Source organism: Paraburkholderia sp. RCC_158 (genome assembly GCF_041355255.1).
Lineage (GTDB): Bacteria > Pseudomonadota > Gammaproteobacteria > Burkholderiales > Burkholderiaceae > Paraburkholderia > Paraburkholderia graminis.
The window spans coordinates 920,695-964,217 of the sequence record NZ_JBFUPM010000001.1; the positions used below are offsets into that span (position 1 = coordinate 920,695).

A 43,523-nucleotide genomic window follows, 5' to 3' on the forward strand; every position below is an offset into this window, starting at 1 on the left:
ACTGAACAGAACATGCGTATCGATGCCCACCAGCACTATTGGGACCCCGCCCGCGGCGATTACGAATGGCTCACGCCGGAACTCGAGATTCTGTACAGGCCGTTCGGCCCGGCGGATCTCGCGCCGTTGCGGGAGCAAACCGGCATCGAGAAAACGGTGGTCGTGCAGGCGGCGCCGACCATCGACGAAACGCGTTATTTGCTGGACATCGCGCGCAACGAGCCGTCGATTGCCGGCGTGGTCGGCTGGGTGCCGCTGCTGCTGCCCACCGCGCCGGCTTTGATCGACGCGCTCGCGGACGAGCCCAAGTTCAAGGGCGTGCGCCCGATGCTGCAAGATCTGCCCGACGACACCTGGATCGCGAATCCCGATCTCGCGCCGGCCATCGACGCGCTGATCGCACACGACCTCGCTTTCGACGCGCTGATTTACGCGCGGCACGTCGAACACGTTGAAACCTTCGCGCGACGCTTTCCGGCGCTGCGCATCGTGGTCGACCACGGCGCGAAGCCGCCGATCCGCTACGGTCAGGCGGGCTGGCAGACCTGGGCGGATGCAATTACGCGGCTCGCCGCGTTGCCAGGCGTGCACTGCAAGCTGTCCGGACTCGCGACCGAGGCGTCGCCAGGCTGGACCGAAGACACGCTGCGGCCGTACGTCGAGCATCTGCTGACCACGTTCGGTCCCGCGCGGCTGATGTGGGGCAGCGACTGGCCGGTGCTCGAACTCAACGGCGATTATCTGCTGTGGCATTCGGTGGCGAACACGCTGCTTTCGTCGCTCGCCGACAGCGAGCGCGAAGCGATTTTCGGCGGCAACGCCGCAGCGTTTTATCGACTGTGATGTGACCCAAGCAAACAGACCAACACAGGTTAAGCCCATTCAACTGGAGTCGTAGATGACGCAAAGACTGGCCGGCAAGACAGCATTGATTACCGCAGCGGGACAAGGCATCGGGCTCGCGACCGCGGAAATGTTCGCACGCGAAGGCGCGCGTGTGATCGCCACGGACATTCGCATCGACGGCCTCGCCGGCAAACCGGTCGAGGCGCGCAAGCTCGACGTGCTCGACGGCGAGGCGATCAAGGCATTGGCCGCCGAAATCGGTCCGATCGACGTGCTGTTCAACTGCGCGGGCTTCGTGCATGCGGGCTCGATCCTCGAATGCAGCGAGGAAGATTGGGACTTCGCGTTCGACCTGAACGCGAAGGCGATGTACCGGATGATCCGCGCATTCCTGCCCGGCATGCTGGAGCGCGGCGGCGGCTCGATCATCAATATGTCGTCGGCGGCGTCGAGCGTGAAGGGCGTGCCGAATCGCTTCGCGTACAGCGCGTCGAAGGCGGCGGTGGTCGGGCTGACCAAATCGGTCGCCGCGGACTTCATCACGCGTGGTGTACGCTGTAACGCGATTTGCCCGGGCACGGTGTCGTCGCCGTCGCTCGAACAGCGAATCGCCGCGCAGGCCGCGGCGCAAGGCGCGACGCTCGAAGCCGTGCAGGCCGCGTTCGTCGCGCGTCAGCCGATGGGCCGCATCGGCAAGCCGGAAGAGATCGCCGCGCTGGCGCTGTATCTCGCGTCGGACGAGTCGGCGTTCACGACCGGCCATGCGCATGTGATCGACGGCGGCTGGTCGAACTGATTCATGCGCGCCTGCCTGAGCCGGCGCGCGTTGACGTACCAACTGAACACCACTGAAACCCAGAGGAAAGTGCAACGATGAAACTGCTTCGTTACGGGCCGAAAGGCCAGGAAAAGCCGGGCTTGCTCGACGCGCAAGGCAAGATTCGCGATCTGTCCGGCGTGGTTGCCGACATCGACGGCGCGGCGTTGACCGACGCAAACCTCGCCAAACTGCGTGCAGTCGACGCGGCCTCGCTGCCCTTGGTCGAAGGCAATCCGCGCATTGGTCCGTGCGTCGGCAAGATCGGCAAATTCATCTGCATCGGCTTGAATTACGCGGATCACGCGGCTGAATCGAATCTGCCCGTGCCCGCCGAACCGGTGATCTTCAACAAGTGGACGAGCGCGATTTCCGGTCCCAACGACGACGTGGAAATTCCGCGCGGCTCGAAGAAAACCGATTGGGAAGTGGAGCTCGGCGTGGTGATCGGCAAGCCCGCGAAGTACGTGGACGAAGCGAATGCGCTCGACTACGTCGCCGGCTATTGCGTGATCAACGACGTGTCGGAACGCGAATGGCAGATCGAACGCGGCGGCACGTGGGACAAGGGCAAGGGCTTCGACACGTTTGGCCCGATCGGCCCGTGGATGGTCACGCGCGACGAAGTCGCCGATCCGCAGAACCTGGGCCTGTGGCTCGAAGTGGACGGTCACCGCTATCAGAACGGCAACACGAAGACGATGGTGTTCGGCGTCGCCAAGCTGGTTTCATATGTGTCGCAGTGCATGAGCCTGCAACCCGGCGACGTCATTTCCACTGGCACGCCGCCGGGCGTCGGCATGGGCGTGAAGCCGAATCCGGTGTATCTGAAGCCGGGGCAGACGATTCGCCTCGGCATCGAAGGTCTCGGCGAACAAACGCAGAAGACCTACGCGGCGGAGTAAAACGCTCGCGGCCGACGCGGGGCGCGGGGCGCATGAGCCTCGCGCTTTCAACGTGAACTTCGCGTCAACTTCACGTCGTCGACTTCAATTCGCCGGTTCGTGGTCGCCGTTCTCACCGATCCGGTTGACCGTGCCTTGCGCCACCGCCACGAGTTTCTCGCGGTTGCCGTCCATCACGAAGATGTTGCACTGGCAGGTCGCCTGATGGCGGCCTGCATACACCACTTGCGCCCTCGCAATCAGCGTCCCGTTCACGGCCGGACGCAGATAGTTGATCTTATATTCCCCCGTCACGACCTTCGGCCCCAGGGAGAGCGCACCGGCAAAGGTCAGCGCGTTGTCCGCGAGATAGCTGATCACGCCGCCATGCACGAAGCCGTGCTGCTGCCGCAGCTCGTCGCGGATCGGCAGGCTCAGCGCGAGTTCGCCGGTGCCCGTGTACATCAGCTCGGCGCCTAACAGCATGCTGAACGGCTGGGCGTGCAATGCGCCGCGCGCCCGGTCGAGTAGGTCAGTCATTGTGATTCCTTCGAGGAAGGCCCGCGGTGGCATTGCGCACGAGGGTGCGCTCGTCGGTCCCTACCCACTCTAGGAAGCGCCGACGCACGCCGTCAAGGTGAATCGGAAATATCTGCGCGGCATGCTTGTGTCGGTCGACAGAAATTCAGACGATGGCCGACGTAAACGCACCGTAAGGCGAACTTTGACGAATTTGATCTTCAGCCAGCTTTGATGCTGCCGTTAACCCTGACGTAGCTCCCGTTATTCTTTGCCTTCAGGTGTTCACGATGTTCAGCAAGATCAAGGTCGCATCCGGCCTGTTATGTGTCCTGGCCGCGTTCTGCGTTTTCCAGCTTGTCACGGTGGGGTTGGGTTTCTGGTCGTTGACGCGTACCCATCACGACGTTGGCGACCTCGCGAATATCGCGTTGAAGCAGGTCGATGCCGTCAACGAAACGACGCAGCATCTGATGGACGCGCGTATCAACCTGTCGCGCGCCGGTACGCGGATGGTGCGCGGCGGCGCGGAGCCGACGGACATCGTCCAGCATGCCCGCGAGCAGCTCACGGCCGCCGAGCGGTCGTTTAACGCGTTCTCGAGCGCGCCGAAAACCAGCGACGAAAACGGCGCGCGCGCAGCGGCGCTTGCCGAGCGCTACAAGAAGCTGCATGGCGCGCTCAGCGAGCTCGCGCAGTTTCTCGACGCCAACAACATTCAGGCTTTTCTCGATCAGCCGACGCAGTCGTTCCAGGACGCCTATCTGACCGAGCTCCATAACTTCACGCAGTTCGGTAACGCCGCGAGCCGCGCGTCGCTGGATTCGATCGACACGCGCATGGCGACTTTCCGCGTCGTCAGTATTGTGATTTTGCTGGCGCTGGTCGGCGGAACGTTCGCCGTGCATCTGGCGTTGCGCCGTGGCGTGGTCGCGCCGCTCGAGGAAGCCGGCCGTCACTTCGAACGCATCGCTCAAGGGCGCCTCGATCAGCCGATCGCCGCGCGCGGCACGAATGAAATCGGCCGGCTGTTCTCGGGCCTGGCGAAGATGCAGGCAAGCGTCGCGCGCACGGTGCAGACCGTGCGCGAATCCGCCGATTCAATTCACCTTGGCGCCGATGAAATCGCGACCGGCAACGCCGATTTGTCTGCACGCACGGAGAACCAGGCGGCATCGCTGGAAGAAACGGCATCGAGCATGGAGGAACTGACCGCCACCGTGCGTCAGAATGCCGACCACGCGCGTCAGGCCAATGCGCTCGCCGAGACCGCTTTGGAGGCCACCTCGCGCGGCAGTGAAGTGGTCGACAAGGTCGTCGACAAGATGCGCGGCATCGCGCAAAGCTCGGACAAGATTGCCGAGATCATTTCGGTGATTGACGGCATTGCGTTCCAGACCAATATCCTCGCGCTGAATGCGGCCGTCGAGGCGGCGCGCGCGGGCGAGCAGGGCCGCGGCTTCGCGGTCGTGGCCGGCGAAGTGCGCGGGCTCGCGCAGCGCAGCGCGCAATCGGCGAAGGAAATCAAGACGCTGATCAGCGAGTCGGTTGCCGAAATCCAGGGCGGTTCCGCGCTGGTCGAGCACGCCGGCGAGGCGATGAGCAACGTGTCGGCGTCCATTTCCCGCGTCACGCAGATGATGGCGGAAATCAGCGCGTCGTCGCTCGAACAGAGCACGGGCATCGAGCAGGTGAATCAGGCCGTGGTTCAGATGGACGAGATGACGCAGCAGAACGCGGCGCTCGTGGAAGAGGCGGCGGCAGCGGCGGCTTCGCTGCATCAACAGACGCAGCAATTGAAGGAGGCGGTTTCCGTCTTCGAAATTTCTGAAGCTGTGTTGCGCACACAACAGTTCGACGCAATGCCGGTCCAATCTGCGCAATTTGCGTTGTCGCGAATGCGCGCGATTTAAATCGTCTGCGCATAAAAATCAGGCACCGCAAAAAGAAAATGGCCCGCAAAAGCGGGCCATTTTTTTGTCAGGCGCAAGCGCCTACGCAAAGCTCAAAGTACCGTGGGTACTTAGGCCGGCGTGATGTTCGCAGCTTGCTTGCCCTTCGGGCCTTGCTTCACTTCGAACGACACCTTTTGGTTTTCTTGCAGGGACTTAAAGCCGCTGCCTTGAACTTCCGAAAAGTGCGCGAACAGGTCTTCGCCGCCGTCGTCCGGCGTAATGAAACCAAAGCCCTTTGCATCGTTAAACCACTTCACAGTACCTGTTGCCATTTTTAATCCAGTAAATGTTGTGTATTGCATTCGCGACCGCTACTTCTCAACCCGAGATCGAGCGCGAAGTACGAGTTGTATCACGTCTTTATGACGGACGCCAATCAACCAGTATTCGGGTATTCCCAGGTTTGGGGGTTTTTCCGGTGTCAACGGCGCAAAAAAACGCATTACTCGAACCAGGGTAAACCCTTGGTATTAAGGGTTGCCCCGGACTGGCCTGCCCCGGAATTTTGGCGCTTCAGGCCGGTAACGCGTCGAAAGCGGTGGCGAGGTGATAAGGGGTGGTCGACGGCATGTCGGCGCGCGCCACTTCACCGGCCGAGGTTTTGCATTCGAACCAGCCTTGCGGCCGCAGGAAGCGCTGCTGGAACAGTTCGATTTGCCGCGGCAGCGCGGCGCGTACGGCCGCATCGTCGTGGCTCGCGAGCGCACGCAGATATTCCGTCTGCGCCCAGATGCGCTGGATCGGGTCTTTGACTTGTCCGTCTTCATTCAGCGACGCATACACGCCGCCGGTTTCCTGATCCACGCCATGACGTTGCGCGAAGGCGAACGCGCGCGGCAACGCTTCCGCAAGCCCGGAGCCGTCAAACAGTTCGCGTGCCTGCGTGACCAGCCAGAACCATTCGAACTGATGGCCTGGCTCCAGGCGATTGTCCGGCGCGCCGACCGGCAATTCGGCGATGCAGCCCGACGGCGCATGCACGAAGTGACGAGCGACGGCGCCGGCGAGGCGCCGCAGCGCGGCGTCGAAAGCATTGTCGCGCGTGGCCTCGCGCGCGGCGAGCCACGCTTCGGTCAAATGCATCAGCGGATTCTGGATCGGCGTGCCGGTCACGTTCGCGAAGTCGGCAGTGAGCGCGGCGTTGAAGAGATCGTCGTCGGCGGTAAAGCGCGATTGGATCAGCGCCGACGTTGAATGCACGATCTCGAGCGCGTCGCGATTGCCCGAGCGGCCGGCATATTCCGCGCACGCAAAGACGACGAACGCATGCGTGTACAGGTCTTTGACGGTGTCGAGCGGGGCGCCTTGCGCGTCCACGCTGTAGAACCAACCGCCGTGTTCCGTGTCCTGAAAAGTGCGCGTGAGCGAATCGAACAGGACTTGCGCGTGGGCCGCATCGCCGGCCTGCGAGAACACGAACAGTTGACGCGCGCACGCCATTGCCCGGTAACGCTCGACGGGCGCCGGACGGTGGTCTTCCGCGACGAGCGCTTCGTACGGCAACCTGAGCGCGGGGTTGAAACCGGGCCCGCGCCACATGGGCAGGATGACGCCGTTGAAGTGGTCGCGCAGGCCGGCGGCGAGCGCGATCGTCGAGGCGGCGTCAGAGTGGGTGCTGGGCATAATCAAATTCAAGCGCGGGTTTCAAGGCGCCCGTGAGAGCGGGCCGGGTTCGGCGGCAGCGCGGCTGCGGCGTGCGGCCTGCCTCGCGGGTACGACAGGAGCGGCAGGTGCAGCAGGAGCGGCGGAACCAGCAACGGCACGCGGCTTAGCATAATGCAAACGGATGCGAGCCGGCACCCAAAATCGGCAGCGAAAAGGCTTAATAACTTCAAGAAGGAGAGAAGACGATGCTCGGCAACTTTGATCTCATCTCCCGTCTGGTGCTGGCCGCGGCGCTCGGCAGCGTCATAGGCTTCGAGCGGGAGCGCCTGTCGTGGGCCGCGGGCTTGCGCACGCACATGCTCGTGTGCGTGGGCTCGGCGCTGATCATGATCGTGTCGGCCTACGGTTTTGCCGAGGTGCTCACCGGCGAACACGTCGTGCTCGACCCTTCGCGGATGGCGGCCCAGGTCGTCTCCGGAATCGGCTTTCTCGGCGCGGGTTCGATTCTGCTGCGCGGCGAAATCGTGCGCGGGCTGACGACGGCGGCCAGCCTCTGGTCGGTCGCCGCGATCGGTCTTGCGGTCGGCGGCGGGCTCTACACGGCGTCGATTGCGGCGACCGTCATCATTCTGATCATCCTCGCGGGCATCAAGCCGCTCGAGCGGCGCTTCATCACCGTGAAGCAGCGGCGCCAGGTGACGATGCTCGTCGAGCGCGGCACTCTCACGTTTCACTCGCTGCACGACGAGCTGGGCGCCGCGAGCCCGCGCGTGAAGCAATTCGTGATGCAGCAGAGCGACGAAACGCCCGAATGCGACGAGGTGATGATCACGCTGCATCGCGTGTCGAGTGTCGAATACGAGGCGATTTGCACGCGCTTGCGTCAGTTGCAGGGCGTGAGGGAGTTCCGTCAGGACGACGCGTCGGGTTAAGCGAAAATCGTCGGCGAATGGCTTCGGCGGCGGTGGGCGCCGTGCGACAATGCGGTCTCGAAAAATTCCAATGGCATTTGACGAGCGGTGCCGGCGCCCGCTCCCCGGCGACGGCCGCTTTCTTCTCTATGGCAGATTCCGCAGTAACCAAGCAGTCCCGGCCTGAGCGCGCCGCTTCGACGAAGCGTCGCCAGGCCACCGTCCCAACCGAAACCGAAAAGAAGCTGGCGCGCGCCGCGCGCTCGGCGCAACGCCTCGCGCAACTGAGCGACGTCGCGCGCGACGACAGCACGCTCGACCTGTTCCCCGACGACCCCACCCGCGCGACGCTGGAAGCGATGAATATCGACATCCGCCAGGGCACGCTGCATGGCTTCGAGCTGCCCGATGTGGTGCTCGCGGCGGTGGGCGCTTTGGATGCGTCGGCTGAGGGTGTGTCGATGGATGGTGGTAAGGCGGCGCGGCGGACAGGCCGCGGCGGGAAGAGTGACGAACCTGAGGTGGTGAGCGCGCAATTGACTGGGCTGGAGATCGAGCCGCCGGCGGCCGTTGCGTCGGATGCGGCGCGCGAATCGTCGGCTGTGGATTCGGCTGACGGCGATAAGCTGGCCACTTCGGCGCTTACGCCGGCCATGGCGGCCGCGACCGTCGCGCGCAGCGTGACCGCGCTGCGTCAGGCCGTGGAGCCTGGCGGCGTGAGTGTGGACTCGGCGGCTGGTGACGGCGCAAGACAGGGGAACGCCAAATCCGGGCAGCGGTTGGCTTCGACCGAGCGAACGGAAGCGGCGCTGCCTGGCTTGGCGGATGCGACTGCAGCGAGCCCGCGCGGCGGAGCGGCTGTGGCGCTGGAGTCTGGGCTTGGGTTGGCCGCAGGCGTGGCGTCGTCCAGGGCGGCGGACGCGCAAGCGCGTCGGACGGCCGCGTCGACGGACAGATTTGCGAGCTCATTTGCGGACGAGACGAAGCCATCGGCGATTGGATCAGCGCGCGACGCAACGGCAACTGCAACCGCAGGCATAGAAGCGCCGGAAACCAAACGCATCGGCACCGCGACCGCGTCGGCGCGCGATACAACGTCAACCGCAACTGCAGCGAAAGAAGCACTCGACACTAAACGCACAGTCACCGCGCCCACCTCGGCGCGCGATACGACACCGACTGCGACCGTGGCCACCGAAGCGCCAGAGACTAAACGCACCGCCACTGCCCCGACGTCGGCGCGCGGCGCAACGTCAACCGCGACAGCGGTGACAGAAGCCCAACGCGCCGAACCCGCACTCGCCGCGCCCACCGCGCCCACCGCGCCCGAACTCGACCGCGCGCGTGCAACCGCCTTCGCGGACACCGTCGATGCGTTGTACGGCGTGATCGCCGACCAGCGCCGCGCGGCAACTGACCACTCGCGCCGCATGAAATGGATGCTGTCGATCGTGGTCGGCGCGCTGCTGATGACGGTCGCGATCGGCATCACGCAAACGCTGCTCCTCATGCGCCTGACGCGCGAGACGACGGCGCAGCAGCATCGCGTCGAAGAGATGAGGCAGAACCAGCAGGCCGCGATGGCCAGTCTGCTCGACACCCAATTGGCGATGGCCAATGCCGCCGCTGCGAAGGCCGCCTCACCGGCCGTGATGCCGACGGCGGGCGCCGCGGCCGCCGCAGCACCGCAGCAAGCCACCACGACGCCGACAGCGAACGGCAAGCGCGCCATCCGTACTCAACACGCGCACAAGCCGAAGACCGCCACGCGCTGATCGTCCGCGAGTCCCCGCCGCGCCGGCGCAATGCCGGCCGCGCCGCGATTTCCACCGCCTCGTCCGGATAGACGCCGTAAGGCGGACGCCGCCCGTCGTCCGCCGCAAGCGCGATCGCGCGCTCTACACTCTGCCTGCTGCCGCGAAGCCGAATCGGACACGCCAGCGCCTCATCCGACCCGAGCCACATGCCGACGAGCGAACACAAATATTCCATCGACGATCTGATCGCCGCGCTTCTGCGCGATCAGGGCATACACGACGGACATTGGGCCTTGAACGTCGAGTTCTCGGCCACCGGCGCCGCCGTCAAGCCGCAAGACCAGCCGACGCGCACGCTGCCGGGGCTGATCGTGTCCGTCAACAGCGCGACGCTGGTGGCGGCCAACCCGTCGGCGGAAGGCTCCGTCGACGCCGCCGCCGTCAACCCGCGCAAAAGCGGGCCGGCGAAGCGGCGAGCGGCCAGCCTGAAAGGAGGGCCGACGACGCTGCAATAAGCGCTGACGCCGACAAACGGGAGGCTCGCAAAAAGGGACGTTGTAATGTTGCAACGCAATATGCCCGCAGATGCGGCCAGGCGTCGCACCCCGAATTATTGCTGCGCTGCACTAGCTTTCGCCTAGGGAAAACCCTATAATTCTGCTTAAGGGAAAACCCTAGCAAATGCAGCAATTAACCGGGAGTCGCCATGAGCTTCATCTTTGCACTGTTTCAAAAGGTCAGCGACCTCTTTGCGTCGCCCCACCTGCCGCTGGACGCGGACTACTCGTACGCGGCACGCGCCCGCGAAGCCGAGCGTCAGCGCAAGGCGCAAGCCACGCTGTTCGGCATCAAGCTGACCGACTAATAGCAAGCTGTTCGGCCCGCGCGCGTTAAAGCGCCGGGTGCGCACCTCGAGTGCGCGCGCATCATTTCAAGCCACTGCCCGCGAAAGCGTGCCGTGGCTTTTGTTTATTCGGCGCCTGGCGCGCCGCTTCAGCGGGTTCTCTGCCGTCTTATATTTCCCCGCCGAAATGAATGTAACGGCGGCTGACGTGATTGCGCCGCGCAAAGCGCGCGCTTGGCCCCGAGAGCCTTATTGCCCGCAGGTCTCAGCCGAGAAGGCGCTAACGCCATCCGTCCCTATCTTTGAAATGTGCGCTTACAAGTGCTCACGTCTTCATGCGGTTTGCGTCGTTAAAGTGGTTTTCAAGCGCACGGCGTCGTGTGCAGGCCCAAAATCCGGGCCAATGCAGCGCGGCGCCGGCTTGATCCGAACTTTACGGGAGAGAACCATGAAAGCCTTCAACAAGACATCGCGGACTATCGTCGCGGCATTGCTGGCCGGCGGCGCCATGCTCGCAGCCGGCGGCGCGTCCGCTCAGGAACGCGTCATCGTAGAACACGGCCCGGCGCCGGTCGTTTATGGTCAGCCGCATATGATGCCGGTCGGCGTGTCGATCGACATCGGCTGGCACGGCGATCGTTATTACGACGGCCATCGCTATTGGCAGCACGACGAGTGGATGCGTCATCACCCGCACGACTATGATCCGCGTCACCACGGCCGCGACGAGCACCGTCCGCCTGCGCGCTACTAATTCGCGCATGAACCTTCGCGCCGCCTGAAACGGCGCGGACCTGGCAAAGCCGGCTCTTCCGCGAGGAAGGCCGGCTTTGTCGCGTTCGGCATGGAGCGTGCTCGGCCTGCGCTATGCTTTAACGCTTTATGGATTGTCAGCGAGGTAGCGGCGTGAGCAAGGCAGCAAAGGCAGTGATAGGCGTAGTGGGTACCGGGTTGATGGGCGTCGGCATCGCGACGCAAAGCGCGTTGCACGGACACCGGACGGTCGTCCATGACGTCGACGCGGCTCGTCTCGCGAGCGTCGTGCCGAAAGCCGAAGCGGTGCTGGACGAATTGATCGACGCCGGCCGCATCGGGCCGGAGGCGAAGCAGGCGGCGCTCGCGCATATCGAGACGCATGCCGCGCTGGACGTAATGCGTTCCGCCGATTTCGTGATCGAAGCGATTCCAGAAGTGCTGGAACTGAAGCACCGCCTATACGAAAAGCTGTCGACGCTTCTCGCCGACGACGCCATTCTCGCCAGCAACACAAGCGGCTTCCCGCCGGATCAGTTGGTCACGCCGTTGCGCGCAAAAGAGCGCTTTGTCATCGCGCATTTCTGGAATCCGCCGCACATGATTCCGCTCGTCGAAGTGGTGCCGGGAAGCGCGACCGCGCCGGACGTCACCGCAAAGACCGCGGAATTGATGAGCGCGATCGGCATGGAGCCGGTGGTTCTGACGAAGGCGATTCCCGGATTCGTCGGCAACCGTCTGCAGTTCGCGGTATTGCGCGAGGCGCTGAACATCGTGCGCTCGGGCGCGGCAACGCCGGATGTGGTCGACCGCGTCATGAAGGCGTCGCTCGGGCGCCGCTGGGGAATCGTCGGTCCGCTGGAGGCGGCGGACATGGGCGGGCTGGACACTTTCCTCGATATATCCACGCATCTGATGCCCGAACTCGCGAAAGACGAAGACGTGCTCGATCTGCTGCGTCAGCAGGTGGACGCGGGGCGCGTCGGCGTGCGCAGCGGCGCCGGGTTTTATGACTGGGACGAAGCGCATCTCGCGCAGGTGAAGGAAGGGCGCAAGCGGGTGATCGGGCGGGGGTAGGGTTACGGCGATGCCGCTGACTTAAGGCATATAAATCGCAAATACAGGTTAAAGCCTGTATTCGCAAACTACAAGCTAAAACCTGTTAAACGCGCGCCGCACCCCCGCCACGACTCTGCGCTATAACTACCCATCATCCTTCCAACACGCGCCACACCCATGTCCCACTACTTCTACGACCCTGCCGCCGGCCACAACCTTCCGCACGATCCGTTCAAGGCGATCGTCGCGCCGCGTCTGATCGGATGGATTTCTTCTCGCGCCACCGACCGGACGTTGAATCTCGCGCCGTACAGCTTTTTCGGCGCGTTCGCGACTTTTCCGCCGATCATCGGTTTTTGCAGCGAGGGGCGCAAAGACAGCGTTTCCAACATCGAGGCCACCGGCGAATTCGTCTGGAATCTCGCGACCAAACCGCTCGCCGAGCAGATGAACCGTTCGTCCGCGCCGGTTGCGCCGCATGTCGATGAATTCGAGCTCGCGGGGCTCACGCCTGCGCCGGGGCGTAACGTGCAGGTGCCGCACGTCGCGGAATCGCCGGCCGCGCTCGAATGCAAGCTGCTGCAGGTCGTGCGGCTGCATACGCTCGACGGCAAGCCGATGGACAACTACCTGTCGCTCGGGCAGGTGGTCGGCGTGCACATCAACGAGGCTTATCTGAAGGATGGATTGTTCGATACGCACGCCGCGCAACCCATCATGCGCGCCGGTTATCGCGCGGATTACGCGGAGATTGGCAATATGTTCGAGATGTTCAGGCCGACCGCGTAACAGCCGGCCTCTGCAGAGGCGACGCGCTCGCAGCCCGAGAACATACAGCCCGAGCAATGCACAGCAGGAGCACGCTTGGACCGCTCCTTCGAGCGCGGCTGAGTCGCGCCACGAGCACCTTCAACCGCGCCTCGAACCCACTCAATCCCGCCCACTCTCAAGCTTAAACACGCTAACCACTTGCGCCAAACGCGCCGCATGGTCGCGCAATTCCGCAGCCGCCTCTTCCGCTTCCCCGACAATGGTCGCGTTCTGCTGCGTCGCTTCGCCGATCTGCGTGACGGCGAGATTGACCTGCTCGATGCCGCCCGACTGCTCGCGCGACGCCACGCTGATCTCGCCCATGATCGCGCGCACCTGGCCGACCTGCTGAACGATGCCTTGCATCGTCGAGCTGGCCTGCTCGGCGATCTGGAAGCCGCTTTGCACGGTCGCGGTCGATTCGGCGATCAGACCTTCGATCTCCTTCACCGAAGCCGCGCTGCGCTGCGCGAGCGCCCGCACTTCCGAGGCGACGACCGCGAAGCCCTTGCCGTGCTCGCCAGCGCGCGCCGCCTCGACGGCCGCGTTAAGCGCAAGAATGTTGGTCTGGAAAGCGATGCCTTCGATCACGCTCGTGATCTCGGCGATCTTCTGCGACGAGCGGCTGATGTCGCCCATCGTCGACACCACGCGTTCGACCGCGCGTCCGCCTTCGAGCGCCGCGTCCGCCGCGCGCGTGACCAGCGTGTTCGCTTGCGACGCGTGATCGGCGTTCTGCTGCACCGTCGACGTGATCTGCTCCATGCTCGCCGCGGTTTCTTCCAGGCTGCTGGCCTGCGTCGCGATGCGCGAGGCGATGTTGCCGCTGCCCGTGGCGATCTTCTCGGTGCCTTCCGACATATCCGTCGACGCGCTGCGCACCTGCGAAACGATGCGCGCAAGGCCTTCGCCGATGCCGTCGATCGAGCGCATCAGGCGGCTGATTTCGTCGGCGCGTCCGCTTGCGCCTTGCGCGACGCGCACGCTCAGATCGCCCGACGCGAAGCGCTCGGAAGCCTTGACCGCTTCGTCGAGCGGCCGGCTGACGAGGCGGCGCACCGCGAACAGGAACACGACCGCGAACACGCCGACCAGCACGAAGCCGGCGACCAGGAAGTGATTGCGCGTCGCGTTGACTTCGGCCATCACTTCGTCGCGCGGCGCGACGCCGCCCACGAGCCATTGCCATTCCGGCACGGTGATGAACGAAACGAATTTGTCGCGCGCGCCTTGCTCGCCAAGCGTGGCGTCGGCGGAACGGTATTCCAGCCGGCCTTCCTTCATGTCGAGCATTTGCTGATACGGCGCGTTCGCGTTGTCCGCGTTCTGGCCGGCGGCGGCCGGATGCACGACCAGCTTGCCGCGGTCCGCGCCCTTCGACGCGTTGACCACGAAGTAATAGCCGCTGTCGCCGATCTTCAGCTTGCGGATGCCGTCCTGGACCTGCTGGATTTCCGGATCGACGTTCACGCCGACAAACAGCGCCCCGATCACGCGGCCGCTCGCGTCCGTCACCGGCCGGTATTGCGTGATCCAGCGCTTGCCGAACAGCGCGGCGAGCCCGGTATAGGTCTTGTTGGCGACGACGAGCGCATACGCCGGTCCGTTGCGGTCGAGCAGCGTGCCGATTGCGCGCGAGCCGTCCTGTTTCTTCAGCGAGGTCGTCACGCGCACGAAGTCGTCGCCGGTGCGCGCGAAGATCGTGGCGACCGCGCCGCTGCGTTCGAGAAACTGGTCGGGGATAGTGAAGTCCATGTTCAGTACCTTGTCGCCGGCTTTGAACGTGGGCGTGGCGACGCCGTTCACGTCGATCTTCTGCGTTTCGTCGAGCGTATAGGTGCTGGGCAGGAAGCTCGCGAACAGCGACGTCGAGCGGTCCACTTCGGCGGACAGCGCCTTGTCGAACAAGCTGATCATCGCGGCGATCGAGCGATCTTTTTCGGCGATGCGTTCAAGCACCTGGTCGCTGACCTGCTTGCCGGCGCTGCGCGTGAGCGCCCACGTGAACGAGGCGAAAATCAACGCGACCAGCACGCACGAAAGTACGGCGAGCCGCGCGCCGACGCTGGCGCCGCGCAAAGAGAATGATTTCATGGACGTGTGCGGAGTAAGAAGGACAAACGATGCACGGCGGGCGCGCAGGCACCCGCCGGCATCGTGTCTGGTTTACGGCCGCCGATAACGCTTCCTTTAGCGAACTGGAAGCATTTCGTAATCGTGCGGCGCCCGCGGAGCGCCTGTCTGCACGTCTCAACGCACCGTCTGACAGCGCCTGAACACGCCGTCAGCGTGTCAGCGCTTCGTCGTCCACGTGCGCAGCAATAGCGCGTTTGTGACCACGCTCACGCTCGAGAACGCCATGGCCGCGCCGGCCAGCATCGGATTCAGCAAGCCGAAGGCGGCGAGCGGAATGCCGATCAGGTTGTACACGAATGCCCAGAACAGGTTTTGCTGGATCTTGCGCCACGTCTTGCGCGAAATGTCGATTGCGTCGGCCACGAGCGCCGGGTCGCCGCGCATGAGCGTGATGCCGGCCGCGTGCATCGCGACGTCGGTGCCGGTCGCCATCGCGATGCCGATGTCGGCGGCGGCGAGCGCGGGCGCATCGTTGATGCCGTCGCCGGCCATCGCGACGATGCCCGCGCTGCGGATTTTCAGATCGCGGATCACGCGAGCCTTGTCATCCGGCAGCACATGCGCATGAAATTCGTCGATGCCGAGTGCTTGCGCGACGCTCGCCGCGCTGCCGCGATTGTCGCCGGTCACGAGCACGCTTTTCACGCCCATTGCCGCGAGCCGCGCGACGGCCGCGCGCGCGGTCGGTTTGACGGTGTCGCCGAATGCCATGAGCGCGAGCGCGACCGGCGTCGACGGATCGAGCTGCATGAGCCAGGACACGGTATTGCCGGCCGCTTCGAGTTCGCGGGCGCGCGCGGCGACTGGCGGCGGAAGTTCAACGCCCAGTTCTTCCAGCCAACGGGTGCTGCCGAGCGCCAGCTTGCGGCCGCCGACTTCGGCTTCGACACCGCGGCCGGCCACGGCGCGCGCGTCGCTCGCAGTCAGCGCGTGCGCGCTGAATTTCGCCGCCTCATACGCGCTGACGACGGCCCGCGCGAGCGGGTGATCGCTTTGGCGCTGCACGGCTGCCGCGAGCGCGAGCGCTTCATCGCGCGCGATGTCGCCGACCGGTTCGAACGCCGTCACCGAAGGCTGCCCGATGGTCAGCGTGCCGGTTTTGTCGAACGCGACGAGATTCACGCGATGCGCGGTTTCGAGCGCCTCGGCGTCCTTGATCAGCACGCCGTGCCGCGCCGCGACGCCGGTTCCGGCCATGATCGCGGCCGGCGTCGCCAGGCCGAGCGCGCACGGGCAGGCGATCACCAGCACCGCGACCGCGTTCAGGATCGCGGTTTCGCCGCCGGCGCCCGCCAGCAGCCAGCCGATCAGCGTGAGCGCCGCAATCGCCAGAATCGCCGGCACGAAGATTTCGCTGACGCGGTCGACGAGCCGCTGGATCGGCGCCTTCTCGGCCTGCGCACTTTCCACGAGCCGGATAATCCGCGCGAGCGTCGTTTCCGCGCCGGTCGCGGTGGTGGTCACCGCAATCGCGCCTTCGCCGTTGATCGAGCCGGCGGTCACGGCATCGCCGGTCTGTTTGGCGACGGGCAGGCTTTCGCCGGTAATCAGCGATTCGTCGATGTGCGTGCGGCCTTCGAGCACCGCTCCGTCGACCGGAACCCGTTCGCCCGGCCGCACGATCACGACGCTGCCCACCGTCACTTGCGCGAGCGGCACTTCGCGCTCGCCCGCGCCGACGCGAATGCGCGCGCGCTCGGGCCGCAGCGCCTGGAGCGCGCGGATAGCGTCGGTGGTTTGGCGCTTCGCGCGCGCTTCGAGCCATTTGCCAAAGCGCACGAGCGTGATGACGACCGCCGACGCTTCGAAGTACAGATGCATCGCGTTGTCCGGATGACGCGCGAGTTGATAGACGCTGATGCCATACGCCGCCGACGTGCCGAGCGCTACCAGTAGATCCATGTTGCCCGCGCCGGCGCGCACCGCGCGGTAGGCCGCGCGATAGAAGCGCGCGCCGAACACGAACTGCACGACCGACGCGAGGCCGAATTGCAGCCAGACCGGCAGCATCGCCTCTGTGCCGAACCATGCGGCGATCATCGGGACGATGAGCGGCAGCGTCAGCAGAGCGCAGACGAGCACGGCCGCGAGTTCGCGGCGTGCCTCGCTGCGTTTGCGCTCGGCGGCGGACGGTGCGGCGGCGCCGGAAGCGCCGGACGGGCCGGCATCGACTGATTCCGGCGCGGTGTCCGGCGGCGCGACTAACGCGGCTTCGTAGCCGGCTTTCTTGACGGCGGCGATGAGCGCGTCGGCAGTGACCGCCGCGCCGGTCGCCGCATCGCTCATCAGATTGACGCTCGCGGTTTCGGTGGCCAGATTGACCGACGCCCCGGCGACGCCCGGCACCTTCGCCAGCGCTTTTTCGACACGCATCGCGCACGACGCGCAGGTCATTCCGCCGATTTCCAGCTCGGCGGTGTGGATCGGATCGGCGTCGGCAGGACGGGCAGCAGCGGCAAGTTCGGTCATGGTGATGAAGGCTCGTGGCGGCATCGGCCGCATGATGAAGCCTAGTATCGACCTTCCCATGATGGGAAGGTCAAGCGCAGTCTCGCCACGCGCCGGGCTTTGCGGCAATCAGCGATTCACGCCTTTGCGCTTGCCTGGTGAGCGCGGATACGATACAACGCGATGTTGTCGGCGATGCAACGCGGACTGGCTGCGCTGGTTTTGGGAGACCGCGCGAGCACTGTTGCCCTCACGCCGGCGTCTCCCTTTGGACAGCACGTTCCGCCCTCTGAACGAATGATAAAAAATCGCCGAGCAGTGTTTACGAATTACTGGACCTGCGCATCGCTCGCAGGCCTCGCATTTTTGGCTGGTTGCGCGTCGACGCCGTCCACGACGCAAAAATCCACCGGCTGGATCAAGGACGAAGTCGCCGATTCCTATGTATTCGGCTATCCACTGGTGCTGATGGGGGTGGCGCGCGACGCGGCCGTCGGCACCGAGCCCGGCCAGGCGCCGCTCAATACACTGCGCCATGCGCAGGCGCTGCCGCCCATCGGCGCGGCGAATCCGATGCAGCCGAGCCTCGACACGCTGGACTCCACCGGCTGGCTCGACGTCGGCAGCGAACCGGTGATCCTCGCGCTGCCCGACTCGCGCGGCCGCTATGTGGACGCCCGCGTGCTCGATATGTGGACCAACGTGGTGTGGTCGACGGCCGACCAGTTCGCGACGCGCGCGAACGGCATCAAGGCGCAGGCCATCGCGTTCGTCGGACCCGGTTGGCAGGGCGATCTGCCGAAAAACGTCAAGCGCGTCGACGTGCCGACCCGCAACGCATGGGTGAGCGTGCGTGTCCAGTCGAACGGCACGCGCGATCTGACGGCGGTTCGCAAACTTCAGCGCGCGATTCGCGTGGCGCCGCTTTCGGTGTACGCGGGCAACGCACGCTCGGCGTCGATTGCGCCACCGCGCAGTAATGCCGATTCCGCCACCGGCGCCATTGGCGCCGCGGGTGCATCCGGCACGCCGGCCGCGCAGGTCGCCGCGCTCGACGCAAACGGCTTCTTCAACCGGCTCGCGCAGGCGCTGCCCGACAATCCGCCGACGCCAGCCGATCCGCACGCGCTCAAGTTTCTCTCCGACCTCGGCGTGACGCCGGGCCAGCCGGTGAAGCTGCCGGGCGCATCGGACGCCATTGCAGCCGGTCTTGCCGACGGCCACGAGCGCGTGGTCACGCCGCCGTCCAATCTGCTGACGGGCAACGGCTGGAGCTGGTTCGGCGACGGCGTGGGCAGCTACGGCCCCGACTACGCGCTGCGCGCGTACGCCGCTTTTGCGCAGCCGGGCATCGGCACGAAAGACGATGAAGTGCGCGCGGTCGTCACTCAGGACAGCGACGGTCACACGCTCAACGGCGCGAATCGCTACGTGATTCACTTCGCGCCGAATCAGTTGCCGCCGGTGCGCGGCTTCTGGTCGATCACCGCTTATACGAAGGACGGCGCGCTCGGCGAAAGCGCACCGGCGCGTATCGCAGTCGGCGATCGCAACGGCGCCCGCCGCAATCGCGATGGATCGCTTGATGTCACGGTCTCGTCGACGCGCGGCAAGAGCGGCAACTGGCTGCCGGCGCCGCGCGCCGATCTGCAACTCGTGCTGCGCCTTTATGCGCCGAAGCCTCAAGCCACCGACGGCACCTGGCAGCCGCCCGCCGTCGTGCGTCAGTAATTTGCGCTTCGCATAGCCGGCAACATTCAAAGGCCGGCAGCGCGCGTCCGTCACGACCTCGCAGTCAATGACGGACGCGCGGTTGTAGAGCGCCGGCGATTGTGTAAGCACGGCTTACATTTCTATCCGACGAAAGATTCACGACTTATACTGCCGCTTGCGGGATTTTCGTGTCGCGGCCGGCTTGCCGCCGCATTACCCAAAACCGAGCATGGCAAGCATCAATAAAGCATCACTCGCCTCTTCCATGCAGACCATGCGCGATGTCGCGCAGTCGCGCCGCACACGTCGCGTCATCACCGGTCTGCTGATCTTCATCGTAGTGTTCGGACTGCTGGGCTTTTTCGCGGCGCCGCCGCTGATTCGCCATATCGCCGAACAACAGCTCAGCAAGCAACTCGACCGGCCCGCTACGATTGGCCGCATCGCGCTCAATCCCTACACGCTGAAACTCGAAGCGGACCGCGTGCATATCGGCGAGCGCGGCGGCGCGGGCGATTTCGTGGACATCGAAAGGCTTATTGTTCAGCCGTCGTGGAGTTCGCTGTTTCGCGCGGCGCCGATTGTCGATGAAATACAGCTCGATTCGCCGCGTTTTCATATTGTTCGCTACGACGCGCAGCGCTTTAATTTCACCGATCTGATCGAGAAGTTCTCGAAGCAGCCGACCACGCCCGACAGCAAGCCGACGCTCTTCTCCGTGTCGAACATTCGTCTCGAGAACGGCCAGATTACGTTCGACGACAAACTGCTCGGCGCGACGCATGTGATCGATCAATGGAAGCTCGGCATTCCGTTTATCGCCACGTTGCCGTCGAAAACCGATATCTTCGTCGAGCCGTTGCTGCGCGCGCGCATCGACGGCAGTCCGCTCGCCATCGACGGCAAGACGAAACCGTTCGCCGCGTCGCGCGAGTCGGAAGTGTCGCTGCGCTTCGAAGGACTCGACGTGCCGCGCCTCATCTCATATGTGCCGACCAAACTGCCGGTGATCGTGCAGGCGGGCAAGCTCTCGACGGATCTGAAGCTCAACTTCGTGATGTCGAACGACGCGCCGACACTGCGCGTGGCGGGCACCGTCGATCTGAACGATGTCGATGTGCGGGACGCAAGCAAGGCGCCGTTTTTCGCCGCGCGCGCGGTGCATGTCGCGGCGCGCACGCTCGAGCCGCTGAAGAGCGTCTATCACTTCGACGACATTCGTATCGACGCGCCGATCGCGAATCTCGCGCGCGACAGGAACGGAGCGCTGAGCGTCGAGAAGATGTTCGCCCCCGCGCCGGCGCCTTCGGCTGCGCCCGCGCCTGCGAAGAATGCGGCGCAAGCCGCCAGTTCGCCGGCGCCTGGCTCCGCAGCGGCGGCACCGTCGGCGGCATCTGCGGCAAGCGGCGCGCAGAACAACGCTCAGCACGAAGCGCAAAAAAGCGCGGACAAACCCGCACCGCCGCTCGACCTCTCGATCAAACGCTTTGTACTGAACGACGGCACCGTCAACGCACGCGACGAAGCTACGTCGCGTCCCGTCGACGTCGGTATGGAAAAGCTCGCGGTCACGCTGACCGATTTTTCGACGCTCGCCACCGCGCCCGCGCACTACACGCTCAACACGAACCTCAAACGCAGCGGCGGTTCACTGGGCGTCGCAGGCGCATTGAGCCTGGCCGCCAAAACCGCGAGCGCCAAACTCGATATCAAGTCGCTGAATCTGCCGCTGCTGCAACCTTATCTCGATGCGGCAACCGTGGCGCAAGTCACCGACGGCACGCTTTCGACGACCGCGAATATCGGCGCGAACTGGTCGAAGTCGCCGGCCGCGGTGATGGTCGCGGACTCGCAGCTCGATCTGCAATCGCTGAAATTGACGACGCGCGGCGCGAAGGCTCCTGTGATCTCGCTCGCGCAGGGCAGCGTCAAGGTCAAGCAGGTGGACCTGAACGCGCGCACCGCCGATGTGACGAGCGTCGACACGACCGGCCTCGCCGTCGACGTGCAACGGCTGAAAGACGGCAGCATCAACCTTGCATCGCTCGCCGGTCCGCATGAGGCGGAGCCGAAACGCACGGCCATTCATGCTGTGAAGAAGGCGCAGGCGGAAGGTCCGGCATGGCACTACAAGATCGGCGAGCTGAACGTGAAGGACGGCACCGCCAATTTCACCGACAACACCACGCCGCAGCCGGTCAAACTCGGCATAGCGCCGCTGCAACTGAAAGTGCAGCAGATCAGCGACGACCTGAGCCGTCCGCTGCCCGTGGAACTGCAAGCCACGCTGAACAAGAAGGGCACGCTCGGCCTGAAGGGCGACGTCACCGCGACGCCGCTCAAGGTTGCGGTCAAGGTGAACGCGAACCGGCTCGACGCGGCGGCGTTCGAACCGTACTTCGGCAGCCAGTTGAATGCGACGATTGCGAGCGCGCTGCTCAACGGCAGCGGCGATCTTGCGTTGACTCAGGCGAAGTCGTTGAAGGCGACTTATCGCGGCGACGTGGCGCTTGTGGACGTGCGCATGCTCGACAAGGCGACCTCCGATCCGTTCGCCGGGTGGCGCTCGCTCGCGCTGACCGGGCTGAAGGCGGATTACGACGAGCGCGGGACGTCGGTGGACGCGGAGCGCGTCACCTTCACGAAGTTCTATGGACGCGTGCTGCTCGACGCGCAAGGCAAGCTCAACCTGAACGACGTGGTCGCGCATCAGAGCGGCGCGGCGCAGTCGCTCACGCGCGACAAGAACGCCAAGGACGGCGCGGAACCCGTGCCGTTGACGCCGCCGACGGCCTCGGCCGTGGTTGCGGCATCGGCACCGATCGTGGCGTCCGCGTCCGCGCCGGCGTCGTCCACTGCGGCTGGTGCATCTGCCACGACCGCCACGCCTGCCACCGTCACTGCCGCAACACCGCCGCAAAGTCCGGTCAAGCTGCATTTCGGCCAACTGGTCTTGCAGCAAGGCCGCGTGACCTACACCGACAACTTCATCAAGCCGAACTTCACGGCGAACCTGGTTGGCATTCAGGGCACCGTCGGCGCATTCGGCACGCAGTCGACCACGTCCGCGCCCGTCGACATCGCGGCGAAGCTGGCCGCCAATGGCCCGCTGTCGATTCGCGGCACCGTCAATCCGCTGATCGCGAAGCCGGCGCTCGATCTGACCGCGAGCGCGCACGACATCGAGCTGACCAATCTCACGCCGTATTCCGCGAAATACGCGGGCTATCCGATCACCAAGGGCAAGCTGAACGTCGATCTTCACTACAAGCTCGAAAACGATCAGTTGAACGCGGACAACCATTTGTTCATTGACCAATTGACGTTCGGCGATCACATCGAAAACGATACGGCGACCAAACTGCCGGTGCGGCTCGCCATCTCGCTCCTGAAAAATTCGCGCGGCGAGATCGACGTCAATCTGCCGGTGTCCGGCTCGTTGTCGAACCCCGAGTTCAGCATTGGCGGCCTGATCTGGCATGCGGTGCTGAATCTGCTGCAAAAGGCGGTGACCGCGCCGTTCTCGCTGATCGCGAACGCGTTCGGCGGCAGCGGCGAGGAACTCGGCTACGTGGAATTCGAACCGGGCTCCGCGCAGCTCACCGACGCCGACACGAAGAAGCTCGAGACGATCGTGAAGGCGCTCGGCGCGAAGCCGTCGATCAAGATGGATCTGATCGGCCGCGTCGACCCGAAGATCGACGAGCCCGCGTTGCGCATGCGCTACGTGGACCGCCTCGTCAAGCAGCAGAAAATCAAGGACGTGGTGGGCAACGGCGAGAGCGTGGACCTGTCGAGCGTCACGGTCGATCCGAAGGAATACGACAAGTATCTGACGAAGGCCTACAAGTCCGCGGACTTCAAGAAGCCGCGCAATTTCGTCGGCCTGACGAAGTCCTTGCCCGACGACGACATGAAGAGCGCGCTCGCAGCAAACGCGCCCATCGACGAGGCCAGCCTGCGGCAGCTTGCGCAGCAGCGGGCGCAAAGCGTGCAGCAGTATCTGGATGGCAAGATCGACAGCAGCCGGGTGTTTGTCGTCGCGCCGAAGCTCGACGCGGATGGTATCAAGGACAAAGGCGCGACTACGCGGGTTGATTTCGGGCTGAAGTGAGTAAGGTCACGTGCGCGCCGTCGTAGGCGCGTCGCTCAGGCGGCGCGCGTCGGCGTCTTCAACGCTGTCCGCTCGATGACGCGCGCGAGCGTGTCGAACGCGGGCCGGATCTTCTCGTTCGGCACGCACGCATAGCCGAGCAACAGCCCGCGCCGCGCGGGCGGATCGCTGCTGTAGTAGGTCGCGAGCGGCCGCACGATCACGCCGGCGTCGAATGCGGCCGCCGTCACCGCACGGTCGTCCGCGTGATCCGGCAAGCCCAGCACCAGATGCAAGCCCGCTTCGTCGCCCATCACCGGCAGTTCGCTGCCGAAGCGCGCGGTGATCGCATCGATCAGAATTTGCCTGCGCTCTCCGTACAGCGCGCGCATGCGCCGAACGTGCGACGTGAGGTGGCCGTCCATGATGAAGTCGGTCATGACGGCTTGCTGCATCAACTGTCCTTCGCGATAAAGCTCCGCGACGCCCATGCGAAACGTATCGACGAGATGCTCCGGCGCGATCATGTAGCCCATGCGCAGACCCGGAAACAGCATCTTGCCGAGGCTGCCCACGTAAATCACCTGACCGGCTTCGTCGAGACCTTGCAGCGACGCAAGAGGCCGGCTGCCGTAGCGAAACTCGCTGTCGTAATCGTCCTCGATGATCCACACGTTGTGCTGACGCGCGTATTCGAGCAGCGTGCGGCGGCGCGCGAGGCTCATCACCATGCCGAGAGGGTATTGATGCGACGGCGTCACGAGCGCGAGGCGCGGCGGCTCCCGCAAATCCTCCTCACGCGGATTAAGACCTTCATCGTCGACAGGCACCGGCACCAGCGTGATTCCCGACGACTGCAACACGCTGCGCGCGCCCCAATAGCACGGCTCCTCCACCCAGGCCCGATCGCCGACGTCGGTTAACAGACGCACGGCGAGATCGATGGATTGGTGAATACCCGTAGTGATGATGATCTGATCCGGCGTGCAATTCACCGAACGCGCGACGCGCAGATAGTCCGACAACGCGCGGCGCAGCGGACGATAGCCGCCGCCGGGCGCATACGTCAGCAGATCCGGATTCGCTTCTTTCCACAAACGCGCTTGCAGGCGGCTCCACGTTCGGGCCGGAAATTCCGCGACGTCCGGCACGCCCGGCATGAAGGCGCCCCATTGTTTCGCCGAGACCCCGGCCTGGCCGATCAGACGCCGCCCCCGATTGGACAGGTCGTTCAGATCGCGCTTCGGCGGTTTGGTTTGCGTGCCGACTGCCGCATCGGCCGTAGCGCCAACCGCCGCCACCGCCGGCTTTCGGCGCGCGTTGACGGCGGCGCTGTCCGGCTGCGTGTCGGCGACATAAGTGCCGCTGCCCGTGGTCGAGATCACGTAGCCTTCGGCGGTCAACTGGTCGTACACATGCAGCACCGTGTTGCGCGCGATGCCCAGGTCTTCGGCGAGCGTGCGCGAACTCGGCAGCTTGGTGCCAGGCGGCAACTGACCGGTGAGAATGGCCTGCTGCATCAGCCGCAACGTCTGCCGGTAGAGCGGTTCCGAGGCCGCGCGATCAAGCCTGGCGGCGAGCCAATCCGACAAGATGATCGTATCCAAGTGGTTCTATCCGGAATAATGAAATGGTTCCATATTGTAGAACCGTAACGGTCTATAGTGGGCCACGCAATTGATGCAAGCCCGCTGTTACGCAAGAGCAGCCGGCTCGACCGCAGAGGAGACTACGGCGATGAAAACGGATGAAGTGATCGTCAGCTTTCGAGGCGTGCGCAAGACGTACGACGGCGAAACGCTGGTCGTCAAGCAACTGGATCTGGACATCTATCAGGGCGAATTCCTGACGCTGCTCGGGCCGTCGGGTTCCGGCAAAACCACCTGTCTGATGATGCTCGCCGGCTTCGAATTTCCCACCGGCGGCGAGATCTGGCTCGACGGCACATTGCTCAATACCGTGCCGCCGCACAAGCGCAACATCGGCATGGTGTTTCAGAACTACGCGCTGTTCCCGCATCTCACGGTCGAGCAGAACGTCGCGTATCCGCTGACCGTGCGCAAGGTTTCCGCCGAAGAGCGCGCGCATCGCACGAATAACGCATTGAAGATGGTGCGCATGGAGAGCTTCGCCAAGCGCTATCCCGCGCAGCTTTCGGGCGGACAGCAGCAGCGCATTGCGCTTGCGCGCGCGCTGGTGTTCGAGCCGAAACTCGTGCTGATGGACGAGCCGCTCGGCGCGCTCGACAAGCAATTGCGCGAACACATGCAGTACGAACTGAAGTCGCTGCACGAGAAGCTCGGCGTGACCTTTGTCTACGTCACGCACGATCAGGGCGAGGCGTTGACCATGTCCGATCGCGTCGCCGTCTTCGATAAAGGCATCGTGCAGCAACTCGATACGGTGGACCGTCTGTACGAATCGCCGTGCAACGAATTCGTCGCGAACTTCATCGGCGACAGCAACAAGCTGCGCGGCACGATCGCCAACGTGAACGGCGAATATTGCGAGCTTCATCTGGCTGACGGCACACGAGTGACGGGCCGCAATATCGGCGGCGCGCGGGCGGGCACGCCGGCCATCGCGTGCATCCGGCCGGAACGCATGAAGCTCTCGGCGGGCGGCAATGGACATGCCAACGGCGCTGCGCGGCCGGGCGCCAACGCGCTTGCCGGCGAAGCGCGCGGACTCATCTATTTCGGCGATCACGTGCGGATGCGCTGCGGTTTGCCGCAGCAGGACGAGTGCTTCGTCAAGGTGCCGCTCGGCACCGACGCGCTCAACGCGTTCGCACCCGGCGCGCCCGTCGCGCTCGAGTTCGCGCCCGAGCATCTGCGGGTATTCGCGGGGGCGTAAGCGCGGAAAACGCGAGCATGATTGCATCAGCGGGGCAGTCGGCAGCACATAAGAACGTCGCATGGACTCATGCTTGAAACCACCACCAAAGGAGAGCAACACACCATGAGCAAGATCGGGAAATCGCGCTGCGCCATCGCTGTCGGTGCTGTGGCGCTCGCGCTGGGCGCGGCGCAGGTGAATGCGGCCGAACTGACGGTCGTCAACTTCGGCGGCGCCAACGGGGACGCGCAAAAGGCAGCGTTCAACCAGCCGTTCGAATCGCAGACCAGCAGCAAGGTGACCGCCGTCGAATACAACGGCGAGCAGGCCAAGGTCAAGGCGATGGTCGAAGCCAAGCATGTCAACTGGGACGTGGTGGAAGTGGAGTCGGGCGACATCGGCCGCGGTTGCGACGAAGGTCTGTATGAAAAGCTCGACTGGTCGAAGATCGGCAAGAAGTCGGATCTGATTCCTGAAGCGCCGCAAACTTGTGGCGTGGGCTTTTTCGTGTGGTCGACGGCGCTCGCGTATAACGCCGACAAGCTGAAGAGTGCGCCGTCCGGCTGGGCCGATTTCTGGGACGTGAAAAAGATTCCGGGCAAGCGTGCGATGCGCAAGGGCGCGCGCTACAACCTCGAGTTCGCGCTGATGGCCGACGGCGTCGCGCCGAAAGACGTCTACAAGGTGCTGGCGACGAAGGAAGGCCAGGACCGCGCGTTCAAGAAGCTCGACGAGCTGAAGCCGAACATCCAGTGGTGGGAGGCGGGCGCGCAGCCGCCGCAGTTTCTCGTGGCGGGCGACGTGGTGATGTCGACGGCGTATAACGGCCGCATCGACGCCGCGCAGAAGGAAGGCAAGAACCTCAAGGTCGTGTGGAACGGCAGCATTTACGACCTCGACTATTGGGCGATTCCGAAGGGCTCGCCGAACAAGGCGCTGGCCGAGAAGTACATCGCGTACACGCTTTCGTCGAAGCCGCAGCAGGACTACGCGCACCACATCGCTTATGGTCCGGTGAACGTGGCCGCGATCAAGGGGCTCGACGCGAAGACGCTCTCGAATCTGCCGAACTCGCCGGCTAACGGCAAGAACGCGGTGCTGCAGAACCTGTCGTTCTGGACCGATCACGGCGACGAGCTGGAGCAGCGTTTCTCGTCGTGGGCTTCGAAGTAAGTCGTGAAGTGATGCGATGACGCGCGCGCGTTGGAGCGATCCGCTGCGCGCGCGGGTGGATGGACTGGAGCTGGACTAACGCTGCTCCGGTCCGCAGCTTTGCAGGGAGACCAGGTGTGACTACGATGACGATCGCCGCCGATTCCACGCCGGAATCAACCGGCCGGCTCAAGCGCGAACTGAAGGCCGCGGAAGCGAAAAAGCGTGCGATGGCGCTGCTGCTCATCGCGCCGCTCGCCATTTTTCTGCTGCTGATCTTCGTCGTGCCGATCGGCGCGTTGCTGACCCGCGCCGCGCAGAATCCCGAAGTCGTGAACGCGTTGCCGCATACGCTCAGCGCACTGCACGCATGGGACCGCAAGACGCCGCCGCCCGATGCCGCATACGCCGCACTCGCGACCGACCTGACCGCCATTGCCGATAGCGACGGCATGGGCGCGCTCGCGCGCCGGCTCAATGTGGAGATTCCCGGTTATCGCTCGCTGGTCGCCAAGTCGGCGCGCGCGATGCCTTTCGTCGACGACAACAGCAAGCCGTTGCAACTGACGCCCGCGCAATTTCACGCGAAGTTCGCCGAGCTCGACGAACGCTGGAACAACATCGCGTACTGGCAAGCCATCGGGAAGAACGGCAGTCCGTATTCGCCGTTCTACGTGCTCGCTTCGCTCGATCACAAGCAGGACGCGTTCGGCCATATCATTCCGACCGATCCCGACCAGCAGATCTATCTCGCCGTGTTCACCCGCACCTTCGTGATCGGCGCTGCCGTTACGTTGTTCGCGCTGCTGCTTGGCTATCCGCTCGCTTACTGGATTTCGACGCTGTCGGAGCGTCGCGCGAATCTCGTGATGATTCTCGTGCTGATTCCTTTCTGGACGTCGATCCTCGTGCGCGTCGCGGCATGGATCGTCATCTTGCAGAGCGAAGGTCTCGTGAACAAGGCGCTGGTCGGCAGCGGCCTGCTGCACGATCCGCTCGCGCTGCTGTTTAACCGCACCGGCGTCTATATTTCGATGACGCACATTTTGCTGCCGTTCATGATCCTGCCGCTCTACAGCGTGATGAAGTCGATTCCGCCGACGTATCAGCGCGCGGCCATTTCGCTCGGCAGCCATCCGTTCGCCGCATTCTGGCGCGTGTATGTGCCGCAGACCTATCCCGGCATCGGCGCCGGCGCGTTGCTCGTCTTCATTCTGGCGATCGGCTACTACATCACGCCGGCGCTGCTCGGCGGACCGAACGACCAGATGGTCAGCTACTACGTGGCGTACTTCACCAACGTGACGATCAACTGGGGCATGGCGTGTGCGCTCGGCGCGCTGCTGCTTGCCGCGACGCTGGTGCTGTATGTGATCTATGGACGCTTCACGCGTTCATCGCTGAGCCTCGGCTGAACGGAGCCTACCGACATGAAACTTGCCAAGCCCCTGTTCGCGCCGCACACGTCCTGGGTGGAGCGCACGTGGTATTTCGCGTTGCGTGCGCTTGCCGTGCTCACGCTGCTGTATCTGATTTTGCCCGTGCTCGCGATCGTGCCGCTGTCGTTCTCATCGAGTACGTTCCTCGTCTATCCGATTCCGGGTTGGTCTCTGCGCTGGTATCAGAATCTGATTGCGTCCGATGAATGGCGTATGGCGGCTAAGAATAGCTTTATTGTCGCGCCGTCCGCGACGGTGGTCGCGACTGTGCTTGGCACGCTGGCGGCAATCGGCCTCACGAAAGCCAACTTCCGCGGCAAGGGCTTGCTCATGGCGATCCTGATTTCGCCGATGATCGTGCCGGTGGTTGTTGTCGGCGTCGGCATGTATCTGTTTTTTGCGCCGCTCGGACTCGCGAATACGTATGTCGGGCTGATTCTCGCGCATGCGTCGCTCGGCGTGCCGTTTGTCATGACGACGGTGGCCGCGACCTTGCAGGGCTTCAACTACAACCTCGTGCGCGCGAGCTTGTCGCTTGGCGCGAATCCGGTGAAGACGTTTTTCCGCATCACATTGCCCGTGATTGCGCCTGGTGTGATTTCCGGCGCCTTGTTCGCGTTCGCGACGTCGTTCGATGAAGTCGTCGTCACACTCTTCCTGGCAGGCGCGGACCAGACGACGCTGCCGCGCCAGATGTTCACCGGCATCCGCGAAAACATCAGCCCGACGATTGCGGCTTTGGCCACCATTCTGATTATTTTTTCGACGTGCTTATTGCTGGCGCTGGAATGGCTTCGTGGCCGCAATGCGGCGCGCGCGGTTCGGGCGTAAATGCGGCGCGAGCAAATATCCGGTAACTTCGTTGATGCAACATGAGAATCGACAACTCTTGACACCGTTCTAAGATTCATCCCATTCCGCGGGCTTCTGCGTCTCGTCATACTTTTATCCCTTGATAAAAAGATGCGCGAGGCGCAGATAACCAATGAAAACCCCGCTAACCGTGCTTGTGGGTGCGCTCACACTGACAGCTTGCGCGGATCACGCCGCGCGCGCACGGCTCGGCATTCAAGACCCCACCCTGCTTCAATCCGGCATTGGCGCCTCGCAAGACGAGGCGGCAGGCGCCGCCAACCCGCAATGGATCAACGCATACGCGCCCGCTGCCAGCGGCGGCACGGCGCTCGCGTCATTGCAAGCGCGGCTGAACCGCTTGCCGCCTGAACAGAACGGCTATTTCCGCGCGAAGGCGCAATGCTGGATCAGCGCGGGCCAGGAGGCGCGGCAAGCGGGCGACCATTGGGGTTTCGTCGAGGAGGCCATCGGTCAGGCGGCGGTCATCACCCTGGGCCTTGAAAATGGCACGTCGTTATCGGCTGCCAATCCGGCGCTGCGCACCGTCTCCGTGGTGCGTCCCGATCTGTGGAAGATCGTCAATACCATCAAGTCGGACCCGGTCACGGCTTCCTGTCGCGAAGCGCAGCAGCCGCTCGCATGCGCTGAAGTCGAGCTCATGCAAGCGGGCCATGATGCATGGGTACGCAACTTCGCTCATGCCGAAAAGCGTCTGCCGGACATTCAGGATAACTTGCGTAAATCGGCCGAGAGTGCGCTGCAATGCAAGCAGGCCGCGCTCGCGAGCGCTGCGGCGCAGAGTCCGGCAATGCCGCGAACGGTCACGCTGCGCGCCGACTCGCTGTTCCGTTTCGACGGCGGCAACGATGCCGCGATGCTGAGCGCCGGCAGACGCGAACTCGACAAAGTGGCGCGAAGCATGAAGACAACGGCCACGCTTCGCGAACTCAGGATCACCGGCTACACCGACCGTCTCGGCGACAACGCCCATAACCAGAGCCTGTCGCTGCAACGCGCGCAAACGGTAGCAGCGTATCTGCGCGCTCGCGGCGTCACCGTGCCCATCGCGATTCGCGGGCTTGGCAGTGCGAAACCGGTGGCGCAATGCCGGCAAACCAGGCGCGATGAACTGGTGCGATGTCTCGCACCGAACCGGCGGGTGGAGATCGAGTTCGTCGTCGCGCCTTCCTGATCTGCTCAGGCTGCGCACACGAACGTCGTACCCCGCGGACGCCAACGGCTTATGGCTGCCGGGAGGTCACGAGAGGGCCGTCAGGAGTCCATGATCGCCCCAACCGGAAATGGAAGTTTTTCAGGAGAAATGCAACACATGTCGACTATTCTGATTATCGATGACCACCCAGCGTTCCGGATGATTGTCCGGTTGCAGCTCATGCAACTGCTTAGCGTCGAACAAGTGGTCGAGGCGGACAACGGCCAGACCGCTGTCGAGATGGCTCGTCAATACAAGCCCGACCTCGCGATACTCGACCTGGACATTCCGCGCATCAGCGGACTCGATGTGATTCCGCGTCTGAAGCTCGTGCATCCTTCGATTCGCCTGATGGTGCTGTCGGGCCACGACGCGGCGACCTTCGCGCCGCGCGCAATGCGTTCGGGCGTTCATGGCTTCGTCGGCAAGTCGCAGGACATGAAGGAAATCTTGCGCGGCGTCGAAGCGGTGCTCGCGGGCTATACGGTTTTTCCGGTCGGACCCAACGGCGCGAGCATTGCGCCGGGCATGGCGCCGAGCGGCGAGGAAGGCCGGATCATGCTGCTGTCCGACAAGGAACTCGTCATTTTGCAGATGCTCTCGCGAGGCATGTCGAACAAGGCGATCGGCGACGCGCTCTTCATGAGCGACAAGACGGTGAGTACCTACAAGAGCCGTATCCAGGAGAAGCTCGGGGTGTCGTCGCTCGCAGCGTTGATCGAGTTTGCTTCGTTGCACAAGCTGATCAGCTAGTTCCACGCGCCATGAACAAGACCAGTCTGCATTGCGGCGAAGGCGCCGATTGCCACCAGCCGGCGCAGCGCGCTGTTGAGCTGGAAGGCGCGCGCGCAACGCAGCAGGTCACCCTCCCCGCTGTTGGGAGAAGCACGTCGCGGGCCGACGCTAACGCGCGGCCGTCCGACTCGTGCGAGCAGGCTCGTGATTCCGGCAAAGGCGTGAGTCCTTCTTTCGAGCCATTCGATCGCCGCTATCTTGATGCACTGATCCACGAAGGGATCGATCTCGGCGCATTTCTCGAAGGATGGTGCGTGGCGATGCGCAACGATCTCGACCGTCTCGGCAATCTGCAAAGCGAAGGCGACTTCGACGATTTACCGCCGCTGTTGCACAGACTCAGCGGGGCGCTAGGGCTTGTCGGCGCGCATAGTTTGATGGACGCATTGCGGCGCGTACCCAGCACGCGATCGGAGCACACTTGCAGACTAATTGATGCGCTTGCCGCACGCATGCGAGCGCTGATCGAGCAACTCGAAGGCGTGCGTGACGAACATCGGAGCGCACGACCATGAACAGGCCGTTGGCCTTGATCGAGGGCGCGCTTGCGCTTCCCAGTTCGCGTCCGCTGTCCGGTTTGCCGCCGCCTTTCGGCTCGTGGCGACGGTCGGCGTCGTACACACAGGAACGCGTCCCGCAACCGGCAATGCCGGGCGTGCCGCAATACACGCCAAGGCCGCAACCTCGTCGACGGAATCCACCGAACAACAGATTCCGATTCTTCTACAAGTTGCCGCAGCGGCCCAATTCGGACAGCCGTTTCGACGAGCAATTGGCAGAAGCGCGGCATTATCTCCAGGCGGACTACGTGCGTCCGCATTCGTCGCGTTCGGATCGGATGCTTGGCGCCGCGATCTTCGTGGGCTGCAGCATTGCGCTCGCGTGGCTGCTGGCGACCTGTTCCACGCACGACGTCGCCGATCAATTCGCAACAGCGGCAAAGCCGTCTGCAACGTCGACACGTACTGGCCGCGTGACAGTTCAGCCATTAGCAGACGTCCAGCCGGACGCACTCAAGCCGATGCCACGCGTGGCAGAAGCGCCTCAACGTACTGCGCAGGCGCAGGCGTCATCGTCAGTGACGGCTCGGTCACCGCAAGCCGCACATCGCGTCGACACAGCGAGTTCGCCGCAACAACGTGCCGACTCGCAGCGTAACGCCGGTACGTCACGCCATATCGCCGCGGACAACCGCCTGGCAAAAGCCTATCGCACAGCGACAACTACAGCGGCGCTGGCGAATCGCGTGGAAATCGAAAGACAGCGTCGCGGATCGAACCATTCGATTGATTCGCTGGCGAACTCTTCGGTATCGAGGGGACAGGGGCAACCCGAGCGGCCCACACCGCGAACTCTCGCAAACGACTCAACCGAGAGCGCGGCACTGTTCGATTGGGCCGCTCAACAGCGGCGCGCAAACGCCAACACACGTGCAACGTCGCCGGCATCTTCGCAAGCCGACTCCGACTGGAATGCTCACATGACGCAGCGCCGGATTACCGACAATCCCGCCGCTTTCCAGGCCGACCGCGCGCAACCATAAGCGCTAAAACCATCGACGAAAAAAAAGCCCGACCAAGGTCGGGCTTCAAAAGTCGGCTGCGCCCTCCACAGGACGCAGCCCCTGCAAAACAGCAAGCTGTTTGCGTCGTCGCGAGCCTTAAGCAGCCAGCAGCGAACGCAGCACGAACGGCAGAATACCGCCGTGCTTGTAGTAGTCGACTTCGATCGGCGTGTCGATACGCAGCAGCACCGGCACGCGCTTCTCCTGGCCGTCCTTGCTGCGAATCACCAGCGTCACTTCCTGCTGCGGCTTGAAGTCCGCGCCGAGGCCTTCGATGTCGTACGTTTCTTCGCCGGTAATGCCGAGCGATTGCACGCTGTCCGAGCCCTTGAATTGCAGCGGCAGAACGCCCATGCCGACCAGGTTCGAACGGTGAATCCGCTCGAAGCTGCGTGCGACCACAGCCTTCACGCCCAGCAGTTGCGTGCCCTTTGCCGCCCAGTCGCGCGACGAGCCCGTGCCGTACTCTTCGCCCGCGAACACGATGGTCGGCGTGCCGGCGTCGATGTACTTCATCGCTGCATCATAGATGGACAGTTGTTCGCCGCTCGGCTGGTGAATCGTCAGGCCGCCTTCCACGCGCGAGCCGTCTGCCTTCGCCGGGATCATCAGGTTCTTGATCCGGACGTTCGCGAACGTGCCGCGCATCATCACGTCGTGGTTGCCGCGGCGCGAGCCGTAGCTGTTGAAGTCGGCCTTCTGCACGCCGTTTGCCTTCAGCCACTTGCCTGCCGGCGAGTCTTCCTTGATCGAGCCAGCCGGGCTGATGTGGTCGGTCGTGACCGAGTCACCGAAAATGCCCAGCGCGCGCGCGTTCTTCACGGCGGCGATGCTGTCGGCCGGCGTCATCGAGAAGTCGTCGCCGAAGAACGGCGGCTCTGCAATGTACGTCGACTTCGGCCAGTCGTAGACCTGACCTTCCTCGCCTTCGATCTTGCTCCACAGGTCGCCCTTCTTGGTCAGCGACGAGTAGTTCTTGCGGAACGCTTCCGCGTCGAGCGCGAACTTGAGCAGGTCGTTGACTTCGTCGCTGGTCGGCCAGATGTCGCCGAGGTAGACGTCCTTGCCGCCCTTGCCCTTGCCGACCGGTTCGGTCATCAGGTCGCGCGTGATGTTGCCGGCGATCGCGTAAGCCACGACCAGCGGCGGCGAAGCCAGGAAGTTCGCGCGGATGTTCGGGTGAATACGCGCTTCGAAGTTACGGTTGCCCGACAGCACGGCAGCCGCGACGATGTCGTTCTTCGTGATCGCTTCGTTCAGTTCCGGCGTCAGGTCGCCCGCGTTGCCGATACAGGTCGTGCAACCGTAAGCGGCCAGCGTGAAGCCGAGCTTGTCGAGGTACGGCAGCAGGCCGGTCTTCGTCAGGTATTCGGTGACGATACGCGATCCGGGAGCCAGCGACGTCTTGATGTGCGGAGCGACCGTCAGGCCAGCTTCGACAGCCTTCTTCGCGAGCAGGCCGGCAGCCAGCAGCACGCTCGGGTTCGACGTGTTCGTGCACGACGTGATCGCGGCGATCAGCACGTCGCCGTTCTTCACGTTGACGCCGTTGGTCGTCGTGTATTGCGCGTTCAGATCGTCGGGCTTCTTCGCAAAGCCGTTTTCGGCAACCGGCTTCGAGAACAGGTCGCTGAACGTCGACTTCACATGACCGATTTCGATGCGGTCTTGCGGACGCTTCGGGCCTGCCAGCGACGGCGCGACGGTGCCGAGATCCAGCGTGACGACCTTCGTGTAGTCGATGTCGCCGTCCTTCGGAATGCCGAACAGGTTTTGAGCCTTGAAGTAGTTCTGGAACGCCGAGATTTCTGCGTCCGTGCGGCCCGTGCCCTTGAAGTAGTCGATGGTTTTTTCGTCGACCGGGAAAAAGCCCATGGTCGCGCCGTATTCCGGCGCCATGTTGCCGATCGTCGCGCGGTCCGGCAGCGACAGCGAGCGCGTGCCTTCGCCGAAGAACTCGACGAACTTGCCGACAACCTTCTCTTTACGCAGCAGTTCGGTGATGGTCAGCACCAGGTCGGTTGCCGTCACGCCTTCGCGCAGCTTGCCCTTCAGGTGTACGCCGACCACGTCCGGCGTCAGGAAGTACACCGGCTGGCCGAGCATGCCGGCTTCTGCTTCGATGCCGCCCACGCCCCAGCCGACCACGCCGATGCCGTTGATCATCGTGGTGTGGCTGTCGGTGCCGACCAGCGAATCCGGGTAGTACACGGTGTCCGTGCCGTCGGCCTTCTTGTGCACGCCGCGCGCGAGGTACTCGAGGTTCACCTGGTGAACGATGCCGACGCCCGGCGGCACGACCTTGAACGTGTCGAATGCCTGCATGCCCCACTTCATGAACTGGTAGCGCTCGTTATTGCGCTGGAATTCCAGTTTCATGTTCAGGTCGAGCGCGTTCTTTTCGCGGAAGTGGTCAATCTGCACCGAGTGATCGACGACCAGATCGACCGGCACCAGCGGCTCGATCGACTTCGGATTCTTGCCCACGCGCTTCGCGACGCCGCGCATTGCAGCGATGTCGGCGAGCAGCGGCACGCCGGTGAAGTCCTGCAGCACCACGCGCGACACCACGAACGGGATTTCGTCGACGCGTGCCGCCGTCGGCTTCCAGTTCGCCAGTTGCGTGATGTGTTCTTCGGCGATTTTCTTGCCGTCGTAGTTACGCAGCACCGATTCCAGCACGATTCGGATCGAAACCGGCAGGCGGTCGATCTTGATGTTCAGTGCCTTGCCGAGTTGCGGCAGGGAGTAGAACTTGCCTTTGCCGGAACCGCTGTCGAATTCCTTGAGCGTTTTGTGGAGGTTGTGGGCCATGGTGTTTTCCTTGGTTTGATCGCGGAACTACAGTACTTAACTTGACTAGATGACGTACAAATCGACGTACTCATTGACCGGCATGGCTTCGAGCCGCGCCTGATCCAGCGACACGTCGAGGATCGCCAGTTGTTGCTTGACCGGGAAGCGGCGCGCGAGGTTGGTCTTGAACTTCTCGACCAGCAACGGAATTCCGTCTTCGCGACGACGCTTATGACCGATCGGGTATTCGACTACGACTTCGTCGAACTGCGATCCGTCGTTGAATTCGATCGTCAGTGCATTGGCGATCGAACGCTTCTCGGGATCGTGGTAATCCTTCGTGAACTGCGCGTCTTCGACGCATTGCATCTTGGCGCGCAGCACATCGATACGCGCGTCTTGCGCGATCGAATCTTCGTAATCGGCAGCCGTCAGGCGGCCGAAGATCAGCGGCACCGCGATCATGTACTGAATGCAATGATCGCGGTCGGCCGGATTATTGAGCGGACCTTTTTTATCGATGATGCGAATCGCGGCTTCGTGCGTGCGGATCGTGATCTTGCGGATGTCGTCCACATGCTTGCCGTGCGCGACGAGCTGCGCCTGCAACGTCATGGCCGCTTCCACGGCGGTCTGCGCGTGGAACTCGGCCGGAAATGAGATCTTGAAGAGCACGTTCTCCATCACATAGGAGCCGTACGGGCGCTGGAATTTGAACGCGTTGCCCTTGAAGAGCACATCGTAAAAGCCCCACGTCTTCGCCGTCAGCACCGACGGATAGCCCATCTCGCCAGTTTTCGAAATGAGCGCGAGACGTACGGCGCGCGAGGTCGCGTCGCCGGCGGCCCACGATTTGCGCGAGCCGGTGTTCGGCGCATGGCGGTACGTGCGCAGCGCCTGCCCGTCGACGAGCGCCTGCGAGACCGCGTTGATGAGCTCGTCGCGCGTGAGGCCGATCAACTGACCGACGACCGCCGTGGACGCGAGCTTCACCAGCAATACATGATCGAGCCCGACCTTGTTGAAGGAGTTTTCGAGCGCGATACAGCCTTGAATTTCGTGCGCCTTGATCATCGCGATCAACACGTCTTTCATCGTCAGCGGCGCTTTGCCCGCTGCGATGGCCGTACGCGAGAGCCAGTCGGCTGTCGCGAGAATTCCGCCGAGGTTATCCGATGGATGACCCCATTCGGCGGCAAGCCAGGTGTCGTTGAAGTCGAGCCAGCGGATCATCGCGCCGATGTTGAACGCGGCCTGAACCGGGTCGAGCTGGAACGACGTGCCCGGCACCTTGGCGCCGTTGGGGACGATCGTGCCCGGCACGATGGGTCCCAACAGCTTGGTGCAGGCAGGGTAGGTGAGCGCCTCGAGTCCGCAGCCGAGCGTATCGATCAGGCAATGACGCGCGGTTTCCAGCGCGAGCGCGCTGTCGATCGGATAGTCCAGAACGTAGTCGACGATATCGACCAGGACTTTGTCCGGGTCGGGTCGCACGTTGGAAATCGGAGCGGACATCGAGAGCTCTTCCTGATGACGACAGTTAGTTCGTCTTGTTGATCGCGTTCGATTGCGTCGGAGCCGGCGCGCCCTGCACCATGGCTGCCGTCTTGCACTCGTCGGCGAGACGCGAGCTGTCCTTGTCCGAGAACAGCATGGCCTTCGTCGGGATCACGACGAGGTCCATGCCGGTGGCGGCGTCGTGGAAACGATCCGCACCCGTGGTCGTGGACTGACGCGGCAGATTGTAGTTCTTGTTCGCCCAATGAACCGTGACGATCTGGTCACGCTTCATGTCGCCTTTCAGATCGAACGACAGGCCTTCGTTGCACGACCATTTTTCCGCGCCTTCCGGGATCGGATCGAGCTTCGCTTCCTTCACCGGGTTTGCCTTGCGCTTGATCAGACGGCGCGGCTGCGGCTTCTTGGCCACGGCCTTGGCGGCGGGCTTCGTGGTGGTCGCCGTTTGCGCGGCGGCGTCAGTCGCGACGGTCAGCATCGTCGTGGACAGGGCGCCAATCACGGCGGCGATCATCAACTTGTTCATGGAGAACCTTTCTATCTAATTTCAGTTAAACGGTACGCGGTCTACCGGTCCTGGCGGCCGCGGGGTTGAACTGCAGCGCCTTCAAAGCGCACAGCGACCGCTATTTTCGCTTATTTAGCGGCACGTACTTCAAATTCTCAGGTCCGGTGTAATTAGCGCTCGGACGGATGATCTTGTTGTCGATCCGCTGCTCGATGATGTGCGCACTCCAGCCTGCAGTGCGTGCGATCACGAAGAGCGGTGTGAACATGGCCGTCGGCACGCCCATCATGTGGTACGAAACCGCGCTGAACCAGTCGAGATTCGGAAACATCTTTTTCACTTCAGCCATAACTGTTTCAAGGCGCTCGGCGATATTGAACAGCTTGCTGTTGCCCGCTTCTTTGGACAGCTTCTTCGCGACTTCCTTGATGACCTTGTTGCGCGGGTCCGAGATCGTATAGACCGGATGACCGAAGCCGATCACCACTTCCTTGTTCTCGACGCGCCTGCGGATGTCGGCTTCCGCTTCGTCCGGCGTCTGGTAGCGCGACTGGATTTCGAACGCCACTTCATTCGCGCCGCCGTGTTTCGGTCCGCGCAATGCGCCGATTGCGCCGGTAATCGCCGAGTAAATGTCGGAACCCGTGCCCGCGATCACGCGCCCGGTGAACGTCGACGCATTGAATTCGTGTTCGGCATACAGATTGAGCGACACATGCATCGCCTCGACCCACGACTTCGGCGGCTCCACGCCATGCAGCAGATGCAGGAAGTGGCCGCCGATCGAATCGTCGTCGGTTTCGACTTCGATGCGCTTGCCGTTGTGCGAATAGTGATACCAGTAGAGCAGCATCGAGCCGAGCGACGCCATCAGCTTGTCGGCGATGTCGCGCGCGCCCGGCAGGTTGTGATCGTCCTTTTCCGGCAGCACCGTGCCGAGCACCGACACGCCGGTGCGCATCACGTCCATCGGATGCGCGGCCGCCGGAATCCATTCGAGCGTGGCCTTGACGTTCGCGGGCAGGCCGCGCAACGCCTTCAACTTCGTCTTGTAGGCGGTGAGTTCGGCTTGCGTCGGCAGCTTTTCATGCACGAGCAGATAGGCGATTTCTTCGAATTCGCAATTGCCCGCGATGTCGAGAATGTCGTAGCCGCGGTAATGCAGATCGTTGCCGGTCTTGCCGACCGTGCACAGCGCTGTATTGCCCGCGGTCACGCCGGACAGCGCGACGGATTTTTTCGGTTTGAAGCCGCCTTGTACGCCGGCGGTTTGCGTTGTCTCGCTCATCTGCCGCTGTCTCCTGTTTGCGTGCTCATTGCTTCACGTCCCCGAAAAGCGGCGCGGCATCTTGCGGGATCGCGCGGCCGGTGGATCGCGCGCGACGCAGCACCGACCAGTAATAGCGGTAGCTCGCGCGGTCGTGCAAGGTGTCGCGATGGCGCGTGGGTCCCCATTGAGCGGACTGCGCGGCCAGCAGAATTTCGGCGGCGGTGGCGATTTCCTCGTCGCGCGGCGCGAACGCGCTCACGATGGCCTCGATCTGCGCGGGATGAATGCTCCACATGCGCGTGTAGCCGAATTCGTTGCGAGCCCGCGCGGCGTCGCTCGCGACCACGCTCATGTCGCGCACTTCGGTGCTGACGTTGTGCGACGGCACCTTGCCGTGCGCATGGCAGGCCGCAGAAATCTCCAGCTTCGCGCGCCGCACGAGCGGATGATCGAACTGGCCGGGCGAGCGCATGGCCGTGTCCGGAATCGCGCCGTTGTGCGCGGAGACGAAATCCATCAAGCCGAAGCTCAATGCCTCGACGCCCGGCAACGCGGCGAGATCGAACACACGCGTGAGCGCGCCATGCGTTTCGACGAGCAGTTGCACCGGGATGGCTTTTGCGATGCCAAGCTCACGCCGCGTGGCTTCGATGAACGCGACCATTTCCGCCGCGTCCAGCACATTGCGGATTTTCGGCAGCGTGATGAAAGCAGGCGCCCGCTTCGCCGCGCGCAGAATCAGGCGCACGTCGTCACGCCAGTACGGGTGATCGTAGCCGTGAATCCGCACGCCGACGCGTCCGAAGCAATCATGCTCGCTGCCGATGAGCGACGCGACCAGCTCCGCATGCTCCGCTTCGCGGCCGACTTGCGCGCCGTCTTCGCAATCGAGCGTGATGTCGAACACGGGGCCCAGTTGCTGCTGCAACGCGAGCGATTTCAGCATCAGCTTTTCGCTGCCGGCGTAGTGATCGCAGGCAGGCAGCACAGCGGGCGGCACTTCGCCGTCAAACAGCACTTCGGCGGGTGTGAGGGCGCGCATCTTCGGCGTCAGGGGCGTGGGTTTTGTTGAGGAAAAACCGATTCGGGCGCGCTCTGTCCGGTCGTACAGGCAGACAGGCAAAACGCGCTCGGATCAGGTGCGAATCGACTGGTCTGCTCGATTCGCACGAAAAAAACCGGAACCCGCCGCGGTGACGCTACGGAGTTCCGGTTGGTCTGCATCAGGTGCTTAGCCGAGCAGATGCTGAACGCCTTCGCGTTCTTCCAGCAGTTCCTGCAGCGTGCCGTCCATCTTTTCGCGCGAGAACGCGTCGATTTCCAGGCCTTCCACGCGCTTGTATTCGCCGTTTTCGCAGATCACCGGCACGCCGTAGACGATGTCTTCGGGAATGCCGTACGAGCCGTCCGACGGAATACCCATGGTGACCCACTTGCCGTTCGTGCCGAGCACCCAGTCACGCACGTGGTCGATTGCAGCGTTAGCCGCCGACGCCGCCGACGACAAACCGCGTGCCTCGATGATCGCCGCGCCGCGCTTGCCGACGGTCGGGATGAACGTGTTGCGGTTCCATTCGTCGTCGTTGATCAGCTTGGTCAGGTTTTGACCTTCTGCGGTCGCGAAGCGGAAGTCCGGGTACATGGTCGGCGAGTGGTTGCCCCACACGGCCAGCTTTTCGATCGAAGCGACCGGCTTGCCCGACTTCGCGGCCAGTTGCGACAGCGCGCGGTTGTGGTCGAGACGCAGCATGGCGGTGAAGTTCTTCTTCGGCAGGTCCGGTGCCGACTTCATCGCGATGTAGGCGTTCGTGTTGGCCGGGTTGCCGACCACCAGCACCTTCACGTCGCGGCTGGCGACTTCGTTCAGCGCCTTGCCTTGAACCGTGAAGATCTCGGCGTTTGCCGACAGCAGGTCTTTACGCTCCATGCCCTTCGAACGCGGACGCGCGCCGACCAGCAGGGCGACGTCGGCGTCTTTGAATGCGACCTTCGGGTCGTCCGTGATCACGACGCCCGACAGCAGCGGGAATGCGCAATCATCCAGTTCCATCACGACGCCTTTGACGGCGCCTTGCGCTTGCGGCAGGTCGAGCAGTTGCAGGATCACCGGCTGATCCTTGCCGAGCAGATCACCATTGGCGATGCGGAACAGCAGGGAGTAAGCAATTTGACCTGCGGCGCCGGTGACGGCAACGCGCTTTGCGGGCTTAGCCATTGAGAAATCTCCAGGACGATGCGTTAGACGCTAGGGAAAACGCCATTCTATATGCGCGTTCAGCGAAGCGTTGTTAAACACGGCGGAATTCGCTGTTCGCGGGAGGCTCGCTGCCGGCCCGTTAATTGCGGGCCGAAAGCGGCGCTGCGGCAAGACCGCCATGCCGGAAACCGGTACTGCTGAGCTCTCTCGAGCCGGCGCTTCGCCCCTGTTCCGCCGACATATCAAACGGGGAAGCGGCCGTTTCTTCAGAGCGGGAGCGGTCATTGAGGCGCCGGGGCAGCCGCTGCACGGTGCGGGCTCCTGCAAACAGCGCGTTTCGGCAAGCGTCGGACCAACGAACGGCGGCGAATCGAAACCCTGGACTGCGTGGGAACAGCATGGTGCAGAGTGGCTGCCAGTGCGTGGCGGCGCTGCCAAACCGGATGCAGCGCAGAGCCGTCAAAACGCCCGCAAACCCTTGCTCGACAAGGAGTGTAGGAGTCGCCAGAGGCAAAGTCAACATTATCTTATGTCTTATATAAGACACATCTATTGCCGGGGAAACGCTGGACGCGAGCCAGCGCTTTATGATGAAATGCGCGCATGAATTCGAACCCGGCCAACACCACGAATCCCGGCGGCCAGGCGGCCGCGGGCGAAGGTGCATCCGCGGCCGTCCCCGCTGCGTCACCCACTTTCAGCCCGCTGTACCAGCAGATCAAAGGGCTGATCACGCAGAGTCTCGAAAGCGGTGAATGGAAGCCCGGCGAGATCATTCCTAGTGAAGTCGAATTAGCGGCCAGATACAAGGTCAGCCAGGGCACGGTGCGTAAAGCGATCGACGAACTCGCCGCCGAGAACCTGCTCGTGCGCCGCCAGGGCAAGGGCACGTTCGTTGCGACGCACAACGAAGATCGCGCGCAGTTTCGCTTTTTGCGGTTACTTGCCGATGACGGCGCCGAACATCCGCACGTTAGCCGCCTGCTCGAGTGTCGGCGCTTGCGTGCATCGGCGGACATCGCGCGGCAACTTGACCTGAAGCCCGCCGATCCCGTTGTGCTGATCAAGCGTCTGTTGCAGTTCGACGGCGAAGTGACCGTGCTCGATGAAATCTGGCTGCCAGGCGCCGTGTTTCGCGGGCTGACGCTGGAGCGGTTGTCGGAATACAAGGGTCCTCTTTACGCGATGTTCGAGACGGAGTTCGGCACGCGCATGATCCGCGCCACGGAGAAAATCCGCGCGGTCGCCGCCGAGCCGTCGGTGGCCGATCTGCTGCAAGTGCCGCCGGGTTTTCCGCTGCTGTCCGTCGAGCGCGTGTCCTACACCTATGGGGATCGGCCGGTGGAAGTCCGGCGAGGTTGGTATGTCACAACCGGGTACTACTATCAGAACGATCTCAGCTAAATCGGGCCGGACTGAGCTGGATTGAAGGCGCGGCGTCCCACGCGCGCGCCGTTTGACGGCGCCTTTATTGCGCGCGCTGCAATGGACCTGTCGGGGTTTTCGCTGCAGCGCGAAATGAAAAGGCGCTAAAATTGCGGATTGGTGTGAACTACATAGCAGGGGGTCTAGCATGGCTGAAGCGGTAAAAAAACCGAGGCCGGAGTTCCGGAACATCGGTATCGGGCAGATATTGACGGCGTATCGCCTGCCTCTTGCGGGGCGCGTGTCGATTCTGCATCGGCTGAGCGGCGGCCTGCTGTTCGTCGCGTTGCCGTTCCTGCTGTACCTCTTCGACCAGAGCCTGACTTCCGAGCTGAGCTTCGAAGTCTTCAAGGGCTTTCTCTCCAACCTCATCGTCAAGCTCATCACGCTGGTGCTCGCGTGGGCCTACCTGTTCCATTTCTGCGCCGGCGTTCGCCACCTGCTGATGGACACCAACCATGAAGCCGTCACCAAAGAGAAAGGCAAGCAGACCTCGATCGTGGTGTTCGTGGTGTCGTCGCTGCTGACCATCGTGTTCGCGCTCAAACTCTTCGGAGCATTCTAAACATGGCAGCCAATAACCGAATCGGCTCGAAGCGTCTGGTCGTCGGCGCCCACTACGGTCTGCGCGACTGGCTCGCGCAGCGCATCACCGCGTGCGTGATGGCGCTCTACACGGTGATCCTGCTCGCCTGGTTCTTCGGCGCGCGCGACTTCTCCTACGAAGGCTGGGCGTCGATCTTCGCGACGCAATGGATGAAGCTCGCCACCTTCGTCACGCTGCTCTCGCTCTTCTATCACGC

36 protein-coding genes (1 of these 36 running past the window's edge) are annotated in these 43,523 nt (G+C 63.5%); 24 read left to right on the plus strand and 12 right to left on the minus strand.

The window, feature by feature from the left end:
- From AB6809_RS04150 to AB6809_RS04165, 4 genes are all read left to right on the plus strand, one after another.
- A protein-coding gene (locus tag AB6809_RS04150) for an aldo/keto reductase (protein WP_371026021.1) crosses the window boundary here: on the plus strand, positions 1-5 show its 3' end. The gene continues 1,036 nt to the left of window position 1, outside the view; the window shows 5 of its 1,041 coding nt (coding positions 1,037-1,041); the start codon falls outside the window, past its left edge; it ends in the stop codon at positions 3-5.
- A 7-nt stretch (positions 6-12) separates the two neighbouring features.
- Complete coding sequence (locus AB6809_RS04155) at positions 13-843, plus strand: amidohydrolase (RefSeq protein WP_371026022.1); 831 nt, start codon at positions 13-15, stop codon at positions 841-843.
- A 55-nt stretch (positions 844-898) separates the two neighbouring features.
- On the plus strand, positions 899-1,642 hold the full coding sequence (locus tag AB6809_RS04160) for an SDR family oxidoreductase (protein WP_006047524.1): 744 nt from the start codon (positions 899-901) through the stop codon (positions 1,640-1,642).
- A gap of 77 nt (positions 1,643-1,719) precedes the next feature.
- Positions 1,720-2,568 (plus strand): ureidoglycolate lyase, encoded by an 849-nt coding sequence (locus tag AB6809_RS04165; RefSeq protein ID WP_006047525.1) that lies wholly within the window; start codon positions 1,720-1,722, stop codon positions 2,566-2,568.
- 84 nt (positions 2,569-2,652) lie between these two features.
- Here AB6809_RS04165 and AB6809_RS04170 read toward each other — a convergent pair whose 3' ends face one another.
- Entirely contained in the window at positions 2,653-3,087 is a 435-nt protein-coding gene (locus tag AB6809_RS04170; RefSeq protein WP_006047526.1) for a PaaI family thioesterase, read from the minus strand.
- A gap of 269 nt (positions 3,088-3,356) precedes the next feature.
- Here AB6809_RS04170 and AB6809_RS04175 point away from each other — a divergent pair, with 269 nt between their 5' ends.
- On the plus strand, positions 3,357-4,979 hold the full coding sequence (locus AB6809_RS04175; RefSeq protein ID WP_307260433.1) for a methyl-accepting chemotaxis protein: 1,623 nt from the start codon (positions 3,357-3,359) through the stop codon (positions 4,977-4,979).
- A 110-nt stretch (positions 4,980-5,089) separates the two neighbouring features.
- Here the strand turns inward: AB6809_RS04175 and AB6809_RS04180 are convergent, their stop codons facing one another.
- Together AB6809_RS04180 and AB6809_RS04185 are read right to left on the minus strand one after the other, a co-directional pair.
- A complete protein-coding gene (locus tag AB6809_RS04180; RefSeq protein ID WP_006047528.1) occupies positions 5,090-5,293 on the minus strand; it encodes a cold-shock protein in 204 nt (67 codons plus the stop codon).
- Between the two features lie 241 nt (positions 5,294-5,534).
- Positions 5,535-6,644, minus strand: a complete 1,110-nt coding sequence (locus tag AB6809_RS04185; RefSeq protein ID WP_192699492.1) for an AGE family epimerase/isomerase — start codon at positions 6,642-6,644, stop codon at positions 5,535-5,537.
- A gap of 227 nt (positions 6,645-6,871) precedes the next feature.
- On the opposite strand from AB6809_RS04185, the gene AB6809_RS04190 reads away from it, so the two are divergent.
- The 7 genes from AB6809_RS04190 to AB6809_RS04220 all read left to right on the plus strand — a co-directional run bounded on the left by AB6809_RS04190 (position 6,872) and on the right by AB6809_RS04220 (position 12,739).
- Complete coding sequence (locus AB6809_RS04190; RefSeq protein ID WP_006047530.1) at positions 6,872-7,558, plus strand: MgtC/SapB family protein; 687 nt, start codon at positions 6,872-6,874, stop codon at positions 7,556-7,558.
- 128 nt (positions 7,559-7,686) lie between these two features.
- Positions 7,687-9,312 (plus strand): hypothetical protein, encoded by a 1,626-nt coding sequence (locus AB6809_RS04195; protein ID WP_371026024.1) that lies wholly within the window; start codon positions 7,687-7,689, stop codon positions 9,310-9,312.
- A gap of 188 nt (positions 9,313-9,500) precedes the next feature.
- Positions 9,501-9,809, plus strand: coding sequence for a hypothetical protein (locus AB6809_RS04200; RefSeq protein ID WP_371026025.1), 309 nt, complete (start codon positions 9,501-9,503; stop codon positions 9,807-9,809).
- 191 nt (positions 9,810-10,000) lie between these two features.
- Entirely contained in the window at positions 10,001-10,159 is a 159-nt protein-coding gene (locus AB6809_RS04205) for a hypothetical protein (RefSeq protein WP_167450680.1), read from the plus strand.
- 427 nt (positions 10,160-10,586) lie between these two features.
- Positions 10,587-10,892: a hypothetical protein gene (locus AB6809_RS04210; RefSeq protein ID WP_006047534.1), complete on the plus strand. Its 306-nt coding sequence runs from the start codon at positions 10,587-10,589 to the stop codon at positions 10,890-10,892.
- A 128-nt stretch (positions 10,893-11,020) separates the two neighbouring features.
- Complete coding sequence (locus AB6809_RS04215) at positions 11,021-11,968, plus strand: 3-hydroxyacyl-CoA dehydrogenase family protein (RefSeq protein WP_081652987.1); 948 nt, start codon at positions 11,021-11,023, stop codon at positions 11,966-11,968.
- Between the two features lie 159 nt (positions 11,969-12,127).
- Positions 12,128-12,739, plus strand: coding sequence for a flavin reductase family protein (locus AB6809_RS04220; RefSeq protein WP_029967378.1), 612 nt, complete (start codon positions 12,128-12,130; stop codon positions 12,737-12,739).
- Between the two features lie 141 nt (positions 12,740-12,880).
- Here AB6809_RS04220 and AB6809_RS04225 read toward each other — a convergent pair whose 3' ends face one another.
- A complete protein-coding gene (locus tag AB6809_RS04225; RefSeq protein ID WP_371026026.1) occupies positions 12,881-14,854 on the minus strand; it encodes a Cache 3/Cache 2 fusion domain-containing protein in 1,974 nt (657 codons plus the stop codon).
- Positions 14,855-15,052: 198 nt separating this feature from the next.
- The gene (locus AB6809_RS04230; protein WP_371026028.1) at positions 15,053-17,365 is read right to left on the minus strand and encodes a heavy metal translocating P-type ATPase; all 2,313 of its coding nucleotides are present in this window, start codon (positions 17,363-17,365) and stop codon (positions 15,053-15,055) included.
- Between the two features lie 276 nt (positions 17,366-17,641).
- Between AB6809_RS04230 and AB6809_RS04235 the strand changes: the two genes are divergently transcribed.
- Positions 17,642-19,075: a DUF1254 domain-containing protein gene (locus AB6809_RS04235; RefSeq protein ID WP_029967381.1), complete on the plus strand. Its 1,434-nt coding sequence runs from the start codon at positions 17,642-17,644 to the stop codon at positions 19,073-19,075.
- 211 nt (positions 19,076-19,286) lie between these two features.
- On the plus strand, positions 19,287-23,171 hold the full coding sequence (locus AB6809_RS04240) for a DUF748 domain-containing protein (protein WP_029967382.1): 3,885 nt from the start codon (positions 19,287-19,289) through the stop codon (positions 23,169-23,171).
- A 35-nt stretch (positions 23,172-23,206) separates the two neighbouring features.
- Here AB6809_RS04240 and AB6809_RS04245 read toward each other — a convergent pair whose 3' ends face one another.
- Complete coding sequence (locus AB6809_RS04245) at positions 23,207-24,757, minus strand: PLP-dependent aminotransferase family protein (protein ID WP_029967384.1); 1,551 nt, start codon at positions 24,755-24,757, stop codon at positions 23,207-23,209.
- Between the two features lie 130 nt (positions 24,758-24,887).
- Between AB6809_RS04245 and AB6809_RS04250 the strand changes: the two genes are divergently transcribed.
- From AB6809_RS04250 to AB6809_RS04280, 7 genes are all read left to right on the plus strand, one after another.
- Positions 24,888-26,006, plus strand: coding sequence for an ABC transporter ATP-binding protein (locus tag AB6809_RS04250; RefSeq protein WP_006047542.1), 1,119 nt, complete (start codon positions 24,888-24,890; stop codon positions 26,004-26,006).
- 105 nt (positions 26,007-26,111) lie between these two features.
- Complete coding sequence (locus AB6809_RS04255; protein ID WP_006047543.1) at positions 26,112-27,161, plus strand: ABC transporter substrate-binding protein; 1,050 nt, start codon at positions 26,112-26,114, stop codon at positions 27,159-27,161.
- Positions 27,162-27,277: 116 nt separating this feature from the next.
- On the plus strand, positions 27,278-28,555 hold the full coding sequence (locus tag AB6809_RS04260; protein ID WP_029967386.1) for an ABC transporter permease: 1,278 nt from the start codon (positions 27,278-27,280) through the stop codon (positions 28,553-28,555).
- Positions 28,556-28,570: 15 nt separating this feature from the next.
- On the plus strand, positions 28,571-29,410 hold the full coding sequence (locus tag AB6809_RS04265; protein WP_371026029.1) for an ABC transporter permease: 840 nt from the start codon (positions 28,571-28,573) through the stop codon (positions 29,408-29,410).
- Between the two features lie 154 nt (positions 29,411-29,564).
- Positions 29,565-30,626, plus strand: a complete 1,062-nt coding sequence (locus tag AB6809_RS04270) for an OmpA family protein (RefSeq protein WP_371026030.1) — start codon at positions 29,565-29,567, stop codon at positions 30,624-30,626.
- Between the two features lie 138 nt (positions 30,627-30,764).
- Positions 30,765-31,400, plus strand: coding sequence for a response regulator transcription factor (locus tag AB6809_RS04275; protein ID WP_006047547.1), 636 nt, complete (start codon positions 30,765-30,767; stop codon positions 31,398-31,400).
- 11 nt (positions 31,401-31,411) lie between these two features.
- Positions 31,412-31,957 (plus strand): Hpt domain-containing protein, encoded by a 546-nt coding sequence (locus AB6809_RS04280; RefSeq protein WP_029967391.1) that lies wholly within the window; start codon positions 31,412-31,414, stop codon positions 31,955-31,957.
- Positions 31,958-33,102: 1,145 nt separating this feature from the next.
- Here the strand turns inward: AB6809_RS04280 and acnA are convergent.
- The 6 genes from acnA to AB6809_RS04310 form a co-directional block, all read right to left on the minus strand.
- Entirely contained in the window at positions 33,103-35,820 is a 2,718-nt protein-coding gene (gene acnA / locus AB6809_RS04285; RefSeq protein WP_029967393.1) for an aconitate hydratase AcnA, read from the minus strand.
- Positions 35,821-35,865: 45 nt separating this feature from the next.
- Positions 35,866-37,317: a bifunctional 2-methylcitrate dehydratase/aconitate hydratase gene (locus AB6809_RS04290; protein ID WP_029967394.1), complete on the minus strand. Its 1,452-nt coding sequence runs from the start codon at positions 37,315-37,317 to the stop codon at positions 35,866-35,868.
- A 25-nt stretch (positions 37,318-37,342) separates the two neighbouring features.
- Entirely contained in the window at positions 37,343-37,846 is a 504-nt protein-coding gene (locus AB6809_RS04295; RefSeq protein WP_006047552.1) for a hypothetical protein, read from the minus strand.
- Positions 37,847-37,946: 100 nt separating this feature from the next.
- A complete protein-coding gene (gene prpC / locus AB6809_RS04300; RefSeq protein ID WP_371026031.1) occupies positions 37,947-39,116 on the minus strand; it encodes a 2-methylcitrate synthase in 1,170 nt (389 codons plus the stop codon).
- Positions 39,117-39,141: 25 nt separating this feature from the next.
- Positions 39,142-40,140 carry a CoA ester lyase gene (locus tag AB6809_RS04305; protein WP_029967396.1) on the minus strand — a complete coding sequence of 333 codons (999 nt, stop codon included), beginning with the start codon at positions 40,138-40,140 and terminating at the stop codon, positions 39,142-39,144.
- A gap of 189 nt (positions 40,141-40,329) precedes the next feature.
- The gene (locus AB6809_RS04310; RefSeq protein ID WP_006047555.1) at positions 40,330-41,313 is read right to left on the minus strand and encodes a malate dehydrogenase; all 984 of its coding nucleotides are present in this window, start codon (positions 41,311-41,313) and stop codon (positions 40,330-40,332) included.
- A gap of 585 nt (positions 41,314-41,898) precedes the next feature.
- Here AB6809_RS04310 and AB6809_RS04315 point away from each other — a divergent pair.
- From AB6809_RS04315 to sdhD, 3 genes are all read left to right on the plus strand, one after another.
- Positions 41,899-42,699 carry a GntR family transcriptional regulator gene (locus AB6809_RS04315; protein WP_006047556.1) on the plus strand — a complete coding sequence of 267 codons (801 nt, stop codon included), beginning with the start codon at positions 41,899-41,901 and terminating at the stop codon, positions 42,697-42,699.
- A gap of 169 nt (positions 42,700-42,868) precedes the next feature.
- On the plus strand, positions 42,869-43,285 hold the full coding sequence (gene sdhC, locus AB6809_RS04320; protein ID WP_006047557.1) for a succinate dehydrogenase, cytochrome b556 subunit: 417 nt from the start codon (positions 42,869-42,871) through the stop codon (positions 43,283-43,285).
- A gap of 2 nt (positions 43,286-43,287) precedes the next feature.
- Positions 43,288-43,523 (plus strand): succinate dehydrogenase, hydrophobic membrane anchor protein (gene sdhD / locus AB6809_RS04325; RefSeq protein ID WP_371026032.1); only part of this gene is annotated, 236 nt, incomplete at its 3' end.

What these genes read in the sequence shown, in the direction of transcription:
- AB6809_RS04270 (WP_371026030.1), top strand. Translation starts at nt 29,565, where the DNA reads ATGAAAACCCCGCTAACCGTGCTTGTGGGTGCGCTCACACTGACAGCT.
- AB6809_RS04240 (WP_029967382.1), top strand. Translation starts at nt 19,287, where the DNA reads ATGGCAAGCATCAATAAAGCATCACTCGCCTCTTCCATGCAGACCATG.
- AB6809_RS04275 (WP_006047547.1), top strand. Translation starts at nt 30,765, where the DNA reads ATGTCGACTATTCTGATTATCGATGACCACCCAGCGTTCCGGATGATT.
- AB6809_RS04165 (WP_006047525.1), top strand. Translation starts at nt 1,720, where the DNA reads ATGAAACTGCTTCGTTACGGGCCGAAAGGCCAGGAAAAGCCGGGCTTG.
- AB6809_RS04180 (WP_006047528.1), bottom strand. Translation starts at nt 5,293, where the DNA reads ATGGCAACAGGTACTGTGAAGTGGTTTAACGATGCAAAGGGCTTTGGT.
- AB6809_RS04220 (WP_029967378.1), top strand. Translation starts at nt 12,128, where the DNA reads ATGTCCCACTACTTCTACGACCCTGCCGCCGGCCACAACCTTCCGCAC.
- AB6809_RS04170 (WP_006047526.1), bottom strand. Translation starts at nt 3,087, where the DNA reads ATGACTGACCTACTCGACCGGGCGCGCGGCGCATTGCACGCCCAGCCG.
- AB6809_RS04290 (WP_029967394.1), bottom strand. Translation starts at nt 37,317, where the DNA reads ATGTCCGCTCCGATTTCCAACGTGCGACCCGACCCGGACAAAGTCCTG.
- AB6809_RS04195 (WP_371026024.1), top strand. Translation starts at nt 7,687, where the DNA reads ATGGCAGATTCCGCAGTAACCAAGCAGTCCCGGCCTGAGCGCGCCGCT.
- AB6809_RS04185 (WP_192699492.1), bottom strand. Translation starts at nt 6,644, where the DNA reads ATGCCCAGCACCCACTCTGACGCCGCCTCGACGATCGCGCTCGCCGCC.
- AB6809_RS04215 (WP_081652987.1), top strand. Translation starts at nt 11,021, where the DNA reads ATGGATTGTCAGCGAGGTAGCGGCGTGAGCAAGGCAGCAAAGGCAGTG.
- AB6809_RS04310 (WP_006047555.1), bottom strand. Translation starts at nt 41,313, where the DNA reads ATGGCTAAGCCCGCAAAGCGCGTTGCCGTCACCGGCGCCGCAGGTCAA.
- acnA (WP_029967393.1), bottom strand. Translation starts at nt 35,820, where the DNA reads ATGGCCCACAACCTCCACAAAACGCTCAAGGAATTCGACAGCGGTTCC.
- AB6809_RS04295 (WP_006047552.1), bottom strand. Translation starts at nt 37,846, where the DNA reads ATGAACAAGTTGATGATCGCCGCCGTGATTGGCGCCCTGTCCACGACG.
- AB6809_RS04305 (WP_029967396.1), bottom strand. Translation starts at nt 40,140, where the DNA reads ATGCGCGCCCTCACACCCGCCGAAGTGCTGTTTGACGGCGAAGTGCCG.
- AB6809_RS04265 (WP_371026029.1), top strand. Translation starts at nt 28,571, where the DNA reads ATGAAACTTGCCAAGCCCCTGTTCGCGCCGCACACGTCCTGGGTGGAG.
- AB6809_RS04205 (WP_167450680.1), top strand. Translation starts at nt 10,001, where the DNA reads ATGAGCTTCATCTTTGCACTGTTTCAAAAGGTCAGCGACCTCTTTGCG.
- AB6809_RS04155 (WP_371026022.1), top strand. Translation starts at nt 13, where the DNA reads ATGCGTATCGATGCCCACCAGCACTATTGGGACCCCGCCCGCGGCGAT.
- AB6809_RS04230 (WP_371026028.1), bottom strand. Translation starts at nt 17,365, where the DNA reads ATGACCGAACTTGCCGCTGCTGCCCGTCCTGCCGACGCCGATCCGATC.
- AB6809_RS04210 (WP_006047534.1), top strand. Translation starts at nt 10,587, where the DNA reads ATGAAAGCCTTCAACAAGACATCGCGGACTATCGTCGCGGCATTGCTG.
- AB6809_RS04250 (WP_006047542.1), top strand. Translation starts at nt 24,888, where the DNA reads ATGAAAACGGATGAAGTGATCGTCAGCTTTCGAGGCGTGCGCAAGACG.
- prpC (WP_371026031.1), bottom strand. Translation starts at nt 39,116, where the DNA reads ATGAGCGAGACAACGCAAACCGCCGGCGTACAAGGCGGCTTCAAACCG.
- AB6809_RS04315 (WP_006047556.1), top strand. Translation starts at nt 41,899, where the DNA reads ATGAATTCGAACCCGGCCAACACCACGAATCCCGGCGGCCAGGCGGCC.
- AB6809_RS04160 (WP_006047524.1), top strand. Translation starts at nt 899, where the DNA reads ATGACGCAAAGACTGGCCGGCAAGACAGCATTGATTACCGCAGCGGGA.
- AB6809_RS04175 (WP_307260433.1), top strand. Translation starts at nt 3,357, where the DNA reads ATGTTCAGCAAGATCAAGGTCGCATCCGGCCTGTTATGTGTCCTGGCC.
- sdhC (WP_006047557.1), top strand. Translation starts at nt 42,869, where the DNA reads ATGGCTGAAGCGGTAAAAAAACCGAGGCCGGAGTTCCGGAACATCGGT.
- AB6809_RS04190 (WP_006047530.1), top strand. Translation starts at nt 6,872, where the DNA reads ATGCTCGGCAACTTTGATCTCATCTCCCGTCTGGTGCTGGCCGCGGCG.
- AB6809_RS04235 (WP_029967381.1), top strand. Translation starts at nt 17,642, where the DNA reads ATGATAAAAAATCGCCGAGCAGTGTTTACGAATTACTGGACCTGCGCA.
- AB6809_RS04280 (WP_029967391.1), top strand. Translation starts at nt 31,412, where the DNA reads ATGAACAAGACCAGTCTGCATTGCGGCGAAGGCGCCGATTGCCACCAG.
- AB6809_RS04225 (WP_371026026.1), bottom strand. Translation starts at nt 14,854, where the DNA reads ATGAAATCATTCTCTTTGCGCGGCGCCAGCGTCGGCGCGCGGCTCGCC.
- AB6809_RS04255 (WP_006047543.1), top strand. Translation starts at nt 26,112, where the DNA reads ATGAGCAAGATCGGGAAATCGCGCTGCGCCATCGCTGTCGGTGCTGTG.
- AB6809_RS04200 (WP_371026025.1), top strand. Translation starts at nt 9,501, where the DNA reads ATGCCGACGAGCGAACACAAATATTCCATCGACGATCTGATCGCCGCG.